This is a genomic window from Actinoplanes oryzae (genome assembly GCF_030757795.1).
GTDB lineage: Bacteria > Actinomycetota > Actinomycetes > Mycobacteriales > Micromonosporaceae > Actinoplanes.
Genome location: NZ_JAUQWH010000060.1, coordinates 1 through 45,880, shown reverse-complemented (window position 1 = coordinate 45,880; position 45,880 = coordinate 1). Strand labels below are relative to the sequence as shown.

Annotated in this window: 38 protein-coding genes and 1 pseudogene; 19 read left to right on the top strand and 20 right to left on the bottom strand. The window is 73.0% G+C overall.

All coding sequences use genetic code 11. The features are described from left to right. The coding region (locus RBH18_RS20620) for a TrmB family transcriptional regulator (RefSeq protein ID WP_306210190.1) at positions 1-740 on the bottom strand (740 nt) is incomplete at its 3' end. Between the two features lie 93 nt (positions 741-833). Here RBH18_RS20620 and RBH18_RS20615 point away from each other — a divergent pair. From RBH18_RS20615 to RBH18_RS20595, 5 genes are all read left to right on the top strand, one after another. Then, positions 834-4,952, top strand: coding sequence for a carboxypeptidase regulatory-like domain-containing protein (locus RBH18_RS20615; protein ID WP_306210188.1), 4,119 nt, complete (start codon positions 834-836; stop codon positions 4,950-4,952). 135 nt (positions 4,953-5,087) lie between these two features. Then, entirely contained in the window at positions 5,088-7,304 is a 2,217-nt protein-coding gene (locus RBH18_RS20610) for a DUF6531 domain-containing protein (RefSeq protein WP_306210186.1), read from the top strand. Further along, positions 7,202-9,370 (top strand): RHS repeat domain-containing protein, encoded by a 2,169-nt coding sequence (locus RBH18_RS20605; RefSeq protein ID WP_306210184.1) that lies wholly within the window; start codon positions 7,202-7,204, stop codon positions 9,368-9,370. The genes RBH18_RS20610 and RBH18_RS20605 overlap by 103 nt, the downstream gene beginning before the upstream one ends. Beyond that, complete coding sequence (locus RBH18_RS20600; protein ID WP_306210183.1) at positions 9,367-9,825, top strand: WapI family immunity protein; 459 nt, start codon at positions 9,367-9,369, stop codon at positions 9,823-9,825. The genes RBH18_RS20605 and RBH18_RS20600 overlap by 4 nt, the downstream gene beginning before the upstream one ends. A gap of 43 nt (positions 9,826-9,868) precedes the next feature. Further along, positions 9,869-10,918 carry a hypothetical protein gene (locus tag RBH18_RS20595; RefSeq protein ID WP_306210181.1) on the top strand — a complete coding sequence of 350 codons (1,050 nt, stop codon included), beginning with the start codon at positions 9,869-9,871 and terminating at the stop codon, positions 10,916-10,918. Here RBH18_RS20595 and RBH18_RS20590 read toward each other — a convergent pair. From RBH18_RS20590 to RBH18_RS20570, 5 genes and pseudogenes are all read right to left on the bottom strand, one after another. Beyond that, positions 10,887-13,028: a DUF3488 and transglutaminase-like domain-containing protein gene (locus RBH18_RS20590; protein ID WP_306210179.1), complete on the bottom strand. Its 2,142-nt coding sequence runs from the start codon at positions 13,026-13,028 to the stop codon at positions 10,887-10,889. The two genes, RBH18_RS20595 and RBH18_RS20590, sit on opposite strands and share 32 nt — an antisense overlap. After that, positions 13,022-14,158 (bottom strand): DUF58 domain-containing protein, encoded by a 1,137-nt coding sequence (locus RBH18_RS20585; protein ID WP_306210194.1) that lies wholly within the window; start codon positions 14,156-14,158, stop codon positions 13,022-13,024. The genes RBH18_RS20590 and RBH18_RS20585 overlap by 7 nt, the downstream gene beginning before the upstream one ends. A 503-nt stretch (positions 14,159-14,661) precedes the next feature. Next, positions 14,662-15,627, bottom strand: a pseudogene (locus tag RBH18_RS20580) (AAA family ATPase); the annotation flags it as partial. Positions 15,628-15,649: 22 nt separating this feature from the next. Next, the gene (locus tag RBH18_RS20575; RefSeq protein WP_306210178.1) at positions 15,650-18,304 is read right to left on the bottom strand and encodes a fibronectin type III domain-containing protein; all 2,655 of its coding nucleotides are present in this window, start codon (positions 18,302-18,304) and stop codon (positions 15,650-15,652) included. 203 nt (positions 18,305-18,507) lie between these two features. Further along, complete coding sequence (locus tag RBH18_RS20570; protein WP_306210176.1) at positions 18,508-19,617, bottom strand: fibronectin type III domain-containing protein; 1,110 nt, start codon at positions 19,615-19,617, stop codon at positions 18,508-18,510. Between the two features lie 198 nt (positions 19,618-19,815). Between RBH18_RS20570 and RBH18_RS20565 the strand changes: the two genes are divergently transcribed. After that, complete coding sequence (locus RBH18_RS20565; protein ID WP_306210173.1) at positions 19,816-21,111, top strand: vanadium-dependent haloperoxidase; 1,296 nt, start codon at positions 19,816-19,818, stop codon at positions 21,109-21,111. Positions 21,112-21,388: 277 nt separating this feature from the next. Next, positions 21,389-23,227, top strand: coding sequence for an adenylyl cyclase (locus RBH18_RS20560; RefSeq protein ID WP_306210171.1), 1,839 nt, complete (start codon positions 21,389-21,391; stop codon positions 23,225-23,227). A gap of 11 nt (positions 23,228-23,238) precedes the next feature. Here RBH18_RS20560 and RBH18_RS20555 read toward each other — a convergent pair whose 3' ends face one another. Next, complete coding sequence (locus tag RBH18_RS20555) at positions 23,239-23,892, bottom strand: HNH endonuclease family protein (RefSeq protein ID WP_372338952.1); 654 nt, start codon at positions 23,890-23,892, stop codon at positions 23,239-23,241. A 93-nt stretch (positions 23,893-23,985) separates the two neighbouring features. On the opposite strand from RBH18_RS20555, the gene RBH18_RS20550 reads away from it, so the two are divergent. Then, positions 23,986-24,438, top strand: coding sequence for a DUF4383 domain-containing protein (locus RBH18_RS20550; RefSeq protein WP_306210167.1), 453 nt, complete (start codon positions 23,986-23,988; stop codon positions 24,436-24,438). Between the two features lie 27 nt (positions 24,439-24,465). Here the strand turns inward: RBH18_RS20550 and RBH18_RS20545 are convergent, their stop codons facing one another. After that, positions 24,466-25,449: a radical SAM protein gene (locus RBH18_RS20545; protein WP_306210166.1), complete on the bottom strand. Its 984-nt coding sequence runs from the start codon at positions 25,447-25,449 to the stop codon at positions 24,466-24,468. A 127-nt stretch (positions 25,450-25,576) separates the two neighbouring features. Here RBH18_RS20545 and RBH18_RS20540 point away from each other — a divergent pair, with 127 nt between their 5' ends. Then, the gene (locus RBH18_RS20540; protein WP_306210164.1) at positions 25,577-26,449 is read left to right on the top strand and encodes a LysR family transcriptional regulator; all 873 of its coding nucleotides are present in this window, start codon (positions 25,577-25,579) and stop codon (positions 26,447-26,449) included. Further along, entirely contained in the window at positions 26,446-27,348 is a 903-nt protein-coding gene (locus RBH18_RS20535) for a serine hydrolase (protein WP_306210162.1), read from the top strand. The genes RBH18_RS20540 and RBH18_RS20535 overlap by 4 nt, the downstream gene beginning before the upstream one ends. Here the strand turns inward: RBH18_RS20535 and RBH18_RS20530 are convergent. Continuing rightward, positions 27,345-27,959, bottom strand: a complete 615-nt coding sequence (locus RBH18_RS20530; RefSeq protein ID WP_306210160.1) for a TetR/AcrR family transcriptional regulator — start codon at positions 27,957-27,959, stop codon at positions 27,345-27,347. The genes RBH18_RS20535 and RBH18_RS20530 overlap by 4 nt on opposite strands. A 98-nt stretch (positions 27,960-28,057) precedes the next feature. Between RBH18_RS20530 and RBH18_RS20525 the strand changes: the two genes are divergently transcribed. After that, positions 28,058-29,260 (top strand): cytochrome P450, encoded by a 1,203-nt coding sequence (locus RBH18_RS20525; RefSeq protein ID WP_306210158.1) that lies wholly within the window; start codon positions 28,058-28,060, stop codon positions 29,258-29,260. A gap of 2 nt (positions 29,261-29,262) precedes the next feature. Further along, complete coding sequence (locus tag RBH18_RS20520; protein ID WP_306210192.1) at positions 29,263-29,457, top strand: ferredoxin; 195 nt, start codon at positions 29,263-29,265, stop codon at positions 29,455-29,457. Here RBH18_RS20520 and RBH18_RS20515 read toward each other — a convergent pair. The 3 genes from RBH18_RS20515 to RBH18_RS20505 form a co-directional block, all read right to left on the bottom strand. Next, positions 29,409-31,376 (bottom strand): putative bifunctional diguanylate cyclase/phosphodiesterase, encoded by a 1,968-nt coding sequence (locus tag RBH18_RS20515; protein WP_306210156.1) that lies wholly within the window; start codon positions 31,374-31,376, stop codon positions 29,409-29,411. The two genes, RBH18_RS20520 and RBH18_RS20515, sit on opposite strands and share 49 nt — an antisense overlap. Positions 31,377-31,435: 59 nt before the next feature. Continuing rightward, positions 31,436-32,677, bottom strand: coding sequence for an ABC transporter substrate-binding protein (locus tag RBH18_RS20510; RefSeq protein ID WP_306210154.1), 1,242 nt, complete (start codon positions 32,675-32,677; stop codon positions 31,436-31,438). 81 nt (positions 32,678-32,758) lie between these two features. After that, complete coding sequence (locus RBH18_RS20505; RefSeq protein ID WP_306210152.1) at positions 32,759-33,502, bottom strand: SIR2 family NAD-dependent protein deacylase; 744 nt, start codon at positions 33,500-33,502, stop codon at positions 32,759-32,761. An 18-nt stretch (positions 33,503-33,520) separates the two neighbouring features. Here RBH18_RS20505 and RBH18_RS20500 point away from each other — a divergent pair, with 18 nt between their 5' ends. After that, complete coding sequence (locus tag RBH18_RS20500; protein WP_306210150.1) at positions 33,521-34,072, top strand: adenylyl-sulfate kinase; 552 nt, start codon at positions 33,521-33,523, stop codon at positions 34,070-34,072. On the opposite strand, the gene RBH18_RS20495 is transcribed toward RBH18_RS20500, so the two are convergent. Continuing rightward, positions 34,005-34,442: a MarR family winged helix-turn-helix transcriptional regulator gene (locus RBH18_RS20495; RefSeq protein ID WP_306210149.1), complete on the bottom strand. Its 438-nt coding sequence runs from the start codon at positions 34,440-34,442 to the stop codon at positions 34,005-34,007. The genes RBH18_RS20500 and RBH18_RS20495 overlap by 68 nt on opposite strands. Before the next feature lie 66 nt (positions 34,443-34,508). On the opposite strand from RBH18_RS20495, the gene RBH18_RS20490 reads away from it, so the two are divergent. Beyond that, on the top strand, positions 34,509-35,150 hold the full coding sequence (locus RBH18_RS20490) for an MBL fold metallo-hydrolase (RefSeq protein ID WP_306210147.1): 642 nt from the start codon (positions 34,509-34,511) through the stop codon (positions 35,148-35,150). A gap of 3 nt (positions 35,151-35,153) precedes the next feature. Here RBH18_RS20490 and RBH18_RS20485 read toward each other — a convergent pair whose 3' ends face one another. Then, positions 35,154-35,783, bottom strand: a complete 630-nt coding sequence (locus tag RBH18_RS20485) for a TetR/AcrR family transcriptional regulator (protein ID WP_306210145.1) — start codon at positions 35,781-35,783, stop codon at positions 35,154-35,156. A gap of 127 nt (positions 35,784-35,910) precedes the next feature. On the opposite strand from RBH18_RS20485, the gene RBH18_RS20480 reads away from it, so the two are divergent. After that, entirely contained in the window at positions 35,911-36,810 is a 900-nt protein-coding gene (locus RBH18_RS20480; RefSeq protein WP_306210143.1) for an SDR family oxidoreductase, read from the top strand. 172 nt (positions 36,811-36,982) lie between these two features. Here RBH18_RS20480 and RBH18_RS20475 read toward each other — a convergent pair whose 3' ends face one another. Together RBH18_RS20475 and RBH18_RS20470 are read right to left on the bottom strand one after the other, a co-directional pair. Beyond that, positions 36,983-37,588 carry a response regulator transcription factor gene (locus RBH18_RS20475; protein WP_306210141.1) on the bottom strand — a complete coding sequence of 202 codons (606 nt, stop codon included), beginning with the start codon at positions 37,586-37,588 and terminating at the stop codon, positions 36,983-36,985. Then, positions 37,585-38,976: a sensor histidine kinase gene (locus RBH18_RS20470; RefSeq protein ID WP_306210139.1), complete on the bottom strand. Its 1,392-nt coding sequence runs from the start codon at positions 38,974-38,976 to the stop codon at positions 37,585-37,587. The genes RBH18_RS20475 and RBH18_RS20470 overlap by 4 nt, the downstream gene beginning before the upstream one ends. Before the next feature lie 123 nt (positions 38,977-39,099). On the opposite strand from RBH18_RS20470, the gene RBH18_RS20465 reads away from it, so the two are divergent. Beyond that, positions 39,100-39,894: an ABC transporter ATP-binding protein gene (locus RBH18_RS20465; RefSeq protein ID WP_306210137.1), complete on the top strand. Its 795-nt coding sequence runs from the start codon at positions 39,100-39,102 to the stop codon at positions 39,892-39,894. Then, on the top strand, positions 39,891-40,622 hold the full coding sequence (locus RBH18_RS20460) for an ABC transporter permease (protein ID WP_306210135.1): 732 nt from the start codon (positions 39,891-39,893) through the stop codon (positions 40,620-40,622). The genes RBH18_RS20465 and RBH18_RS20460 overlap by 4 nt, the downstream gene beginning before the upstream one ends. A gap of 185 nt (positions 40,623-40,807) precedes the next feature. Here RBH18_RS20460 and RBH18_RS20455 read toward each other — a convergent pair whose 3' ends face one another. The 3 genes from RBH18_RS20455 to RBH18_RS20445 form a co-directional block, all read right to left on the bottom strand. After that, a complete protein-coding gene (locus RBH18_RS20455; protein WP_306210133.1) occupies positions 40,808-41,542 on the bottom strand; it encodes an SDR family NAD(P)-dependent oxidoreductase in 735 nt (244 codons plus the stop codon). Between the two features lie 108 nt (positions 41,543-41,650). Further along, positions 41,651-42,811: a pyridoxal phosphate-dependent aminotransferase gene (locus RBH18_RS20450; protein ID WP_306210131.1), complete on the bottom strand. Its 1,161-nt coding sequence runs from the start codon at positions 42,809-42,811 to the stop codon at positions 41,651-41,653. Between the two features lie 189 nt (positions 42,812-43,000). Further along, positions 43,001-43,780 carry an SDR family oxidoreductase gene (locus RBH18_RS20445; protein WP_306210129.1) on the bottom strand — a complete coding sequence of 260 codons (780 nt, stop codon included), beginning with the start codon at positions 43,778-43,780 and terminating at the stop codon, positions 43,001-43,003. 81 nt (positions 43,781-43,861) lie between these two features. Here RBH18_RS20445 and RBH18_RS20440 point away from each other — a divergent pair, with 81 nt between their 5' ends. Continuing rightward, positions 43,862-44,458 carry a TetR/AcrR family transcriptional regulator gene (locus RBH18_RS20440; protein ID WP_306210127.1) on the top strand — a complete coding sequence of 199 codons (597 nt, stop codon included), beginning with the start codon at positions 43,862-43,864 and terminating at the stop codon, positions 44,456-44,458. A 22-nt stretch (positions 44,459-44,480) separates the two neighbouring features. Next, on the top strand, positions 44,481-45,062 hold the full coding sequence (locus RBH18_RS20435) for a helix-turn-helix domain-containing protein (RefSeq protein WP_306210125.1): 582 nt from the start codon (positions 44,481-44,483) through the stop codon (positions 45,060-45,062). Here RBH18_RS20435 and RBH18_RS20430 read toward each other — a convergent pair. Next, positions 45,020-45,799, bottom strand: a complete 780-nt coding sequence (locus tag RBH18_RS20430) for a helix-turn-helix transcriptional regulator (RefSeq protein ID WP_306210123.1) — start codon at positions 45,797-45,799, stop codon at positions 45,020-45,022. The genes RBH18_RS20435 and RBH18_RS20430 overlap by 43 nt on opposite strands. Between the last annotated feature and the right edge of the window lie 81 nt (positions 45,800-45,880).

Sequence of the window (45,880 nt, the reverse complement as noted above, 5' to 3'; positions counted from 1 at the left end):
ACCGCCTCGAACAGGCCGGCGGTCAGGTCGAACAGCGACGACGGATGCAGCACGTACGCGATCTCCGCGCGATGGTCCGCCGCCGAGCTGACGATGGCCTCCCGGTCGTCGCTGATGACCAGCTTCACCGGCAGCTCGGGGCCGGTGCGGGCGCGCTCGCCGCGGCGGATGCCCTCGAGGATGTTGTCCATGCGGCCGGGCAGCGTCACCGACGCCGGGTCGTAGACCACCCGGTAGCCGACGCGGCCGGTGGACAGGTGCCGGCGTTCCTCGTGGTTGGGGCCGTCGTCGCCGAGCTCGCCGGGCGGCACGAAGTAGGGCGGCTTGTCGAACGAGCGCACCTCGATCCGCGCCGAGCGCTGGATGCGGACGAACGCGCGGTACACGTGGGACGCGCCCTCGACGACCTCGATGCTCCGGGCGCGGTGCCGGGCGACCCGCTCGGCGTGGAACGCCTCGTCGAGCCGCTGGAGGTGCTCCTGCAGCCGGCCGAGCTCGTTCTCCCGCTTGGCGATGAGCACCGAGCCGGCGAGGGCGGGGGCCACCGCGGCGTATCGGGCGGGCCTGCCGGGCGTACGGGTGACGAGTCCGCGCCCGACCAGCTCGCCCAGCGCCCGGGTGACCCGTGGCGGCGGCAGCTCCGTGCGGGCCGCGAGCCCGGCGACCGTCGCCTGGCCCTGCGGGATCAGCGCCTCGTAGACCCGCGCCTCGGTCTCCGGGATCCCGACCGACTGCCACATCCGCGTCCCCTGTCGTATTCCTGCCACCTGGCGTGAAGCCGCATCGATCATCATCTTGTCGCATCTGGCGCAAGCATGTCAGCGTCCATCGATATGAAACGCATGTTGGGGTCGCTGGCCGCGATCCTCGTCGTCGCGGGATCCCTGATCGGGACGCCCGCCAGTGCCGCGCCCGCCGCACCTGCCGAGAAGCCCGCCGCGTGCAACGAGCAGCAGCAGGCCAAGGCGGGCGAGGTGCCGCGCGCCCGCTGCTACGCCGTCCAGTGGTCCGACCCGAAGGCGAAGCGCGCCGCCGCGGCGGGGCCGCTGCCCACCGCGCTCGGGCCCGCCGACATCCAGGACGCCTATCAGCTGCCCGACGGCGGCGACGGGATGACCGTCGCCATCGTCGACGCGTACGGATACACCAATGCCGAGGCCGACCTGGCCGTCTGGCGCGACCACTACGGGTTGCCCGCCTGCACCACCGACAACGGCTGCTTCCGCAAGGTCGACCAGCGCGGCGGCACCGACTATCCGCCGCAGGACGAGGGCTGGGCCGGCGAGCAGGCACTCGACCTCGACGCCGTGTCCGCGGTCTGCCCCCGGTGTGACATCCTGCTGGTCCAGTCGGACACGTCCTACATGGACGACATGGGCGCCGCGGTCAACATGGCGGTCGAGCTGGGCGCCATGGCGGTCTCCAACTCGTACGGCATCGACGGCGAGACCCCGTACGCCCAGCAGTTCGACCAGTACTACGACCACCCCGGCGTGGTCGTGACCGTGTCCAGCGGCGACACGGGCAACGTGCAGAGCTACCCGGCGACGAGCCCGTACGTCACCGGGGTCGGCGGCACCCGCCTCGACCGCGACGACTCCGCGCGCGGCTGGCACGAGACCGCCTGGGACGAGGCCGGCTCCGGCTGCTCGGTGTACGAGCCCAAGCCCGACTGGCAGGCCGGCGTGGACACCGCGTGCGCCAGCCGCGCGTCGGCGGACATCTCCGCGCTGGCGGACCCGGCGACGGGCCTCAGCGTCTACGGCACGTACGGCATCGACGGCTGGGCCCAGTACGGCGGCACGTCGCTGTCCGCCCCGCTCGTCGCGGCCATGCACGCGCTGGCCGGCGCGCCCACGCCGGGCACCTACCCGGTGACCTACCCGTACGCGACGGGCCGCGGCCTCTTCGACATCACCGAGGGCACCAACGGCACGTGCGGCGACCAGCTGTGCGAGGCGAGCCCCGGCTGGGACGGCCCCACCGGTCTCGGTTCGCCGCAGGGCGTGTCCGCGCTGACCCTCGGTGACAGCGGCGATGTCGTCGGCACCGTCACCGACACCGCCGGCAAGCCGATCAAGGGTGCGACGGTGACCGCGTCCTCCTTCACGGCGACGACGGGTACGGACGGCAAGTACGACCTGCACGCGACCGCCGGCACGTACGATCTCGCCGTCACCGCCTTCGGCTACAGCACCGCGGCGAAGAGCGTCACGGTGACCACCGGCGAGAAGGCGACCGCCGACTTCACCCTCACCGCGCTCGCCAGCAAGACGGTCAGCGGGGTCGTGAAGGACGGCTCGGGCCACGGCTGGCCGCTCGGCGCGACGATCACCATCGACGGCTACCCGGACGGCGCCGTCCACTCCGACCCGTTCACCGGCGAATACTCGGTGACGCTGCCCGCCGGCAAGGACTACACCTTCCACGTCTCCGCGGAGGATCTGCCCGGCTACGCCTCGTCCTCGCTGACGGTGAACGTGGCGGCGAAGAACGTCACGAAGAACATCGCCGTCCCGGTGCTCGAGGACTGCACCGCGCCCGGTTACGGCTTCCAGGACACCGGCGTCAGCGAGTCCTTCACCGGCTGGACCGGCACCACCGCCAAGAACGGCTGGACGATCACCGACGCGGCCGGCACCGGCCAGACCTGGAACTTCGACACCTACCGGTACGCCAACCCGGTGCCCGACAGCGACGGGGAGCTCGCGCTCGTCGACTCCGACATCTGGGGCGAGGGCGGGAAACAGGACACCTACCTCGTGTCGCCGGTCGTCGACCTGTCCGGCCACGCCAAGCCGGAGCTGGCCTTCGACAGCTACTACGTCTGGTTCCCCGACCAGTCGGCGACGATCGACCTGAGCCTGGACGGCGGGACGAGCTGGCAGGAGGTCTTCTCGCTGCCCAGCGGCGGCTACCACATCGACCTGCCGTTGCCCCAGCTGGCGAACCAGAAGAACGTGCAGGTCCGCTTCCACTTCGTCGGCGGGTGGAGCCGCAGCTGGCTGCTCGACAACGTCCTCGTCGGCACGCGCAGCTGCGAGCCGCTGACCGGCGGCCTGGTCGCGGGCGTCGTCAAGGACGACAACACGCTGGCGCCGCTGGCGGGCGCGGTAGTCACGAGCGACAAGCACCCCACCGAGTTCGGCGTGACCGACGAGGACGGGTACTACTGGCTGTACAGCTCGAGTACAGGCTCCACCACTCTTACCGCGACGAATGGCCGCTACACCCCGGCGGCGCTTAAGGTGAGCGTCAAGAAGGACGGGCTCAAGCGGGCGGACGTTCGCCTGAAGGCCGGCCTGCTGACCGTCAACAAGTCGTCCTTGAGCGCGGAGGTGGTGCTCGGCAAGTCCGCGACCGCGGGCACGATCACGTTCGGCAACGACGGGCAGAGTCCCGTGGCTGTCCACCTGGGCGAGGACAGCGGCGGCTTCTCGCCGTACGCGCACCAGACCGGCGCCGCGGCCCGCACCGTCAAGACCCAGGTCTCGGACGCGGAAGCCGCCGGCGCATCGCAAACCCCGCCCGTCCCGGTCGGCGCCGACGCCGCACCCTGGTCGGAGGTCGCCGACTACCCGGACGTGGTGCTGGACAACCTGGCGGCGGCCAGCCACGGCAAGGTCTACTCCGTGGGCGGCACGACCGGCTTCACCCGCTTCGACACGATGTACGTCTACGACCCGGCGACGAAGGCCTGGACCGCGGGCCCGAGCCTGCCCAAGCCGATCGCCGGGCACGCCGGTGGCTTCATCGGTGACACGCTCTACGTGACAGGAGGCTGGGACGGCACGACGGCGCAGAACAGGGCGACCTACGCCTACAGCCCGAAGACCGGGACCTGGACGCAGAAGGCCGACCTCCCCGCCCCGGCGGCGAAGGCCGGCAGCGCCATCGCCGGCGGCAAGCTCTACGTGATCGCCGGCTGCACCACGTCGTCCTGCACCCGGACGAACAAGGTGCACGTCTACGACCCGGCCACCGACACGTGGTCCGCGGCCCCCGACTACCCGGCGACCGTCAGCTACCTCAACTGCGGCGGCTTCGCCGACGAGGTGATCTGCACGGGTGGCACGGCCGGCGGGGCGAACACGTTCACCGACACGTGGACGCTGACGCCGGGCGCCGGCGCGTGGGTCAAGAAGGAAGCGCTGCCCGCCGACCTGTGGGGCGCGGCCACCACGGTCGCCAACGGTCGCTTCCAGGTCATGGGAGGCGTCGTCCAGCAGGGCAGCGCCATCACCAACCAGGCGTACGAGTACAACCCCGCGACCGACACGTGGGCGGCCCTGCCGAACGTGGGCTGGCCGACCTACCGTGGCGCGGCGGCGTGCGGCATCTACAAGGTCGGCGGCGCGTACAGCGGGCTGATCGGCACGCCGTGGGTCGAGACCCTGCCCGGCTACATCGACTGCGGCACCGACGTCCCGTGGCTGTCGCTCGGCAGAACCGACTTCACGGTCGCCCCGGGACGCACGGTGGCGGTCAAGGTCACGGCCGACAGCTCGGTGCTGGACCAGCTCGGCACGTACGAGGGGCAGGTGCTCGTCACGACCGATTCCCCGTACGCCACCCCGGCCCCCGTCGCGGTCTCGCTGACCGTGACCCCGCCCGCCACCTGGGGCCAGATCGCCGGCACGGTCACGTCGAAATCCGGCGCCGCCGTCCCCGGCGCCACGGTGGCGCTGTGCGTGTCGTACGACACGGCGACGGGCGACTGCGGCCCGGCGACCTACACGCTCACCACCGACGCCGGGGGCGCGTACCACCTGTGGCTGGACGCGAAGCTGGGCCCGGTGCAGGTGATCGCGGCCAAGGACGGCTACACCCCGGCCATGAAGCTCGCGTCGCTCACGAAGGGAACGACGACCACGACCGACTTCGCCCTGACCCCCAACAGCACGATGACCCCGGCCGCGGTGGCCGAGTTCCTGGCCGGCCACCGGCCCTGACCGCACGCAGCGCCCCGGCTCCGGCCGGGGCGTTGTTCATCGAGAAATGTCGCTACACTCGGCGGCACTGCGCGCCACTTCTCCAGGTGGGAGACGATCGTGGCCGAGCACAGCGCGAGCCGGAGCTGAGCGGGCATGTCCACGAGCTCGGCGCGGCCCGATGACCTGGACGCCTTCGTCGGCGGCAGCCGGGCGGCCGACGACGAGTTGCGCACCGAGGACGGCCGGACCCGGGCGGCGTACGCGGACTTCCAGGCCGGCAACCGCTGGGGCAGTCTCGACGCGTCCTCGCTGATCGCCGCGTTCGGCCGGTACATCGAGCTGAACGAGGCGGACGCCAAGTGGGTGGCGCAGATCGCCGCGGCCTTCCGGGCGGCCGGCGGCGACGGCGGGCCGACCCGGCTGCCGGACGCGGCGATCGAGGCGAGCCTGCGGGCCGCGGGGCTGACCGGCGGCCGGGCCTCGGTCACCTTCGACAGCCCGGTGGCGTACGGGTTCCCGGCCACCACCGGCTACGCGGACGACCCGGTCAACACGGCGAGCGGCAACTTCCTGCTCGCGGAGACCGATCTGCCCGGCGTCCTGCCCCTGCGCCGGACGTACAACAGCCGGTCGGACGTCGCCGGGGCGTTCGGGCCGGGCTGGTCGTCGTGGACAGATGCGCGCCTGACCGCCCGCGCGGACGGTGCTCACTACACGGGGCCGGACGGGCAGCGGGCGGTGTTCCCGCGCGAAGGCGAAGCGTACGGCCGGGTCATCGGCATCGGAGGCCGCGTCACCGCGGGCAGCCCGGGCTTGGTGCTGCGCTGGTTCGACGGACGGGTGTGGGAGTTCGACGAGGCCGGCCGGCCGGCGCGGATCGACGGGTCGATCACATGCGGGTACGAGGACGGGCGGCTGACGACGCTGACCCGGGCCGGTGGGCGGGCCCTGCGGTTCGAGTGGGCGGGCGGCCGGGTGGTGGCCGTGACCGCGTCGGACGGGCGGCAGGTCGGGTACACGTATCGGGACGGCCACCTGGTCGCCGCGGGCGAGCGCCGATACACAGTGGATGAGCGAATCGTGGCAGTGCTGGACGCGGACGGTGTTGCCGAGGCGACCAACACCTACGACGCCGACGGTCGGGTGCTGACCCAGGTGTCGCGGTTCGGGCAGCTCACCCGGTTCCTCTACCTTCCGGGCCACGTCACCGTGACGGCGGGCGACGAGGAGGACAGCCCCGCCACCACGTACGTGCACGACGACGCCGGCCGGCTGCTCAGTGTCACCGACGGGCACGGGCAGCGGCTGAGTCGTACCTATGACGCGTGGGGCAACCCCGTGCTGCTCACCGATCGCAACGGTGCGATCGAGGTGACGGAGTGGGACGAGCAGTGCCGGCCGGTCCGGCGGGTGCTGCACGGGGGCGCTGCGTTCGGCTACGCGTACGACGACGCGGGCCGGCCGGTAACGGTGACCGCGTCGACCGGTGCGGCGACCACCTTCCGGTACGACGGCGCGGAGCGCACACCGAGCGAGGTCATTGACGCGGAGGGCGGCATCACCCGGCTCGACGTCCGCGACGGGGTGATCCGGCGCATCACGGACCCGGACGGCGTCGTGCTGACCCTGCAGCACGACGCCGACGGAAGCGTGACCGCCACGACGGATGCCCTGGGCAACACCGCGCGCCTGGAACGGGATGCCACCGGCCGGGTCGTCGCGGCGATCACGCCGACGGGCCGGCGGACCACCTTCGCGTACGACGCGTACGGCTGGCCGTCGGCCCGCCGCGGCCCGGACGGGACGACTTGGCGCTGGGAACACACCGCAGCCGGCCGCCGGACCGCCGTCGTCGACCCGACCGGCGCCCGGCACGAGATCCGGTACGGCGCCCACGGCGGCATCGAGGCCACGATCGGCCCGCTGGGCGACACCGACCTGCGGCAGTACGACAGGCTCGGCAACGTCGTGCGGGTGCTCGCGTCCGACGGGGCGAAGTGGGACCACAGCTACGACGCGCTGTCCCGGCTGGTCAGTACGACCGATCCGGCCGGCGCGACCTGGCTGCGCGAGTACGACGTCGCCGGCCACCTCGTCGGCACTGTGGACCCGGTCGGCACCCACTACACGGCCACCGTCGACCTCGCCGGCCGGGTGACCCGGGTGGACGACGGCGTGACGTCCGCCGCGTTCGAGTACGACCCACTGGGCCGGGCGGTCGCGCAGATCCGGCCGGACGGCACGAAGACGCGGGCCGCTTACGACAGGTGCGGGCGGCGGACCACGGTCGAGGACCCGTCGGGCGGGGTCACCCGGATCGAGTACACACCGGCCGGCCGGGTGCTGCGGGAGGTCTCGCCGGGCGGCTGATCGCGGAGACCGACCCGCTGGGCCGCACCACCACCCTGGAGTACGACGCGGCCGGCCGGGTGGTCAGCCGGCGCGACGCCTCCGGGCGCCGGGTGCGCTGGACGCGGGACCGGTCCGGCCGGATCGGCTCGGTGGCCGCCGGCGACCGGGTGACCATCACCGTGGCCCGGGACGCGCTCGGCCGGGTCGTCGCGGTCGACGAGCCCGGTGCCCCGCGCATCGATCAGCGCTGGGACGCCTCCGGCCGCCTCGTCGAGCGCCGCCGGGGAGCGCTGGGCCTGACGTGGTCCTACGACGCGGACGGCAACCGGTCGGCCCTGGGCTTTCCGGACGGCACCCGGGTCGAGTACGACCACGACGGCGCCGGGCTGGTGTCGGCGATCCGTGATCCGGTGCTCGGCGAGATCACGCTCACCCGGGACGAGTCCGGGCGGCTGATCGGCGCCGGATCGGTGGCGAGCTGGGCGTACGAGGATGGTGATCTGGCCTCGTGCCGGGTGGGCGGCCGATCCGTTCGCCTGGACCGGGACACGGACGGCCGCGTCATCGCGGTCACCGAGAACGGCCGGACGACACCCTTCCGGTACGACGCGGCGGGTCAGCTGGTGGCGGCCGGTGACCTGGAGTTCGCCTATGACCGGAACGGCCGGCTGATCCGCGAGTCCTCGGTGGAGTATTCCTACGATCCGGCCGGTCAGCTGACCACCCGGCGGGCGGGCGACTCGGTGACCCGGTTCGCGTACGACGCTGCCGGCCGGCGCATCGCGGAGGACGGCCCGGACCGGCGGGTCGAATACCGATGGGACGATCTGGGCCGGTTGACCAGGATCGGCACGGTGGGCGTCACCGTGGACGGGCTCGGCGAGCTTGCCGAGGTCGCCGGGACTCCGGTGTTGTGGGACAGCACGGATCCGCTCGGGCCGCCGTGCTGGATCGGCGACGCACCGGTGCCGTGGGGCGACGGCTTCGCCGACCCGGCCGGCCGGGACGTCTGGGGCGCACCGGCCCGGCCCGGCGGGCCCGGCGCCGGCTTCCGGGGCGAGCTGGAGTTCGCCGGTCACGTCTGGCTGCGGGACCGGGTCTACGACCCGGACACCCGGTCCTTCCTGCAGCCGGATCCGCTGGAACCGGTCGCGGGCACCGCCGGGGCGGGCCACCCGTACCACTACGCCGGCAACAACCCGGTCGGCCTGGTCGATCCGCTCGGGCAGCGGCCGGTCACGGACGAGGCCCTGCGCGCCTACCGCGACCAGATGAGCCGGGGAGCCTTCGAGATCGCCGGCGACTGGCTGGGCGAGAACTGGCAGTACATCGCGGCCGGGGCCATGATCGTCGGCGGCGTGGCCCTGATGTTCACGGGCGTCGGCGGCGTGGCGGGCGTCGCGCTGCTGGCCACCTCGGGGGCGCTGATCTCCGGTGGCATCAGCGTGGGCGTCCAGAAGTACACAACCGGCACGGTCGACCCGGGACAGCTCGGCCTCGACATGCTGGTGGGTGGCGTCTCCGGCGGGGTCGGCGGCGCGGCCGGTCTGCTCGTCGGGGGCAGCCGGCTGCTGGCCGGCGCGTCGCCGCTGCTCCGCAACGTCGTGACCGGCGGCGTGAGCGGCGTTGCCGGCGGCGCGACCGCCCGCGGGGCCACCGGCCAGGACCCGTTCGACCCGCAGGGCATCGCACTCGACCTGCTGATCGGCGGGGGCGCCGGTGCGGCCGGCGGGCGGCTCGGCGGGAAGACGCGGCCCCGGGAGGAAACCGGCTGGACCCTGCCCGAGGCCGGCGGCGGCGCGAAGATCGGCGGCCGGTGGTACACCGAGCACGCGCTCGAGCGGATGGCGCCCGACACCCCGCAGGTCCGGGCGCTGCTGGAGCGGCGAGCGCTGGACCGCGCGGCGCGGGAGGGGCTCACCCCGGGGACCAGGGAGTTCGGACAGTGGTGGGCCAAGTACGGTCCCAGCCCGCGTAACATCCCTCCCAGCGTCGTCGAGGCCGAGATCGCCAACCCGGGAACGACCGGCGTGAAAGTCATAACCAACTCGAACGGCGACGTGGTGACGGTGATCCCGCAATGACAGAGTCCGAGCGCCCCACCGTGGTGATCGGCGCGGCCGAGGCCGGCACGGTGACCATCTCGGCCCTCGGGCGCGTGCACGGCTCGGCGAGCGACTTCTGGGACGGCAACTGGCTGCACACCCCGGTCGACATCGCCGTCGGCGGGTTCACCGGCGACATTCCGGCGAGCCTGCGGGCGGAGGAGTTCCGTGCCTTCCGCGAGGAGCTCGAGCGGGTCTACGCCGACCTGACCGGCACCGCGACGCTGAAGTCCATGGAGGACTGGCTGCACCTCACGGTGGCCGTGGAGGCGCGCGGCCTGATCACCGTGACGGGGCGGGCGATCGACGCCCACGGCAGCGGCAACCAGCTGCACTTCCGCATCCGCGGCCTGGACCAGAGCTACCTGCCACCGGTGATCAGCGCCCTGATCGCGCTGGAGGAGGCCTTCCCGGTGCTTGGGACACCACAGTAGACTTGCGGGGTCGACTGTCACGGGGGTGCACATGTTCGCCGGCGTGATCGTAAGCCTGACCGCACTGCTCACGATCGGGGCGGTCGCGCCCGCGGAGCCTGGTGCGCTCAAGGAGCCCGTGCGGGGTGTGCTCGACCGCAACGGTCCGGCGCCCGCGGCGTACGCGTCGGTGGTCGACGCCTTCGTCGTCCGGGTGAAGTGGAAGGATCTGCAGCCGGCCCCGCAGGAGCTGAACACGTCGGCGATCACCGCCGCGCTGGCCACCGGCAGGCCCTTGCGGTTGCGGGTGACGGCCGGGTTCGACGCGCCCGACTGGGTCAAGACGCTGGGCGGCCGGGCGGCGCTGCCGTGGTACACCGAGGCGACCGGCGGTCCGGCGGGGTGGATCGGCGCGTTCTGGACCCCGGAGTTCGGGGCGGCCTACCGGGATCTGCAGGTCCGGCTGGCGGAGCTGTACGACGACACCCCTCAGCTCCGCGAGGTCGTCGTCTCCCGCTGCACGACGGAGTTCGCCGAGCCCTACATCCGGCAGACCGAGCGGCTCGCCCGCAACCAGACGGCTCTGCAGGGGGCCGGCTACACCGCCGCCGACGACGAGCAGTGCCACCGCGACGAGATCGCCGCCCACGCGGTCTGGACCCGGACCCGCTCCTATCTCGCCTTCAACCCCTACCAGCGGATCGACGAAACGACCTGGACCGCCTCGGTGGACCCCGCCTTCACTCGGTCGATGATCGACCACTGTCGCACGGTGCTCGAGGACCGCTGCGTGCTCGGCAACAACTCGCTCGATCCCGACCGGCCCGCCACCTACCTCAGCATGTACGCGTACATGGCGGGCAAGGGCGCCCCGATCGGCTTCCAGACCGCGACGGCGGCGAAGATCTGCGCGGACGCCGACCCGTGCCCGCCCGAGCTGTGGAACGCCACCCTCGACATGGCCCTGGACTACGGCGCCGGATCGGTCGAGCTGCCCCAGGGCGTCACGGGCTACACCTCCTGGCCGATCGAGGAGATCCCGCCCTACCACGGGTTGCGCCACTACGACACCGCGCTGAGCCTCACCGGTGCCAGCGCAGCGGGCCGGGGTTGATCGACCACCAGGCGCGGCGCCACCAGGGGCGATCCTTGCGCAGAGCCTCCGCGTACGCCACGACCTGCGCGCCCGCCCGCGAGGCCTGATCCTCGTCGGCGGCGCCGGGGGCGAAGGCGACCGTGTTGACGCCCTGCACCAGATCGTCCAGCGGGGCGGCCGGGCGCAGCGCCAGCGCGGCGGCCTCCGTGGCGGCCAGGTGCGGCGGCACGGGGTGGCCGGCGAGGCGCTGGGCGTCCGTGAACTCGAGCCAGGCGCCGGTGATCCGCTCGTCCGGGCTGCCGGTGGTGAGCCGGCGGCGGCGCAGCCCGGCCCGCAGGAGCAGCAGGGCCGTGACGAGGGCGGCCAGCAGCAGGACGCCGCCCGAGGACACGACGATCGGCGTCGTCGCGCCGCCGCCCGGGGCCGGGGGCTCGGCGACGGCGGCCGGGGGCGTGGAGGCGGGCGGCGTACTCGGCGGGGTGGCCGGCTCGGACGACGGCGGCGGATCGGACGGCTTGGGGGTGAAGTCCTCCTCGACCGGGGTGGGCTCGTCGCTCTTGGGCATCGGGTCGAAGGCGACCCAGCCCAGGTCGTCGAAGAGCACCTCGGGCCAGGCGATCGCGTCGGCGCCGGTGACCGTGCCGCCCGCGCGTGGGGCGTCGAAGCCGACGGCCACCCGGGACGGCAGGCCGGTGAGCCGGGCGAGCAGCGCGAACGACGCCGCGAACTGCTCCGACGTCCCGACCTGGCCGCCGCGCTCGCGCTTGCCGAAGAGGAAGTACTGCAGATTGGGGTACGCGTGCCCGCTCGGCGCGTCGGCCACCTTCTTGTAGTGCCCGGCCAGGAACTCCTCGATCGCCGCCGCCCGGTCGTAGGCGGCGCCGTTGCCGTCGGCGAGCTGGTCGGCGAGGCGCTGGATGTTCTCCGGGACGCCGGCGCCGACGGTCAGATAGCGCACCACCGCGTCGCCGCTGGGGGAGTCGGCGGTCGGGAGCAGGTTGACGTCCGGCTCCTGGCTGTCCGAGGTCACCGTGTACGTCAGCCCCGGCGTCAGCGCCTCGGGCCGGATCACCGTGCCGGTCGACGCGTCGTACGCGATGCGGGTGCCCTCCACCCCGGCCGGCGTGGGCACGACGGGCAGCAGCCGCCCGGTCAGCTCGTCGACCGTGATCCGCTGGGTGACCCGGGTGACCGGCACGTCGGGCAGCGCCGCCGGGGCGGGCAGCACCCGGCCCGCGTTGCGATAGGTCGCGCCGACCCGCCACGTGATCCCGTCGTAGTCGGGAAGGACGGCCAGCCGTAGCCGCGTCTTCCCCTTGCCCGTCCCGGTCGGGCCCACCTCGAGCAGCTTCTGGTCCGGTGCGAGCGCCCAGCCCGAGATCCGGTTGAGGGGGCTCTCGTCGAGGCTGTCCACCTGCGGCGGCTCGACGTACTTGCGGGGGTCGACCGGGGTGGCGCTCACCCGGCCGCCGACCCACGGCCCGGCCACCGCGATCAGCCCGAGCAGGACGACCAGACCGGCTGCCGCGCCGACGGGCTTCTTCCCGGGTACGCGCGCCGGCTCCGCCGTCCGGCCCCGGCTCGTCACGGCCAGGGCCAGCACCACCAGCCCCGCGAAGGCGAGCGTGGGCCACCCGGCGCTGCCCGCGTTGGGCCCGATCACGTAGAGCGCGCCCGCGTACAGGGCCGCCGGCGGCACGCATCCGAGCAGCACCCGCCGCGACCGGACGGCCACCTCGTGGGCGAGCAGGCCGGTCAGCCACGCCGCCACGACCGGGACGACCACCGTGTCCGGGGTCGGCTCGACCGGGATCATCGCCGTGAGCAGCCGCGGAATGCCGTTGACCAGGGCGTCCCGGACGATCTGCGCCAGCGGCCCGGCCAGCTCGGCGCGGTCGGCGGCGACCTTGAGCGCCAGCCCGGTGTAGCCCGCGAGCAGCAGCACCGACACCGGCGCCACGGTCCACGAGGGCAGGCGCCGGGTCGCGGCCCCGGCGCCGACGGACAGCACCGCCGCCCCCGCCACCAGCTGTGTGAGCAGATCCCCGGAGTAGATCCGGCCGAGCACCACCCCGGCCAGCGCGACGAGCGCCGCCACGACCACGGGAACGACGATGCGCCTCACCACCCGCGGACCCCGTCCCAGGCGCCCGCGAACTGCTCGCCGGTCTCGGCCTCGATGACGATGACGCCGCCGCCCGCTGCCACCGGCGTCGCGTCCCGGTCGCCGAGCAGCCCCGCCAGCACCACCGCGTACGGGCCGCGCAGCGCGCTCACCGCGCCGAGATCCGCCCGCCCGCCGGGGCCCGTGAGGTACACGAGCGTGTCGCCGAGCCGGCTCTGGCGCAGGCTGCGTACGGTCGCTTCGAGGTCGCCGTCGCCCGGGACCGCCTCGGTCAGCACGTCGAGATAGGGTCCCTGTGCCCGCCCCGACACCAGGTGCAGCGACACCGGCAGGTCCTCGCGCACCGCCGCGGCGATGATCGACGCGGCCGCCTCGCACGCGATCTCGAACGACTCCGGGTCGCGGCCGGGATGCGCGCCCGCCCGATCGTCGAGCAGCACGACGATCGTCGGCTCGCTGGTGTCCAGCTGCTCGCGGACCATCAGCTCGCCGACCTTGGCCGAGCTGCGCCAGTGGACGCGGCGCAACTCGTCACCGACCACGTACTCGCGCAGCGAATCGAACGTGATCGTCCCGTGCGGCACCTTGTCGATGCGCCCGTCGAGGCTGCGGGCCATGCCGGCGGGCACCGCGCGGAGCAGGTGGATCCGCGGGTGCACCCAGACCGTCGCGGTGCCCCCATAGGTACGCGACAACGTCAGCAACCCGAGCGGATCGGTGCGCGTGACCCCCAACGGCCCGACCGGCACCACGCCCCGGCGGGTGGTCGGCACGGGATAATCGACGGTGGTGTCGCTGCCGGGCCGCAACCGCAGCAACGGTACGGGCACACTCCCGCCCCCGCACCGGTCCACGGCGACCAGGTTCGCGGCGCGCAGCCGGCTGGTGTTCCGCACGGTCAGCGTCATCCGCGCCGCCTCGCCGCGGGCGACCCGATCGGGATCGGCGACCCGCTCGACGCCCAGCCGGGGCCGCCAGACCGCGAACACCGCCCCGCACCCCAGCGCCGCCACCGCCGCCGCCCCGAGCAGCGCCAGATCCGGATACCCGAACCGGAACCCGAGCCCCAGCAGCACCACCGCGGCCAGCACCACCCCGGCCCCGCGGCTGGTGACGCCCCGCAGCCGCCGCAAGCCCCGCAGCCGCCTCACGCCCCGACCCGGGGAGCGTCGGCCACCCCGCCCGCCGCCGGAGGCACCGCATCGGGCACCCCGCCGGACGCCGGATAGCTCCCGCCGGGCACGCCGCCGGGCATCGGACGAGCCGCGTCGGACATTCCGCCCGGTGCCGGATAGGTCGCGCCGGGCACGCCGCCGGGCGTCGGGTAGCTCGTGGCAGCACCATTCGCATACGGCCCAGGCGCGGCGACCCCCGGCCCACCGACATGCGGCGACGCGACGGCGCGATCGGGCCCGCCGGCGTAAGGCGAGGCCGCGGCGCGGTCGGGTCCGCCGGGGTAGGGCGAGGCCGCGGCGTGGTCGGGTCCGCCGGGGTAGGGCGAGGCCGCGGCGTGGTCGGAGCCGCCAGTGCCGCGGGGTGAGGGCGCGGCGTGATCGCGGCCGGTGCCGCGGGCTGAGGGCGCGGCGTGCTCGAGGCCAGGGCCAGGGCCGGGGCCGGGGGTGGGACCAGGGCCGTTGGCCGGGAGCGGGACGGCGACCGAGCGCACCGCGTCGTCGAGCACCTCGGTCGGCGTGACGCCGCGGAGCTGGGCGTCCGCCGACAGCAGCACGCGGTGGGCGAACACCGGCTCGACGAGCGCCTTGAAGTCCTCCGGGAGCACGTAGCCGCGGCCCTGGATCAGGGCGTAGGCCGACGCCGCGCGGGTGAGGGCGATGACGCCGCGGGGGCTGACGCCGACGCGGACCTGGGCGTGGTTTCTCGTCGCGGCGGCGAGGCGGACGGCATAGGTGTAGAGGGCGTCGGCGATGTGCACCCGCTGGGCCAGCTTGACCATCTCGCCGACCGTGGCCGTGTCGGTGACCGGATCGAGGGTGTCGGGGGAGCGGCCGGCCGCCCCGCGCAGCACCTCGACCTCGACCTCCTCGGACGGGTAGCCCACCGACAGCTTGACCAGGAACCGGTCGAGCTGGGCCTCGGGCAGCCGGTAGGTGCCGTCCATCTCGACCGGGTTCTGCGTGGCGACGACCAGGAACGGCTGCGGCACCGGGTGTGGCACGCCGTCCACGGTGACCCGGCGCTCCTCCATGACCTCGAGCAGCGCCGACTGCGTCTTGGGGGAGGCACGGTTGATCTCGTCGGCGATGACGATGTTGGCGAAGACCGGGCCGGGGTGGAACTCGAAGCCGCGGCTGGCCTGGTTGAAGATCGTGACGCCGGAGACGTCCGAGGGCAGCAGGTCGGGCGTGAACTGGATCCGCCGCCACTGCCCGCGCACCGCCGAGGCGAGCGCCCGGGCCAGCGTGGTCTTGCCGACCCCGGGCACGTCCTCGAGCAGCACGTGCCCCTGGGCGAACAGCGCGGTCAGCGCCAGCCGCACCACGTCGGGCTTGCCCAGCACGACCGTGCCGACGCGGGCGGCGAGCTGCGCCGCGATGTCCGCGAACGTCCGGACGTGCTGGGGCGGGATGGGTTCGGTCGTCACGGTTTTACCTCGGGGGAGCGGCTCAGCAGGTCGGCAGGTCGTTGATGTTGTCGCCGCCGTCGAGATTGATCCAGGCCCACGGGATGTAGTTCTTCCCGTCGTAGTTCACCTGGACCCACCACGTGCTGCGCTTCTCGTTGTTGTAGATGTAGGCGTAGACAGACTCACCCGACTTCTTGCAGTAGGCCTTGAGGCGGGTGCCGGGCTCGGCCCAGCCGACCTGCTTGTCGTTGTCCTGCTGGGTGACGCTGAAGATCTCGTTGCCGTTGCGACCCTCGACGTCCTTGTTGCAGTAGGTCGCTTCCTCGCCGCTGGAGCCGTTCTTGCAGGTGGCAGTCCCGTAGAGGGCCGCGGTCGTCTGCGCGCGGGTCTTGGTCGTCTCGCCGGCCGCGTTCTTGGCGGTGACCGTGAACGTGTACGCCGTGCTGGGCTTGAGCCCGCTCACCTTGAGGCTGGTGCAGCTGCCGTTCGCGGAGCCGCCGCCATCCGAGGCGGTCATCGAGCACGTGGCCGTGCCGCCGCCCGCGTCCACGGTGAACGACACCGTCGCCGTGTCGAAGGTCGCCGACGACCCCGTCACGGTGACGCCGGGCTTGGCGACCGTGCGGGCCGTGGCCGAGCCGGGCTCGCCCTCGCCCGCCTCGTTGACCGCCTTGACCTCGACGGCCACGGTCTCGCCCTCGCCGAAGCCGGTCAGCGTTGTCTGCGTCGCCCCGGTGACCTCCGTCGTCTTCCCTCCGGCGGTCACCACGTATGTCGTGACGGGCCGGCCGTTCTCCGCGGGTGCCGCCCACTGGACCTGGATCGTGCCGGGCTGGTCGCCGACCGTCGCGGCGTCCACGCTCTCCACCTTGCCGGGCTTGGTGAACGGCACGACGCTCTGGCTCACCGGGGACGCCTTGGAGCCGGCGCCCCGCGCGTTGACCGCGACGACCGTGAACGCGTACTGCTTGCCGTACTCCAGCTCGCCGTCGGGGATCGTCAGCGACGTGCCGCCGTCCTTCACGTCGCCGATCGGGGCGCTGCCGCCCTCGCTGATCGCGGTGACCGTGTAACGCTCGATGTCGACGCCCTGGCCGTTGGCCGCGGGCCAGCCCACCGTGACGCTGCCGTCCGGCTTGGCCTCGGCGGTGACCGCGGTGGGCGCGTCGGGCACCTCGGCGGTCGGCTTGACCGCGTTGCTCTCGCGGGCCGGGCCGTCGCCCTTCTTGTTGACCGCGTGCACGGCGAACCGGTAGGTCTCGCCGTTGGTGAGCCCGGTGACCACGAGGGCACGCTGATCCGCGCCGACCTGGAACGACTTGTCCGCGCCCACGACCACGTAACGCGTGATGGAGGCGCCGTTGCTCGGCGCGGCCCGCCAGGTGACGCGCACCTCGGCGTTGCCGGCGGCGGCCCGGACGTTGCGGGGCGCGCCCGGCTTGCTCGCCGTGGGCTTCTTCGGCTTGGGCGGCGGGGGCGGCGGATCCGGCGGGGTGGGCGGCGGGTCGCCCCCGAGCACGTCGTCGGCGTATTTGTCGACGCTGCGCACCTGGTGGGAGTCGTCCACCACGCGGGCCGTCGAGGCGCTCGGCGCGTTGATGAACAGGTAGTTCTCCCGGACCTCCAGCTCCAGCGGACCGCCCGGGTCCTTGAAGCCGATCGGCTTCTGCTCGGCGCCGGCCACGTCGAAGACGTGCACCGAGTCGCTGTCCGCGTCGGCGACGTAGAAGAAGCCCTCGTAGGGCACGGCGGGCTGCAGCGCGTCGGCGTCCCCGTCGCCGGGCACCGTGAACGTGGCGGTCGTGGCGCCGTCGCGCACGGCGAAGACCTTGCGGGTCTCGGGCACCGTGACCGGGACGACGTCGCCCTCCACGTGGGCGGGGAGCGTGCCGAGGCCGTCGAGCGGCAGGGTGACCGACTGCTTGGCCTTGCTGGTGATCGTGGTCAGGGCGTTGGTGGTGCGGTTGAGCACGGCGACGCCGTCCTCCAGGGTCGCCAGCGCGAGATCGTGGCTGCCGGCGGCGACGGCCTCGGTGCGCACCTGGGCGGGCCCGGCGGCGCCGGCCCCGGAACCCGCGCCCGCCGTGGAGTCGGGCAGCGGCGCGGGGGTGATCGCCGACACGGTGCCCTCGGCCGGCAACGCGATCCACAGCTCGCCCTGGCCGTCGAACTCGCCGCCCGCGATGCCCGGCGGATAGTGCAGCGGCTCGCCGATCCGGCCCAGCGTGCGCGGGTCGAGCTGGGTGACCAGGCCCTGCACCGAGTCGATGACGAACGCGGCGTCCTCGTGCAGCGCGACGTGCACGCCGATGCCGGCGGAGGTGGAGAACTGCTCGTGCGCCTCCCGGAGCGACGTCAGGTCCATCGTGCTCACCTTGCCGGTGCTCGCGTCGCGCAGCAGCACGAAGCGGTCATTCTGCACGATCTCGACGCCGTGGGTGCGGGCGCGCGGGACGTCGACGCGGGTGTCCACGCGGGCGGTCACGCCGTTGACCCGGGCGACCTCGCCCTTGCCGCGGCTCCACATCCAGGACGCGGCATCGAAGCTGGCCACGGCCTGGTCGGCGGCGCCCAGCCCGAGGACCGTCGCGCCGAGCCCGGCGACGAGCGCCATCACCACACCGAGCGTGACGAGGCCGCCACGGCTGCGCCAGCGCCTCCGTTGTCGTGCCGTGCCGGCATCCATGCTGCTCAAAGCCCGTGTCCCTCCCCGTGTGGCGGCTGCTGCCCGTCCAGGACGCAGGCCATCATAGGGTGCCGGGGGCTGCGGTCGACATCGGTGAAGTCACAATTGTGGATAACTGTGGTTGCATGTAGTGATCATTTACTTCCGGTCGAGCTGCCCGGGTCTGCCTGGTCGCGGCGGGTGCAGGTCTGCGGGGACGTCGAGAACTGGGACTAGCCGTAGACCGCCACGATGGCGAAGCAGTAGTCCAGCTTCTCGTTGAGGCCATTGAGGTCGAACGACGTCGTGGCCGGGCCGACCTCGCCCATCGGGCGCAGCTGGGAGCCCGACTGGGCGCCGGTGATCATGAAGGAGGCGCGGCCGTTCGCCGGGTCGGACCAGAAGAGCTGGACTGACGCTCCGTAGTCACGGAGGCGCACATCCGTGGGCGCCGGGCCGCTCAAGGTTGGCACATCCGACTCGCCGGGCTTGTCACCCGGATCGGCGAGCACGACGACGAGGGCGACCACGGCGATGGCGACGCCGAGGACCGCGGCGATGGCGGCGAAGAGGGCCGGCGCCCGCACGCCGAAGGACGCGGACCGGGGCGGTGGAGCGGCTGCGGGAGCCGGTTGCGGCGGTGCCGACACCGGCTGCCGCTGCTGAGGTACGACCGGAAAGTGCTGCTCCGGCGGAAAATGCGGCTCCGACGAAAAGCGCTGGAAAGGCACGACAGGCGAAGACGCGACAGGCGAAGGCGCGACGGGCGAAGGCGCAACGGATGGAGGCACGACAGGGGAAGGCGCAACGGATGGAGGCACGACAGGGGAAGGCGCGACTGATGGAGGCACGACAGGCGAAGGGGCAACCGGTGGAGGAGCAACGGGAGTGGGCAGCTCCATGCGTACCGTCGGAGGGTCTTCACCCAGATAGGCCCGCGCCTGCGTGACCATCCAATGGTCCGCGCCCAGCGCCTGCGGCCCGTGCGCCGCCACCCGCCCGAAGGCCCGCCGCGCCTCGTGCCTGTTCTCCATCTCCTCGGCGACCAGCCCGAGCTCGTACGAAATGGTCAGCATCAGCGGATCGGCATCGCCCAGCCGCCACTGCCCGGCGGCGAAGGACTCCTCCAGGACCCGCCGCGCGCCGCCGGTGTCCCCGCCCCGGCGCAGGATCACGGCCAGCTGGTGCGCGGTCGTGAGCACGTCGGGGTCGTCCTCGCCGAGGCTGGCGCGGCCGACGTCGAGCGCCTGCTCGAGCAGCAGGACGGCCTGCACGGGATCGCCGGCGCCGGCCAGCGCCTGCGCGCGCTGACGGCTGCCCTGGAGAGAGGTCGGCTGGGACACGCAGCAATGCTGCCCGAGTCGGTGCGATCACGCCAGTACGCATGGTCACTCCGTAGCTGATTGGCGCATACAGCAATCTTCTCCGCCCATGACGCAAACGGGCATGAACCCAGTAGCCGGAAACCGCAGGACATAGCCGCATCACGTGGCCTTGCCGCGCCGCGTGAGCCTCGGCACGCTGAGCCGCGGGAGGCTCTCATGGCTCGTTTCCGTACGCTGACCGCTGCCGCCACCTTCGTCCTCGCCGTGCCGTTCGTCGCCGTGTCACCCGCGGCCGCCGGCGGCACCACCGGCGGCACCACCGGCCCCGACGCCGGCGGCACCACCGGCCCCAACGCCGTCGTCACCTGGCATCTCAACGCCCAGAACGCGATCTACGAGGTGGCGCGCCAGCCCCCGTACATCGCCGGGCGCAGCTTCGCCATCGTCTCCGGCGCCGTCTACGACGCGGTCAACGCGATCGCCGGCACCCCGTACGAGCCGCTTCTGGCCGCCCCGCGCGCGCACCGCGGCGACTCGGTGGACGCGGCGGTGGCCACGGCGGCGTACCGGACGCTGCTCTGGCAGTTCCCCGCGCAGGCAGCGGATCTGCAGGCCCGCTACGACGCGGCGCTCGCGGCCGTCCCCGACGGCCCGGCCGAACGCGGTGGCATCGCCGTGGGCACAGCTGCGGCGGAGACAATGATCACCGCCCGGACGAACGACGGCTCGAACGGCCCGGCGACCTGGACAGTCGGCACGGCGCCCGGCCAGTGGCGCCCGACCCCGCCCACCTTCGCATCGGACGCGGCGTTCGCGCCCGACATCAAGCCCTTCGTGATCCGCTCCGGCGCCGACTTCCGCACGCCGGGGGCGCCGGCCCTGACCAGCGCCGAGTACGCCCGCGAACTCAACGAGGTCAAGGCGCTCGGCGGCGCCACCAGCACCGTGCGCACCCAGGACCAGACCGAGTCGGCGAAATGGTGGCACGACCGCCGGATGACCGAGTGGCAGATCCGCCGCAACCTCGCCACCTCGCAGCGGCTGAGTCCCCTGCAGACGGCCCGCCTCTTCGCGATGACCGACGTGGTCCAGGCCGACGGGGGCATCGCCTGCTTCACCGAGAAGCGTCGCTGGTCCTTCTGGCGCCCGGTGACCGCCGTCCAGCTCGCCGACACCGACGGCAACCCCGCGACGACCGCCGACCCGGCCTGGATGCCCCTGCTGATCACGCCGGGCTTCCCGGAGTATCCGTCCGGCCACAGCTGCTCGACCGGCGGCGTGATGGCCACGCTCCGGGCCTTCTTCGGCCGCGACGGCCTGACGTTCAGCGCGTTCAGCGAGGACTCGGGCACCACCCGCACCTTCACCAGCTTCTCGCAGGCCACCGCCGAGGTCATCGAGGCCCGCATCTGGGGCGGCGTGCACTTCCGCTCCGCCGACGAGGACGGCGTCCGCCTGGGCGAGGCGGTGTCGAGATACATCCTCGCCCGCGAGTTCCGCCCGCGCCGCTGAAAAACCTCGCGACAACCCAAGACCGGCGGCGGCCCAGGAGCGGGCGGCCCAAGACCGGCGGCGGCCCAGGAGCGGGCCGCCCGAGACCGGCGGCCCGGGGTGGGCAGCGCGGCCCGCCCCGGGCCGTCCCCGCGCGCCGCATCGGGGTCGTCAGGCGCGCAAGTCCAGCCGTTCGGGCACCGCTGGTTCCGGAACCGGGGCGAGCTGTTGACTTTGACCGCCGCCTATCGCTTTCTGTGATCTGGTTACACCCCTGTTACGGAAAGGACCACCCCGCATGACGACACGCCGGCGCCTCAGCCGGATCCTCGCCGTCGGCCTGCTGGTCGCCACGGCCGGAACCCTGGTCGGCACGCCCGCCACCGCCGCCCCGGTGGTGCAGTCGCCCGACCTCGGCGCCAACGTCACTGTCTTCGACCCGAGCATGCCGGTGGAGCAGATCCAGGCCACCCTGGACGCGACGCACGCCAAGCAGGTCGACAACGAGATGGGTACCGCGCGCTACGCCTATCTCTTCAAGCCCGGCACCTACGGCACGGCCGACAAGCCGCTGCAGATCAAGGTCGGCTACTACACCGAGATCTCCGGCCTGGGCGCCGCGCCGTCCGACGTGGTGATCAACGGCAAGGTGGAGGTCTACAACCGCTGCCTCGCCGACGGCGGCACGAGCAACTGTCTCGCCCTGGTCAACTTCTGGCGGACGCTGTCCAACCTGACCATCAACGTCAACGGGGCGGGCCAGGACGGCTGCCGCGCCGGGGCGAACTTCTGGGCGGTGTCCCAGGCCGTCTCGCTGCGGCGGATCAATGTCAACGGCGGCTTCACGCTGATGGACTACTGCACCGCCGGCCCGCAGTACGCCAGCGGTGGCTTCATCGCCGACTCCAAGTTCGGGGCGGTCACGAACGGCTCGCAGCAGCAGTGGCTGACCCGCAACAGCGAGGTCGGCAGCTGGTCGAACGGCGTCTGGAACCAGGTCTTCTCCGGCGTCGTCGGCGCCCCGGACGACTCGGCCTTCCCGGACCCGCCGTACACGACGGTCGAGCAGACCCCGGTCAGCCGGGAGAAGCCGTACCTGTTCGTCGAGAACAACCAGTGGAAGGTGCAGGTTCCGGCGGCGCAGCGCAACACCAGCGGCGTTTCCGCGAAGAGCGGCCGCTCGCTGCCGTTGAGCAGCTTCTTCGTCGCGAGCCCGAAGACCCCGGTGTGGCAGATCAACGCCAACCTCGCCCTGGGCAAGAACCTCCTGCTCACCCCCGGCGTGTACGACGTCGCGAGCAGCATCAACGTGTTGTGGCCGAACCAGGTCGTCCTGGGCCTGGGGCACGCCACGCTGACCGCGGTGAACGGCGCCACGCCGTTGACGGTGGCCGACGTGCCCGGCGCGGTGGTCGCGGGCGTCACCATCGACGCCGGCACCAAGGAGTCGAAGACGCTGCTGCGCGTGGGCGTCAAGAACGGCCTCGGGATCAGCACGCCGGCCAACCCGACGACGCTGTCCGACGTCTACTTCCGCGTCGGCGGCCCGCACATCGGCAAGACCGACATCGCGCTCGAGGTCAACAGCGACAACGTGCTCATCGACCACACCTGGGTGTGGCGCGCGGACCACGGCGTCGAGGGCTTCACCGAGGGCGTGAACGGTGACACCCAGCGGTGGCGCACCAACACCGGTCGCTACGGCGCCGTCATCAACGGCGACAACGTGACCGCGACGGGCCTGTTCGTCGAGCACTTCCAGAAGTACAACACCACCTGGAACGGCGACAAGGGCACGACGATCCTCTACCAGAACGAGCTCCCGTACGACCCGCCGACGCAGGCCGACTGGATGAACGGCAAGGTCGAGGGCTACGCGGGTTACAAGGTCGGGGACAAGGTGCGCACCCACACCCTCTACGGCGCGGGCGTCTACGTCTTCAACCAGAACAACCCGGAGATCCACACCGAGAACGGCTTCGAGGTGCCGAACCGGCCCGGCGTGAAGCTGCACCACATCATGACCGTCAACCTGAGCGCGGGCACCATCGACCACGTCGTCAACGGCGTCGGCCCGGCCGCGCCGCCGTCGACATCGGGCACCCCGCAGTACATCGCGGAGTACCCGGCGCCGTAGGCGAAGCAGCGTCAGCAGGTGGCCAGCATCGAGGTGAGCTTCGTCTTCTCGGTGCTGGTCACCGTCAGGTCGTACACATATTTGACCTTGACCCACATCCGGGCGTACGTGCAGTGGTAGCTCGTCAGCGGCGGCACCCACGAGTCGGGTGACTTGTCGCCCTTGGACTGGTTGACGTTGTCGGTGACCGCGAGCAGTTGCGGGTTCGTCAGGTCGTTCGCGAAGTCCTCCCGCTCGGCCGTCGTCCAGGCCCACGCCCCGGAGATCCACGCGTTCTTCAGCGGCACCATGTGGTCGATGTCCACGTCCGACGCGGCGGTCCAGGTGGCGCCGTCGTAGACGCTGTACCAGGAGCCCGAGGTCGCGGCGCACGCCGAGTCGGTGACCACGCCCGATCCGTCGCGCTTGAGGACGGTCTCGCGGGTGTTGCACGATCCGGAGACGGTGGACCAGTGCGGGAACAGGTCCCGGTCGTACGTCGTCGTGTGCGTCGAGGCCGCCACGGTGAGCGTGGCGAGGTAGGTCCGGGCGGTGGCGGCGGTGGGGGTGCCGGGCGGCGCCGCGTCGGCGGACCCGGTCGTGGTCACCTGCACGGTGACGGTCAGAGCGGCGGTGACGAGGAGAGCCAGAATTCTCTTCACCAGGCGATTCTCGGGCGCAAACATTGACGTGCATACATGTCAAAGAAGTCATTCCGCCGAAGTTTCGCCCTACGGCGCACGGGAATGCGACCGTTCCCCTACGACAGGAGAACTGACATGGCCACCGCTTCCGGCGCGGGTGACGTCGCATACTCCCGGCATCGCACCGCCGTCCAGACCGCGGCCCTCGCCGTCGCCGTCGTGTTCCTGCTCGTCGGCGTCCTCGGCTTCATCCCGGGCGTCACGACCAACTACTCCGACCTCGGCTTCGCCGGGCACCACAGCGACGCCAAGCTGCTCGGCATCTTCCAGGTGTCGGTCCTGCACAACATCGTCCACCTGCTCTTCGGCATCGCCGGGCTCGCGCTGGCCCGCACGGTCTCCGGCGCGCGCAACTACCTCATCGGCGGCGGCGTCATCTACCTGATCCTCTGGCTCTACGGCCTGGTGGTCGGCCAGGACAGCGCCGCCAACTTCGTCCCCCTCAACACCGCCGACGACTGGCTGCACCTCGTCCTGGCCATCGGCATGATCGCCCTCGGCTTCCTCACCACCCGCCGGCGGCCGTAGCCCACCCCGGCTCTGCCGCCGGACCTGTTAGAAGATCCGGCGGTAGAGCGAACACCCCGCGCACACCGCCGGCGGCTCGGCACTGCTCAGGCGGGCCCGGAACTCCCGGTACGCCGCCCCGCGCCAGATCTCCGGAAAGCTCTGCTCGGCGAGGCTCCCCAGCGCCACCCGGTCGTCGCCCATGACCATGCAACAGGGCTGCACGACCCCCGCGCTCGTGATGTACGCCGCGTCCCAGGGCCACGAGCACCCCCGCCGATCGCCGGCCGGCTCCTCGGCCCGGGGCAGGCGCAGCTTGAGACCCGTTGTGGCGGCGGCGATCCGGGCCTCCGCGAAGGCGGGCGGCGACGATGTCCACAGTGCCTGCTCCGCGGCGAAACTGCGGATTCCCTCGTACGCTCCGGCGGGGTCCGTGTCGGAGAAGCTGTGCGACAGGTTCTGCACGTGCAGCTCGTCGACGCCGAGGTCCCCGAGCAGGCGGACCAGGCCGGGCAGCTCCGCCACGTTGTCACGCATGGCCACGAAGACCACTCGCACCCACGGGGTACGACTCCCCGCCGCCCGTTTCGCCGCGACCAGCCCGGCCAGGTTGGCGACCACGGTGTCGAAGGTCGCCCCGGCGCGGATGTTCTCGTAGGTCGCGGCGCGCGCCCCGTCCAGCGACACGTGCAGCCAGTCGACGCCGCTGTCGACCAGCTCGCGGGCGCGGCGGGCGTGCAGGAGCGTGGCATTGGTGTTGAAGCCCACGGTGATGCGGCGCTCGACGGCCGTACGGATCATGGCGGGCAGATGGGGTGACAGCAGCGGCTCGCCGAGGCCCTGCAGGGTGAGCCGCCGCAGCCCGGGCACGTCCGCGACCAGGCGCTCGAAGAGTTCCGCCGGCATCGCCCCGGCCAGCTTGTTGACCGGTGGGCGATAGCTGACCAGGCACATCGTGCAGCGCAGGTTGCACGCCGACGTGATCTCGAGCTGCAGATGCTCGGGGAGCGGCGGGATCAGATCGACCGGCATCGCTTTCGTGTGCCCCGGCGCGCGCCCGGCAAACGCGAGGAGTGCCCCGGCCCCCGGCGCGGAACCGCACAGCTGACCGCACGAGGCGGCAGGGCAGCACAGGCCGTGATCGACATAGGTTGGGGGCGTGGATCTCATCGCGAGTTGTGCGGCGTTCGTCGCGGTCAGCCGGCACGAAAGCTTCACGCAGGGCGCGGCGGCCGTGGGCATCCCGCAGCCGGTGGCGAGCCGGCGCATCGCCGGCCTGGAGCAGCACCTGGGCGCACCCGTGCTGGAGCGCTCGTCGCGGACGGTGGCGCTCACGCCCTTCGGCCGCGACATGCTGGCGGTGGCGCAGCGCCTCGTCGACCTGGCCGAGGCGTTCGACCACCACGCCGACCGGGCCCGGCACCGGGCGTTCGACCTCGCCGTGCCGGCCGCCGCCCCGCCGCTCGCCCTCGCCTTCCTCATCGCCGAGGGGCGGCGCCACGGGCTGTATTTCGACGTCGTACCCGCCGGCCCCGGGGAGCGTGCCGATCTCGTGCGGACGCGGGAGGTCCACGCCGCGATCACCGCCGTGCCCGCCGGGAGCGGCGAGTGGGTGGTGCCGCTCGGCCTGGCCGGTGTGTTCCGCGACGACGGCCGTGAGTTCTGTCTGGAGCAGCTGCGGGCGGGCCGCGACGCCGACGCCGAACCGCGCCGGGTGTGGGTGCAGCCCGAGGACGACGTGCCGCACGTCCTCGACCGCATCGTCCGGCTGGGCCACGCCGTCGGCCTGCTGCCGTACCAGATCGTCAAGGCGCGTTCCGTGCCCGGCGCCGTGGCGCGGGCGCTCGGCGGGGCGGATCTGGTCCTGTGCTCCCGGGCGGAGGCCGACGCCTTCGGGCTGACCTGGCGGCCGGTCGGAGAGGAAGCGTTCGCCCGGGGATATGACGCCGTGGCGGGCTCGGCGGACGACAGCAGGAAGCTGCGTACCGTGCTGGCCGCGGCCGTCGCCGCATGCGTGGGAGACCCGTCGTGAGCCTGACCTCCGCCGTCCGCGACGCGCGGGAGGCCCTGCGGGCCGGCGGGCTGCGCGGCTCGTTCCTGGTGCGGGACCTCGGCTCGGGCGCCGAGCTCGACCTCGACGCGGACGTCGTGTTCCCGGCCGCGTCCCTGGTCAAGGTCCCGCTGGCGGTCGCCACCCTGGAACGCGTCGCCCGCGGCGAGCTGGACGCCGCCCGCCGCGTCGAGGTGGCGCCCGGCCGGGTCGCGACCCCGGGGCCGACCGGGCTGAGCAGGTTCCGGCATCCGGCCGTCGTCGCGCTCGACGATCTGCTGTACCTGGCCGTGGCGATCAGCGACAACGTCGCCGCCGACGCGTTGTTCGAGCTCACCCCGCCCGCCGCCGTCGAGGCGGAGCTGCGCCGGCTGGGCGTCGGCGGCATCGCGGTCCGGCACCCGACCGGCTCCCTCATGGACACCCCGGCGGAACGCTTCGGCCCGGCCGAGGTGCACCTGGCGCACGCGCTGGCCATCGGCGGGGGTGCGGCGGGGCGCGGGCACGCTGTCACGCAGCTCGACGTGACCCGGGCCAGCACCGGGACGGCCCGATCGTACGCGGACCTGCTCACCGCCGTCTGGCGGGCCGACCCGGTCTCGGCGCCGGTCGCGGCGCGCGTGCGGGAGCTGCTCGCGGCCAATGTCGTCCGGCACCGGCTGGCGCCCGATCTCGGCTCGGACGCGTCGCTCTGGTCGTCCAAGACGGGCACGCTGCTGAACCTGCGCCACGAGGCCGGCGTGGTCGAGCATGCCGACGGCCGGGCCTACGTGGTGGTGGCGATGACCGAGTCGCAGGTCCCCGCGGCGGTGCAGCCGGCCGTCGAGGCGCTGATGGGCCGCGTCGCCCGGGGGCTGCGGGACGCGCTGCGCGGGGCCTAGGAGGCGCTCACCGGGGCGGTGAAGAGCCCTTCGAGGGCGTCGATCAGGTGGGCGCCGGTGGCGGCCCAGTCCGCTTCGGTGGCGCCGGCCCGCTCGCGGTCGGCGCAGGTGTGGGCGATCAGCGTGTGGGCCATCTCGATGCGGGTGTCGCGTACGCCGGGCGGCAGGCCGGACAGGCAAGCGCGGAGCTGGTCCAGGGCGTCCCGGCGGCCGGGGGCGTGCTCCTCGGCGGCGAGGCGGCGCAGGGCCGGGTCGGTCAGCAGCTGCGCGGCGAAGCGGGCGTACCAGCTGGGGGTGCCGAGCGACGCCAGGTGCGCGGTGCTGGGCAGGACCAGGCAGGAGAGGCGGTCGCGCAGGCCGGTGCTGCCGGCGTGGCGCTCGAGCAGGGTGCGGCGCAGGCGTTCCCGGGGCTCGTTGTGGTGCTGCAGGATGGCGCGGATCAAGTCGGTCTTGGTGCCGAAGTGGTAGCCGACCGCGGCGTTGTTGCCCTGCCCCGCCGCCTCGCTGACCTGCCGGTTGGAGACGGCGACGATGCCCTGCTCGGCGTAGAGGCGCTCGGCGGTGGCGAGGATCAGCGCGCGGGTGGGGCGCGCCGTGGTGGTTTCGCTCATGGGTGACGGTCCTGACCTGGGGTGTTGCGGTCCAGGATAGACGGGCGCCGCATTCAGTCACTTGACTTAGGAGGATTGGGCGGCGTTGAGTGGTTTGGGTGAGCGAAACCATCACGTTTCCCGCCGAGCGCGCCGAGCGCTGCCCGTTCGATCCGCCACCGGTCCTGCGCGAGCTGCGGGACGAGACGCCACTGACCCGGGTCCGGCTGTGGGACGGCTCCGAGCCCTGGCTCGTCACCCGCCACGCCGAGCAGCGCACCCTGCTCGCCGACCGCCGGCTCAGCGCCGATGTGACCCGCCCCGGCTACCCGTCCGCGGCTCCGGCCCGCCCGGGCGGCATGGGCGGCGGCATCGGCTTCATCCTGATGGACGATCCCGAGCACCTGCGGCTGCGGCGCATGGTCACCGCGCCCTTCGCCATCAAGCGGGTCGAGGCGCTGCGCCCCCGGGTGCAACGCATCGTCGACGACCTCATCGACGCGATGCTCGCCGGCCCGAAGCCCGCCGACCTGGTCGAGGCCTTCGCGCTGCCGGTGCCGTCGCTGGTGATCTGCGAGCTGCTCGGGGTCCCGTACGAGGAGCATGATTTCTTCCAGTCGCACAGCCGCAACCTGATCAACCGGACCGTGTCACCGGAGACGCGCGGCGCGTCGTTCCAGGCGCTGACCGGGTATCTGCGGGGACTCCTGGCCGAGAAGACGGCCGATCCCGGCGGCGACGTGCTGTCGCAGCTGGTGGCGCGGGTCGAGGCCGGCGAGCTGGAGCCGGGCGACGCGGCCGGGATGGGCGTGCTGCTGCTGCTCGCCGGGCACGAGACCACCGCCAACATGATCGCGCTCGGCACGCTCGCGCTGCTGGAGCACCCGGAGCAGCTGGCCCTGCTGCGCGACTCCGGCGACCCGAAGGTGGTCGCGGCCGCGGTCGAGGAACTGCTCCGCTATCTCACCATCACGCACACCGGCCGGCGGCGCGTGGCGCTCGAGGACATCGACATCGCCGGCGTCACGATCCGCGCCGGCGAGGGCGTGATCCTGGCCAACGACATCGGCAACCGCGACCCGCAGGTCTTCCCCGACCCGGACACGCTCGACCTGACCCGCGACGCCCGGCGGCACGTCGCCTTCGGCTTCGGCGTGCACCAGTGCCTCGGGCAGCCCCTGGCCCGCATGGAGCTGCAGGTCGTCTACAGCACGCTCTACCGCCGCATCCCGACCCTGCGCCGCGCGACCGCCCTCTCCGACGTCCCGTTCAAGCACGACGGGGCGGTCTACGGTGTGTACGAGCTGAAGGTGAGCTGGTGACCATGAAGGTGCTCCTCGACCAGGACAAGTGTGTCGGTTCCGGCCAGTGCGTGCTGGCCGCCCCCGAGGTGTTCGACCAGCGCGACGAGGACGGGGTGGCGTTCCTGCTGCAGACCGAGCCGCCCGGGTCCGAGGGCGACGACGTCCATCACGCCGCGCTGGTGTGCCCGGCCCAGGCCATCGACGTGGAGGACTGAGCGGGCGCCCAGGCGGCGACCTCGTCGGCGGGCAGCGGGCGGGACAGGTGGTAGCCCTGGGCGTACTCGCAGCCCAGCTCGCGCGCGATCACGTACGTCTCGGCGTCCTCCACGCCCTCGACCACGACGGCGAGCTCGAGGGCGTGGGCCAGCTCGACGATCGCGCCGATGATGGCGCGGCCGCTGCCGGTCGAGGTCAGCTTGGTGGTGAACTGACGGTCGATCTTCAGCTCGGTCAGCGGCATGCTCTGCAGGTAGCTCATCGACGAGTAGCCCGTGCCGAAGTCGTCGATGGACAGCAGCACCCCCAGCTCGCGCAGCTCGGCGAGGACCGTGGTGGCCCGGGCCGGGTCGCTGATCATGGCGCTCTCGGTGATCTCCACGGTCAGATGCGCCGCCGGTACGTCGTACCGGCCGAGCAGCAGCGCGATCCGCCCCGGCAGCCCCGCGTCGAGCAGGCAGGCGGCACCGACGTTGACGGCGACCGGGATCGTGCGGCCGCCGGCGCGCCAGCGCTGGTACTGGTCCAGCGCGATCGCGAGCAGCGCGTCGGTCAGCGCCGGCATGAGCCCGCTCTGCTCGGCGGCGGGGATGAACTGGTCCGGATAGAGCAGCCCGCGGACCGGGTGCCGCCAGCGCACCAGCGACTCGACGCCGCTGAACCGGCCGTCGGCCATGCGCACCTTCGGCTGATAGTGCAGCTCGAGCTCGCCGACCTCGATGGCCCGGCGCAGCTCGCCGACCACGGTCAGCCGCTCGAAGCTGTGCTCGTCGGCGTCCCGGTCGTAGAGGCTGATGCCGAGGTGGCCGCGCTTGGCGGCGTACATGGCGACGTCGGCGTGCTGCAGCAGCTCGGCCGCGCTGCCGCTGGGGTGGGGATAGAGCGCGGCGCCGACGCTGGCGCTCACGTCGACCGCGATGCCGTCGAGGTCGGCGACGCCGTGCAGCGCGCTCAGCACCCGGTCGCCGATCGCGAGCAGGTCCGCCGCCTCGTGCACCCCGGGCAGCAGGACGGCGAACTCGTCGCCGCCGAGGCGGGCCACGAGGCTGTCCGAGCGTACGGCGGAGGTGAGCCGGCGGGCGACCTCCTGCAGCAGCAGGTCGCCGTAGTGATGGCCGAGGGTGTCGTTGACCTCCTTGAACCGGTTGAGGTCGAGCAGGAAGAAGCCGACCCCGGTGCCGTCGCGGTCGGCGGCTTCGATCGCCTCCTTCACCCGCTCGGTGAGCAGCTCCCGGTTGGCGATGCCGGTCAGCCCGTCGTGCGAGGCCCGGTACCGGCTCTCGGAGGCCTGCCGCTCGGTGCTGGTCTGATACATGAGCAGCACCACCGCGCAGGTGAGCACGAGCACCAGGTCGACGCCGGACATGATCTCCACCGCGCGCAGCAGCCGCTCGCTGTCCCGCCGGCTCTGGGCGAGCAGCGCGTTGATCTCGTCGTCGTTGCGCTGCACGCTGTCGGCGGCCTGCTTGCGCAGGGCGGCGGCGCTCTCCGCGGCCTGCCGGGCGTCCGCCAGCTCCTGCGTGCCGTCCCGCTCGCTGTCGACGAGGTTGCGCAAGGTGTAGCTGTAGCCGTCGTACGCGTTGTGCAGCGCCCGCGCCTGCCGGGCGTCCGAGCCGCCGTGCACGTAGAGCCAGCGCAGGTCCCCGGCGGCCGAGCCGATGACCGACGCCAGCGTGCCCCGGCTCACCTCCTCGTCGCCGCGCAGATAGTCGGTCAGCGTCTCGTACTCAACGCCGATCCTGACGTAGGCGTTGCTCCAGTGCTGGCTGACCAGTTCGCGCTCGGCGACCCGGGCGCCGGCGCGTGCGGCGGTCTGCGTGCCGAGGACGGCCAGGCCGGCGAGCAGGATGAGCCCGGCCAGCAACGCGGCGATGGCGCACCGGGCCACGACCCGGCGCCTCATCCAGCGCAGCGACATCCGCATGCTGCTCCGATCGGCCCCGGACCGGGCCCCTTGAGCATTCCTTGAGCTGCTGCTCAGTTCACGCCCTGCTCGGTGGCGAGCTGCCGGGCCGACGCGACCGCCGACGCCCACGCCGCATCGCCCTGCTTCTCGCCCGCGTCGACCGCGTTGAGCTGCGTGAGGTAGACCTCGGCGAGCGCCGCGTCGGCCGGGGCCTCGTACACCCGCTTGATCTTCTCCGCGGAGGCCGCGAAGACCTTGACCGTGACCTGACCGCCGAAGAAGGGGTCCGGGCGGGTGAGGGCACTCGTCCCGTACGCCGCCGGGGCGGCCGGGAACAGCGCGGCGTCGGTGAAGTTGCGGGCCTGGTTCTCCGGCGTGAGCAGCCAGCTGATGATCTCGAAGGCGAGCTCGTGCCCGCCACCGGCCGCCGGGATCGCCAGGAACGAGCCGCCCGCGTTGGCGCCCGCCGCCGGCCCCGCCGCGACCCGCCACGACCCCGAGCTGTCCGGCGCGGCCTCGATCAGGTCGGCGGCGTGCCACGCGGCGCCCAGCTCGATCGCCAGCTTGCCCTGCCGGACGGCGGCCGCCCACTCGTCGCCGTGCCCGGGCGGGATGGTCGCGCTCAGCCCCCGGTCGACGAGCTCGACCGCCAGCTGCCAGGCCGCCCGTACGTGCGCCTGGTCGCCGACGAAGTGATTGCCCTCGTCCACGAAGCGCTGCGCCTCCTGGCCGATCGCGGTCGTGAACAGTTCCGCCGCGTTGCGCAGCCAGTGCACGCCCGGCACCGCGCGCTGGAATGTGCTGCCGGCCTCCAGGAACCGCTCCCACGTCGGCATGGCGTCCGCCGTGAGGCCGGCCCGGCGCAGCAGGTCGGACCGGTAGAACATCGCGGTCGGCCCGATGTCGATGGGCAGCCCGATCTGCTGCCCGTCCGCGGTGCTGGCCTGCGCGAGCTTCCACGGCAGGAACTGCCCGGCCAGATCGCGCGCGCCGAGCGTGTTGAGATCGACGAAGTCGTCCGCGCGCGGCAGCACCGCAGAGATGTCCTCGCCCTTGATGCCCACGATGGCCGGCACGCCGTCGCCGCTGCTCAGTGCCCGGGTGAGCGTGTCGAGATAGTCGCCCTGGACGACGTTGGGCAGCAGCCGGGTGCGCCCGGCGTAGCGCGCCACCGCGTCCTGGGTCACCGCGTCGCCCAGGCCGCCGGGCCAGATCCACAGCTCGGTGGTGTCGCCGGCCGCGTCCGAGCCGCCGCCGCAGCCCGCGAGCGACCCCGCCAGCCCGGCGAGGAGGATCCGGCGAGTCAGCGGCACGGGATCAATCTACGCCATATCACCTCATTCCGGCGGCCGTCGAGGGATATCCGCATTGCGCACGGCACGTTCCCCGGGCCGTCACGGCTTGCCGAAGGCGCGCGCCACGAGCTCCGGCAGGATTTCGGCGGCCTTCCCGCGCAGGTTGACGTCCGACTCGGCATCCAGCGGCGTGGCGGCGGGGTTGATCTGGATCACCCTGCCGCCTCCGCGCTTGGCGACCAGCGGGATCTCGGCCGCCGGATGCACGAGGCCGGAGGTGCCGATGGTGAGAAGCAGATCGCACTCGTACGCCGCCTGGGCCGCCCGCTGCAGCGCCTCGGCGGGCAGGGCCTCACCGAACCAGACCACTCCCGGGCGTACGAGGGAATGGCAGTTGTCGCACCGCGGGGGAGCGACCCGTCCCTCGGCAGCCGGCTCGCCGGGCACCGCCGCCGCCGCGTGGCAGTTCGCACAACGCGGCGCGAACAGGCTCCCGTGCAGGTGGACCGGCGCCCGCGAGCCGGCCCGCTCGTGCAGGTCGTCGACGTTCTGCGTGACCACGACGGTGTCCGGCACGTGCGCCTCGATCGCGGCCACGGCCTCGTGCGCGGCGTTCGGGGCGACCCGGTCGACGGCGGCGCGCCGCCACTCGTACCAGCCCCACACCAGCTCCGGATCCGCCGCGAACGCCTCGGGCGTGGCCAGCTGCTGCGCGTCGAAACGGGCCCACAACCCGGTCTGCGCGTCGCGGAAGGTCGGGATGCCGCTCTCCGCCGAGACGCCCGCCCCCGTGAAGACAACCACCCGCCGCGCCTGCCGCAGCCACTCCACCGCCTGGTCCATGGGGGAAGAATAGTGAGGGTGCGCAGCGAGGTGCTGTTCCTGGGCGGGCGGTCCGGGGTGGGCAAGAGCAGCGTGGGCTACGAGATGCACGCGCAGCTGTCGGCGGCGGGGGTGCGGCACTGCCTGATCGAGGGCGACAACCTCGATCTGGCGTTTCCGGCGCCGGGGGAGCATCGGCTGGCGGAGCGGAATCTCGCGGCGATGTGGGCGAACTATCGGGCGCTCGGTTATCGGCGGCTGATCTACACGAACACGGTCAGCGTGCGGGAGACCGGCGGGCTCGCCGCGGCGATGGGCGATAATCCGCTGGTCACCGCCGTGCTGCTGACCGCGAGCGACGCCACGGCGCGGCACCGGCTCGCGCGGCGGGAGATCGGCACGGCTTTGGAGCGGCACGTGGAGAGCAGCGATCGTGCCGCGCGGGAGCTCGACGCGCTCAGTGCGGAGTGGGTGCATCGGGTGTCCACCGACGACCGGGCCGTCGCCGGGATCGCGGCGGAGGTCATTGCTCTGACGGGGTGGGCGGCGGGGCGTCCGCGAGGCGGTCCAGCAGGGCCGGGACGGCACTGAGCAGCTCGCGCTCGGCGGGGGTCAGCCGGGTGGCGATGGCGTCGGCCAGCCACTCGCGGCGGGCCTGGCGGTCGGCGTCCAGGGCGGCGGCGCCGGCGGTGGTGAGGCTGATCAGGGAGGCGCGGCCGTCGGCGGGGTCGGGCTCGCGGCGGACCAGACCGAGGGTTGCGAGCTCGCCGACCGTACGGCTCATGCTCTGGTGTCGGACGCCCCGGCGGGCCGCGAGCGCCGCGATGGTCCTCGGGCCCTCGCGGTGCAGGACGCCCAGCGCCTCGGCGCGGGTCGGGGGGAGCGTGTCGGCGTGGGCGCGGGTGGTGCGGACGAACCGGCCGACCGCCTGCCTGAGTCGTTCCGCGATGTCGTCGGTCACACCCCAACTGTACAGCCTGGCTGTATAGTTGGCTTGCATATACAGGTACGACCGCGAGGAGCAGCCATGCAGCTGACCAAGTACGCCCATGCCTGCGTCACCCTCACCGGCGGCGACGGCATGGTGCTCATCGACCCGGGCACCTTCACGCCGGACGCGGCGCAGCTGATCGCGGAGGCGGCCGTGGTGCTGGTGACGCACGAGCACTTCGACCACTTCGACGACGCCGCCCTCACCGTGGCCCTCGACAAGCGGCCGGAGCTGAGGGTCTACGGGCCGGCCGCGGTGCAGGAGAAGCTCGGCGAGCGGGACGGGCAGGTCGTGGCCGTGCGGGCCGGCGACCGGTTCGAGGTGGCCGGCCTTGACGTGGCGGTGCACGGCGAGCGGCACGCCCTGATCCACCCGGACATCCCGCTGGTCGACAACGTCGGCTACCTGATCGGCGGCAGGGTGTTCCACCCCGGCGACTCCTACCGGGTGCCCGAGGCGCGGGTCGAGACGCTGCTGCTGCCGACCAGCGGGCCGTGGACGAAGTTCGGCGAGGCGGCCGACTTCGTCCGGGCGGTGCGCCCGGCCCGGATGATCCAGGTGCACGAGCTGATGCTCAGCGAGCTCGGGCAGAACTCCGCCCGCATGCTGCTGGGTGAGAAGGGCCTGACCGGCCTGCCGCTGGAGATCCTGCCCGCGGGCGAGTCCACCGAGGTGTGAGGATCACCGCCGGGTGGCGAGCAGCCCGTGCAGCCGGGCCAGGACCTCCTCCTGGATCTCGGGCAGCGTGCGGGTCTCGCCCTCGGCGATCCAGGTCGTGAACGCGGTGCGGAAGACGGTGACCCCGGTCTCGGCCGCGAGGGCCGCGGCGATCGGGTCGGCGCCGCGGTCCTCCAGCGCGCGGGTGAGCGCCGCCGCCAGCGAGGACATCTTGAGCAGCTCCCGCTCCAGGAAGCCCGGGTGCGTCCGCAGGATGGCGTTGCGGGTGCGGGACCAGGTGCGGCGCTCCTCGGGGAAGAAGTCGCCGGCGCCGGCCAGCGCGGCCGTGACCAGCGCCATCGGGTCGCCGTCCGGCGCCTCGCCGTCCGGCGTCTCGCCGTCCGGCGCCTCGCCGTCCGGCGTCTCGCCGTCCGGCGTCTCGCCGAGGGCGGTGAGGAAGGCCCGCTCGAACTCGTCGTGGCCGGGGAAGAGGACCTCGCGCTTGTCGGCGAAGTGGCGGAAGAACGTGCGCTCGGTCAGCCCGGCGGCCGCCGCGATCTGGGCGACGGTCACGCCCTCGAAGCCGTGCTCGACGAACAGGCTCATCGCGGCCTGCTGGAGGCGCTCGCGCGCGCCGGACTGCCATCGAGCCATGCGCGAATCCTAGTACGCCACCCCGGCGACGCCAGTGACTGACATCACCGGGCGCGGGGTGATGACAGCGGCTGACGTCGGGCGTACCGTCATTTCAGTCACTGACATCAGACCTGTGGAGGTCACCATGCGGGTATTCGTCACGGGCGCCAGCGGGTGGATCGGCTCGCACACGGTGGACGAGCTGATCGCCGCCGGGCACGAGGTGGTCGGGCTGGCCCGGACCGACACGGCCGAGGCCGCCCTCAAGGCCAGGCACGCGCTGGTCCTGCGCGGCGACCTGGACGACCTCGAAGCGCTGCGCCGGGGCGCCACCGAGGCCGACGCCGTCGTGCACCTCGCCAACAAGCACGACTGGACGGACATGGCCGGCACCAACCGGGCCGAACGCACCGCGGTGCAGACCCTCGGCGACGCGCTCGCCGGTACCGGCCGGCCGCTCGTCGTCGCCGCCGGGGTCGCCGGGCTCGCGCAGGGCCGCCCGGCCACCGAGGACGACCCGAACCCGCACGTGGGCCCCGACGCCCCGCGCGGCGGCACCGAAAACCTCGCCCTCGGCTACGGGGACCGCGGCGTCCGCAGCATTGCCGCCCGGTTCGCGCCGACGACCCACGGCGCCGGGGATCACGGGTTCATCGCGCTGATCGTCGCGGCGGCCCGGCGTACCGGGGTCGCGGCCTATGTGGGCGACGGCACGAACGCCTGGTCCGCCGTGCATGTCACCGACGCGGCCCGGCTCCTGCGGCTGGCTGTCGAGCGGGCCCCGGCCGGCACCCGCCTGCACGCGGTCGCCGAGGAGGCCGTGCCCACCCGCGCGGTCGCCGAGGCCATCGGCGAGGTGCTCGGCGTGCCGACCGCCTCGATCGCCCCGGAGCAGGCCATCGAGCACTTCGGCGGGTTCGTCGGCGGCTTCTACGCCCAGGACCTGCGAGCCTCGAGCGCCGCCACCCGAGCAGCCTTCGACTGGACGCCGACCGGTCCCGGCCTGCTCGACGACATCAGGGCAGGCGGCTACACCGCGGCGTGATGGAGATCATCCCCGCTCCCGGCGGGTGTTCAGAGCGCGGCGTGTCCAGATCAAGCCCTGTTCCGGGCGGGTGTTCAGAGCGCGGCGCGAGTCAGATCCAGCCCTGCTCGGGGCGGACGTTAACAGCGCGGCGCGAGTCAGATCCAGCTCTGCTCCGGGACCGCGGCGTGCCTCAGATCCAGCCCTGTTCCCAGGCCGTGCGCGCGGCGGCATGCCGGGTCGGCGCCCGTAGCTTGGCCATCGCCGCCGACAGATAGTTGCGCACGGTGCCCGGCGCAAGATGTACCGCCCGGGCGATCTCGCTGATCGGGGCGCCGGCTCGGGCCGCCCGCAGCACCTCCAGCTCGCGGGCGGTCAGCGGGCACGGCTGCTCGGTGAGCGCGGCGGCGGCGATGTCCGCGTCCACATAGCGCCGGCCGCCGTGGACCTCGCGGATGATGGCCGCCAGCCGCGCCGCCGGCGTCGTCTTGGGCACGAAACCCCGCACGCCGGCGGCAAGGGCCCGGCGCAGGATCGCGGGCCGCGCGTGCCGGGTGACCAGCACCACGGGAACGCCCAGCCGCGCCCCGATCTCCGCGGCGGCCAGCAACCCGTCGCCCGGCGGCATCTCCAGATCCAGCACGGCCACATCCGGCCGCGCACCCGGGGCGAGGGCGGCCGCCTCGGTGCCGCTTGACGCCTCGGCCACGACGCTCAGATCCGGCTCCAGCGACAGCAGCGCGGCCAGGGCTCCCCGCACCAGCACCTCGTCGTCTCCCAGCAACAGCCGGATCGTCATGGCAGCGTGGCGTTCACTTCAAAGCTCGTCGCCGTGCGCTGCCAGCGCAGCTCACCCCCGGCCGCCGCAAACCGCCGCGCCAGCGTCGTCAACCCGCCCCCACCCACCAATTCGTCCGACGGCGCCATGGACGGCGCTGTTCCCTGCAGCGTCATGGACGGTTCTGTTCCCTGGGGTGTTGTGGGCGGTTCCGTTCGCTGCGGTGTCGTGGGCGGTTCTGTTCCCTGGGGTGTTGTGGGCGGTTCCGTTCGCTGCGGTGTCGTGGGCGGCTCTGCTCCCTGGGGTGTTGTGGGCCGTTCTGTTCGCTGCGGTGTTGTGGGCGGTTTTGTTCCTTCGGGCGTTGTGGACGGATCCGTTGGCTGGAGCGTCATGGACGGTGCTGTTCGCTGCGGGGACGCTGTGGCGCTGAGCGTGGCGAGCGGCGCGTCGTTCACGATCGTCAGGGACCCGGCGGTGTGGATGATCCCGGCGCGAGTGGCGGTGCTGTGGCGCAACATGTTGGTGGTCGCCTCCCGGACCAGCAGGGCGAGGAGGCGCTCGTGCTCCGGGCTTACGTGGATGGAGCTGGGAGTGTGGCACTGCACTCCGGCTGCGGCGAGGATGCGCGCCGCGTTGGCGATCTCGTCGGTCAGCGACACGGGCCGGTAGCCGTGCACGACCTCGCGGGTGTCGCGCAGCGCCTCGCGGGCGAGCGTCTCCACCTGACGCATCTCGGCGGCGGCCCGGCCGGGGTCGGCGCCGGCCAGCCGCGCGGCCAGCTCGCTCTTGAGCACGATGACCTGCAGCGTGTGCCCCTGGATGTCGTGCAGCTCCGCGGCGAAGCGGTCCCGCTCGGCGGTCACCGCGCCGCGCCGGGCCTGGTCGGCGCGCTCGGCCACCTGCTGCACCCAGAGCTGGGCGAGCAGCGCCGCGAGGCACAGTAAATACGCCACCGCGCCCGTCACGCCCGTCCACCAGTCACCCGTGGCGGCGGCCGTCGCGGCGCCGGTCACCCCGGCGACGAGGAGGCTCACCGGCGCCTTCCGGTCCGGCGCGTGTGCGAGGGCTGCCGCGGCGACCAGCGCGGACGGGGTCACCCACGGCCACAACTGGCCACCGCCCGCTTGACCCGCCACACAGGCCGTCAGCGCGGCTGCTGCGGCGGCGAACGTGAGCACACCCGGGGCCCGGGACAGCCGCGGGTGCAACCCCATGACGAACAGCGCGGCCGCGAGAGGCGTGCTGACGAGAACCGCCGCTCGTGCCACCTCCCCGAGGGCGCCCGCCGGCAGATCCCGCAGGCACAGCACGGCGACGAACCCGGCCACCGCGAGCAGCGAGCCCGTGGTGAACAGCCGCAGGGCACGCAGGGCCGAAGCGGGCGGCAGGGCGGGTACGGCGGCGGTCATGCGCCCATCATGCCCACGAAGCCGGGCGGCGACGAGACCGTGCGGCGTAGTGATGACAAATGTCAGCGGCGACCATGACAGCGGACACTGTGCCCGGCACGATGCCCGGCGCAGGCTGGTCGCATGAGCGAGATTGCCATTGCGGCCCGCGGATTGCGCTGCCGCTACGGGAGTTATGAGGCGGTGCGCGGCGTCGATCTCACCGTGCACGCGGGCGAGCTGGTGTGCCTGGTGGGGGCGAACGGCTCGGGCAAGTCCACGCTGCTCGGCGTCCTGAGAGGACTGCACCGGCCGGATGCGGGCACCGTGCGCCTGCTCGGGCTCGACCCGGCCCGGCATCGCGCACGGCTCGCGCCGCACGTCGGGTTCGTCGCCCAGGACTCCCGATTTACCGGCGAGCTCACTGCGGGGGAGACCTTCCACCTGTGGGTACGCCTCCAGGGCCGCCCGTCCGCGTCGCCGGCTGCTTCCTCGTCCGCGTCGCCGGCTGCTTCGGGTTCCGCAGCGCCGATCGTTTCGGGTTCAGCGGCGCCGATTGCTTCGTCGTCCGCCTCGGGGTCAGCGGCGCCGGTCGCGTCGCCGGCTGCTTCGGGATCTACGTCGCCGGTCGCTCCGGGGCCCACTTCGGGGGCCGCGTCGCCGTCGCCGTCGTCGTTCGCTCTGCCTTCCGCTTCGGCCAAGCGGATGCGGCAGCTCTCCGGCGGGGAGCGGCGCCGCCTCGACCTCGCCGTGGCGCTCGCCGGGCATCCGCGGGTGCTGCTGCTCGACGAGCCGACCGCCGGGCTCGACCCCGAGGCGCGCGACGAGCTCGGCAGAACGCTGCGGGAGCACCGCGCCGCCGGGGCCGCGATACTGCTGACCACACACCTGACGGGCGAAGCAGCCGCCCTCGCCGACCGCGTCCTCACGCTGACATGACCAGCCGTCCCGCCCTCACCGGCACTCTCGTCCTCGCGCGCTTCGAAGTGGTGGCCCTGCTACGCAGCCCGCTCGCCGTGGTCAACGCCGTGCTGTCGCCGGTCGCCCTCGGCGCCGGCTGGCTCGCGCTGGCCGGGCGGACCGGCCGGGGCACCGACGGCGACGCGGCGGGGATGCTGCTGGTGTTCGTGCTGTCGTTCGTCACGTACGCCGGGGCGACAACCGCCCTGGCCGCCCGCCGGGCCGACCTCGTCCTCATCCGGCTGCGCGCCACCGCTCTGCCGACCCCCGGCATCATCGCCGGGCTCGTGGCCCCCTTCCTGCTCGTGTCGGTCGTCCAGCTCGGACTGCTGACCGCCGTGGCCCCCGCCGCGGGCACTGCGGCGCCGCACCGCTGGTGGCCGCTGATCCTCGCCCTCGCCCTGGGCAGCCTGGTCGCGGTGGCGCTCGCCTTCGCCACCGCCGCCTATACGCCGGCTCCCGAGCTGGCACAGCTGACCACCACCCCCGGGGTGCTCGCCTTTGCCGGCGGCGCGCTGGCCCTGCTCAACCTGCCCGACGCGGGACGACTGCTGCTGATCGTGCCGGGCGCGGCGCTGACCGACCTGACTCGCGCCGCGTGGACCGACGACGCCCCGGTGTGGCCGTCCGCCCTGGCCCTCGCCGTGACCTCGGCCGCCGCGCTGGCCCTCGCGGCCCGGGTTTTCCGCTGGGAGCCCCGCCGATGACGCCATCAGACAACGGTCCGCGGGCAGGTTGGTGGCGTGGTCAGACGGCGCTCGTGCGGTCTTGTGGGTGGTGTGGTCGGGCAGTGCTCGTGCGGCCTTGCGGGAGGCGCGGTCGGACAGGGTTCGCAGCGCTGGCGCAGCGGGACGGGGGTCGCGCGGCGGTGGAGCCCGGCGCCCCGGGTGGCTCAGATCTGGGCGGAACCGCCGTCGACGGCGAGTTCGGAGCCGTTGACGTAGCTGGACGCGTCCGAGGCGAGGAAGACCGCCGCCGTGGCGATCTCCTCGGGCTCGGCCAGCCGGCCGAGGGGGACCGTCTTGACGGCGGCCGCGAGAGCTTCGGCCGGGACCAGGTCCAGCAGGCCCTGTGTGCGCGTCCCGCCCGGCGACAGCATGTTGATGCGGTAGCCGCCCGACCCGGCGCCGTGGGCGAGCCCGCGGACCAGGTTGCGCAGTGCGCCCTTCGTCGCGCCGTATACGGGCAGGAACGGCTCCGGTCGCGTGGCCGCCGAGGATCCGGTGATGATGATCGACGCGCCGTGCGACAGCAGGGGCAGTGCCTTTTGCACGGTGAAGAGCGAGCCCTTGACGTTCGTGGTGAACATGGCGTCGAACTGCTCCTCGGTGATCTCGCCCAGCGGCGCGGCGATGCCGATCCCGGCGTTGGCGACCAGCACGTCGATGCGGCCCGCCTGCTCGGCCACCGTCGCGTAGAGCGCGTCGAGATCCGCGAGCCGGCCCACGTCGCAGCGGACCCCGGTCACCTGGGGGCCGAGCTCGGCCTCGACCTCGTCGAGCTGCGCCTGCCGGCGACCGGTGACGAAGACCCGCGCCCCCTCGGCGTGGTAGGCCCGTGCGATCGCCCGCCCGATGCCCGAGTTGCCCCCGGTGATCACCGCGACCTTGCCCTCGAGAACCTTCATGATCACTCCGTCTCCTGGTTATTGACTTCCTGGTCAATAACAGCGGTTTTTGACGATGTGGTCAATAACCGGGGTCGAAGTGTGGCGTGCGCCATCGTCCGGGGCGGGTCATCCCCAGGCAGCCTCGAACCGGCTGCGGAGGTCCTGCAGGCGTGCCACGGGCTCGTTGGCGAACACCAGACGCAGGTACTTCTCGCCGGAGGGTCCCCAGCCGTTCATCGGCGTCGCGGCGATCCTGCCCCGGGTGAACAGCAGCTCCGACGCGTCGGCCGGCGACAACCCGATCTGCGTGGTGTCGATGAGCAGCGACCAGCCGCCGTCGGGCGGGATGACCGGGAGCCCGGAGAGCTGGTCCACGATCACATCGCGCCGCTGCCGCCAGGTGTCCACGGCGCGCTGGACGTCTTGCTCGGCGTCCGGGGCGTGCAGCGCGGCGGCGACCGCCTCCTGCGCCAGCCCAACCTGGCAGACGACGTTGGTGAGGCCGACCAGGTTGATGTCGGCGACGATGCTCTCCGGGCCGACGACCCAGCCCACGCGCCAGCCGATCATCCTGAGCTCCTTCGACGCGGCGCCGATCGTGATCGTCTTCTCGGCCAGGCCGGCAACCTGCGCCGGATGCACGCGCTCGGCGTCGTCGAACCGGATCCGCTCCATCGCGGCGTCGTAGATCAGCCAGGCGCGGTGCCCGTCGAGCGCCCGCGCGAGCGCCTCCCAGTGGGCGCGGCCCAGCACCGAGCCGGTCGGCATGGCGGGCGACATCATCAGGACGGCCGCCGTGCGAACGGTGACGGCGGAGGCCAGCTCCTGCGGGTCGAGCGTCCAGCCCTGCGCCGTGGCGGTGAGCGGCACGAAACGTGGGACGCCGCCGGCGAGCCTGACCCTGTTCACCAGGCCGGCGTACAGGGGGTCGACCATGACGACCTCGTCGCCCGGCTCGACGGTGGCAAGCAGGGCATTGAGGACGCCGTTGAGCCCGCCCGCCGTGATGACGCACTCGCGAAGCGGGTCGTACGCCCGGCCCGCCTGTCTGCCGACGTGCGCGGCGGCGGCGTGGCGGAGCGATACGCCACCCTGGAACGGCAGATAGCTGTTCGCTCGGTCCTCGTCGACGGCCGCCTTGGGCCGCTCCAGGGCGACCGTGGGCGGGCGGATGTCGGTGTCGAGGTTCTCCAGTCTCAGCAGAGTGGCGTCCTGCTCCCGGTCGGCCCGGTCACCGACATGGTCGACGCCGATGCCGGGGATGTGCCGCAGGCGACTCACGGTCATGGCAACTCCTATCGTTCTGTTTATGGAACGATAGGCTGCCCCCGTGCCGAGCGGTCAAGTTCGCCGGCGCGCCTCAAGGACCCACCGGCGGGTCACGAACAGGATCGCGTGCCCGTCCGCCGGCACCTGGACCTGAGATGCGGCAGGACCCGGCGCGGCGAGGCGCGCCGGGTCGTTGCCGCGGCTGAGCTAAATGGCGGGAAGCTCGCCGCCGTCGACGTTCAGGCTTGCCCCGGTGATCCACTGGGCTCGGTCGGAGACGAGGTAGGCGACGGCCTCGGCGATGTCGCGCGGGTCGCCGGGGCGGCCGAGGGGGATGCCCGCGGTGATCGCGGCGAGCTCGACGCCCATCGCGTCGGCGAAGTTCTGGCGGATCGCGTCGGCTCCGGGGGTGAGCACGTTGCCGGGCATGATCGTGGTGACCCGGATCCCGGCGGGCGCGAGCTCGGCGGCGAGCGCCTTGCCGTAGGCGTTGAGTGCGGCCTTGGCGGCGCCGTAGTGCGCCAGCGGCGGGCCGGGCAGGATCGCCGACCCGGAGGAGATGTTGACGATCGCGCTGCCCGCGCCGGACTCGCGCAGTGCCGGCAGGAGTGCGTTGTTGACTCGTACGGCGGACAGGTAGTTGAGGTGGAGCGCGTCGAGCCATTCCTCGTCGGGGATGGAGGCGATGCCGCCGAGGTGGGTGCGGGCCGCGGCCGCGTTGTTCACCACGATGTCGACGCCGCCGAGCTCGCGCAGTGCCGCCGTGGCGAACGCCTGAACGCCGGCGAGCGTGCTGATGTCGCCTTGAATGAAGGTGGCGTCCTTCGGCGTCTCGTCGGTGGCGTTGCGTGCGGTGGTGACGACGCGCGCACCGCCGTCGAGCAGCCGCTGCACGATGGCAGCGCCGATACCGCGAGAACCACCGGTGACGATCGCGCGCTTGCCGGCGAACTCGGTGACGTCCGCGGGCACAAGAGTTTTGAACATGCGTTCAGAATAGGCGAGTTCTGGAACGAACGTCCAGAACTATTTTGGAACCCACGTTCAGAACGGCGTATCGTGGGTGGCATGGGGCGTCCACGCAAGTTCGATGAGCACGAAGTGCTGGTCGCCGTGCGCCGGCAGTTCAACGAGACCGGCTACCACGGCACCTCGGTCGAGGACCTCTCCCGCGTGACAGGGCTGAGCAAGGGCAGCCTCTACGGCGCCTTCGGCGACAAGGACGCCCTGTTCCGGCGGGTCTTCGAGGAGTATTGCGAGGGCTCCGACCAGGGCGCCGCGGCCCGGGTCGAAGGCCCGGAGGAGGAGGCGCTCGACCGCCTGCGCGCCTGGCTCGCGGCACCGGAGGGCCCCCTCGACCGGCGCGGTTGCCTGCTGGCCAAGACGACCGCCGAGCTGGCGTGGGAGGACGAAGCCATCGCGGCCCGGTCGCTCGCGGCCTACGACACGCTGCTCGAGAGCTGCCGCCTCCTCGTCGAGCAGGCGCAGCGAGCCGGGCACGTCGATCCGGCCGCCGATCCCGCGGCGCTCGGCGGGCTTGTCCTTGCCACGCACCGTGGGCTCGAGGCGCTCCTCAAGGCGGGGATGGACGCGCAGACGCTGAACCGCATCGCTGAGACGGCGATCGACAGCATCGCGCTCGCCCCCCAGCGCGCGAGCGCCTGAGGTCCGGCCCCGAGGAGCCCCTGTGCCGAGCCGCCACGATCTCTCCGCGTCGGTCGGGGAGCGCATCAGGGACCTGCGCACCCAGCGCGGAATCTCGCTGTCTGCCCTCGCCGTGGCCACCGGGCTGGGGAAGGGGACGCTCTCCGAACTCGAGCGCGGCCGGCGGAACCCGACGCTGGACACGCTGTTCGCGATCGCCACGGCGCTTTCCGTGCCGCTGGGCGAGCTGCTCGTGAGCGGCGACGGCGACCCGGCGCCGGATCGGCCGGGGGGACCGCATGCCCACGGGCAGAACATCGAGGCCGAGCTCATCGGGCGGTGGACCGAGGCCGCGGAGGTCGTCGAGGTCTATCGGATGACGGTCGCTCAGGGGCGCAGGCAGTCCGGCAGCCACGCGGCGGGCGTCGTCGAGAGCATCACCGTCGTCAGTGGAGAGATAGAGGTTGGGGTCGCCGGCGATCCCGCCCGGCTGGTCGGGGGTCAGAGCCACACCTTCCCCGGCGACCGGGACCACTGCTACGAGGGCCTGGCCCCCCGCAGCAGCACCGTCCTCGTGATGCGCTATCCCCCTCCGGCAGGGGAACCCGGGCCGGGCAGCTGGTAGACGACCAGGGTCTGCTCGGGATGCCCGGCGACGTGGAAGGCGGCGTGCGGCACGGTGATGTCGCCGAGCCGGGGGTGGCGGAAGCGTTTGCGGCCCGCGTGGCTGAACTGGATGTCGTAAAGCGGCCACCACTCGCGCACCTCGGGACTGGCCGCGGTCAGCTCGGCCACGAGACGGCTCACGCGGGGGTGACCGGGATGGCGGCCCGCGATGGCGCGGAGCCGGGCGAGGATGCCGCGGGCCTCCTGCTCCCAGTCGAGCAGGATGTCGCGGGCGGCGGGCTCGGTGAACATCCAGCGGACCACGTTGCCGCCCGGCGCGACGCCGCCGAACAGCTCCGTCGCGGCGTCGTTGATGGCGAGGACGTCATAGCAGATGCCGGTGACGTAGGCGGGGTTGTCGCCGAGCAGGGCCGGGACGCCGGCGACCTCGGGCGCCGCCTGCTCGGCCAGCTCGCCGGGGGCGGCGGAACCGCCGGCCAGGCGGTGCAGGTGCTCGTGCTCGGCGCCGGTCAGGCGGAGGGCGCGGGCCAGGGCGTCGAGCACCTGCCCGGACGGGCGCACGTCGCGGCCCTGCTCGAGGTACGTGAGCCAGGTGGCGCTGATGCCGGCCAGCAGGGCCAGCTCCTCGCGGCGCAGCCCGGGGGTGCGGCGGCGGCCGGTGACGGGCAGGCCCGCGTCGGCCGGGGCGATGCGCTCGCGCCGGCTGCGCAGGAAAGTGCCCAGCTCGGTGCTCATCCTGGGACCTCCAGTACCAGAATAAAGAGATTCTGGATACCACCTTAGCCCGGCGCCAGACTCGACCCATGAGAGCTTGGA

What these genes read in the sequence shown, in the direction of transcription:
- RBH18_RS20610 (WP_306210186.1), top strand. Translation starts at nt 5,088, where the DNA reads ATGTCCACGAGCTCGGCGCGGCCCGATGACCTGGACGCCTTCGTCGGC.
- RBH18_RS20515 (WP_306210156.1), bottom strand. Translation starts at nt 31,376, where the DNA reads ATGTCGCTGCGCTGGATGAGGCGCCGGGTCGTGGCCCGGTGCGCCATC.
- RBH18_RS20545 (WP_306210166.1), bottom strand. Translation starts at nt 25,449, where the DNA reads ATGCCGGTCGATCTGATCCCGCCGCTCCCCGAGCATCTGCAGCTCGAG.
- RBH18_RS20565 (WP_306210173.1), top strand. Translation starts at nt 19,816, where the DNA reads ATGGCTCGTTTCCGTACGCTGACCGCTGCCGCCACCTTCGTCCTCGCC.
- RBH18_RS20530 (WP_306210160.1), bottom strand. Translation starts at nt 27,959, where the DNA reads ATGAGCGAAACCACCACGGCGCGCCCCACCCGCGCGCTGATCCTCGCC.
- RBH18_RS20550 (WP_306210167.1), top strand. Translation starts at nt 23,986, where the DNA reads ATGGCCACCGCTTCCGGCGCGGGTGACGTCGCATACTCCCGGCATCGC.
- RBH18_RS20430 (WP_306210123.1), bottom strand. Translation starts at nt 45,799, where the DNA reads ATGAGCACCGAGCTGGGCACTTTCCTGCGCAGCCGGCGCGAGCGCATC.
- RBH18_RS20470 (WP_306210139.1), bottom strand. Translation starts at nt 38,976, where the DNA reads ATGACCGCCGCCGTACCCGCCCTGCCGCCCGCTTCGGCCCTGCGTGCC.
- RBH18_RS20600 (WP_306210183.1), top strand. Translation starts at nt 9,367, where the DNA reads ATGACAGAGTCCGAGCGCCCCACCGTGGTGATCGGCGCGGCCGAGGCC.
- RBH18_RS20555 (WP_372338952.1), bottom strand. Translation starts at nt 23,892, where the DNA reads ATGTTTGCGCCCGAGAATCGCCTGGTGAAGAGAATTCTGGCTCTCCTC.
- RBH18_RS20450 (WP_306210131.1), bottom strand. Translation starts at nt 42,811, where the DNA reads ATGACCGTGAGTCGCCTGCGGCACATCCCCGGCATCGGCGTCGACCAT.
- RBH18_RS20505 (WP_306210152.1), bottom strand. Translation starts at nt 33,502, where the DNA reads ATGGACCAGGCGGTGGAGTGGCTGCGGCAGGCGCGGCGGGTGGTTGTC.
- RBH18_RS20465 (WP_306210137.1), top strand. Translation starts at nt 39,100, where the DNA reads ATGAGCGAGATTGCCATTGCGGCCCGCGGATTGCGCTGCCGCTACGGG.
- RBH18_RS20480 (WP_306210143.1), top strand. Translation starts at nt 35,911, where the DNA reads ATGCGGGTATTCGTCACGGGCGCCAGCGGGTGGATCGGCTCGCACACG.
- RBH18_RS20440 (WP_306210127.1), top strand. Translation starts at nt 43,862, where the DNA reads ATGGGGCGTCCACGCAAGTTCGATGAGCACGAAGTGCTGGTCGCCGTG.
- RBH18_RS20445 (WP_306210129.1), bottom strand. Translation starts at nt 43,780, where the DNA reads ATGTTCAAAACTCTTGTGCCCGCGGACGTCACCGAGTTCGCCGGCAAG.
- RBH18_RS20560 (WP_306210171.1), top strand. Translation starts at nt 21,389, where the DNA reads ATGACGACACGCCGGCGCCTCAGCCGGATCCTCGCCGTCGGCCTGCTG.
- RBH18_RS20615 (WP_306210188.1), top strand. Translation starts at nt 834, where the DNA reads ATGAAACGCATGTTGGGGTCGCTGGCCGCGATCCTCGTCGTCGCGGGA.
- RBH18_RS20485 (WP_306210145.1), bottom strand. Translation starts at nt 35,783, where the DNA reads ATGGCTCGATGGCAGTCCGGCGCGCGCGAGCGCCTCCAGCAGGCCGCG.
- RBH18_RS20490 (WP_306210147.1), top strand. Translation starts at nt 34,509, where the DNA reads ATGCAGCTGACCAAGTACGCCCATGCCTGCGTCACCCTCACCGGCGGC.
- RBH18_RS20460 (WP_306210135.1), top strand. Translation starts at nt 39,891, where the DNA reads ATGACCAGCCGTCCCGCCCTCACCGGCACTCTCGTCCTCGCGCGCTTC.
- RBH18_RS20455 (WP_306210133.1), bottom strand. Translation starts at nt 41,542, where the DNA reads ATGAAGGTTCTCGAGGGCAAGGTCGCGGTGATCACCGGGGGCAACTCG.
- RBH18_RS20475 (WP_306210141.1), bottom strand. Translation starts at nt 37,588, where the DNA reads ATGACGATCCGGCTGTTGCTGGGAGACGACGAGGTGCTGGTGCGGGGA.
- RBH18_RS20520 (WP_306210192.1), top strand. Translation starts at nt 29,263, where the DNA reads ATGAAGGTGCTCCTCGACCAGGACAAGTGTGTCGGTTCCGGCCAGTGC.